The 40,523-nt window shown below is 39.1% G+C and carries 32 protein-coding genes, 1 tRNA gene and 1 pseudogene; 19 read left to right on the top strand and 15 right to left on the bottom strand.

Translation table 11 applies throughout. The features are described 5' to 3' along the window. Positions 1 to 22: 22 nt before the first annotated feature. Complete coding sequence (locus IQ226_RS15430; protein WP_193896737.1) at positions 23 to 439, bottom strand: phosphomannose isomerase type II C-terminal cupin domain; 417 nt, start codon at positions 437 to 439, stop codon at positions 23 to 25. Between the two features lie 431 nt (positions 440 to 870). Then, on the bottom strand, positions 871 to 2,724 hold the full coding sequence (locus tag IQ226_RS15425; RefSeq protein WP_193896734.1) for a phosphodiester glycosidase family protein: 1,854 nt from the start codon (positions 2,722 to 2,724) through the stop codon (positions 871 to 873). Between the two features lie 1,305 nt (positions 2,725 to 4,029). Between IQ226_RS15425 and IQ226_RS15420 the strand changes: the two genes are divergently transcribed. Continuing rightward, on the top strand, positions 4,030 to 8,721 hold the full coding sequence (locus tag IQ226_RS15420; RefSeq protein ID WP_193896733.1) for a glutamate synthase-related protein: 4,692 nt from the start codon (positions 4,030 to 4,032) through the stop codon (positions 8,719 to 8,721). A 573-nt stretch (positions 8,722 to 9,294) separates the two neighbouring features. Here the strand turns inward: IQ226_RS15420 and IQ226_RS15415 are convergent. Then, the gene (locus tag IQ226_RS15415; protein ID WP_370567160.1) at positions 9,295 to 10,188 is read right to left on the bottom strand and encodes a bile acid:sodium symporter family protein; all 894 of its coding nucleotides are present in this window, start codon (positions 10,186 to 10,188) and stop codon (positions 9,295 to 9,297) included. 151 nt (positions 10,189 to 10,339) lie between these two features. Between IQ226_RS15415 and IQ226_RS15410 the strand changes: the two genes are divergently transcribed. Further along, entirely contained in the window at positions 10,340 to 10,687 is a 348-nt protein-coding gene (locus IQ226_RS15410; protein WP_193896730.1) for a Rieske (2Fe-2S) protein, read from the top strand. A 247-nt stretch (positions 10,688 to 10,934) separates the two neighbouring features. On the opposite strand, the gene IQ226_RS15405 is transcribed toward IQ226_RS15410, so the two are convergent. Further along, entirely contained in the window at positions 10,935 to 14,141 is a 3,207-nt protein-coding gene (locus tag IQ226_RS15405) for a glycoside hydrolase family 15 protein (RefSeq protein WP_193896728.1), read from the bottom strand. A 35-nt stretch (positions 14,142 to 14,176) separates the two neighbouring features. Between IQ226_RS15405 and IQ226_RS15400 the strand changes: the two genes are divergently transcribed. Continuing rightward, on the top strand, positions 14,177 to 14,974 hold the full coding sequence (locus IQ226_RS15400) for a sulfite exporter TauE/SafE family protein (RefSeq protein WP_228039470.1): 798 nt from the start codon (positions 14,177 to 14,179) through the stop codon (positions 14,972 to 14,974). A 247-nt stretch (positions 14,975 to 15,221) separates the two neighbouring features. Here the strand turns inward: IQ226_RS15400 and IQ226_RS15395 are convergent, their stop codons facing one another. Then, positions 15,222 to 17,252, bottom strand: a complete 2,031-nt coding sequence (locus tag IQ226_RS15395) for a family 10 glycosylhydrolase (RefSeq protein WP_193896726.1) — start codon at positions 17,250 to 17,252, stop codon at positions 15,222 to 15,224. A gap of 353 nt (positions 17,253 to 17,605) precedes the next feature. Here IQ226_RS15395 and IQ226_RS15390 point away from each other — a divergent pair, with 353 nt between their 5' ends. The 5 genes from IQ226_RS15390 (at position 17,606) to recN (ending at position 21,796) form a co-directional block, all read left to right on the top strand. Continuing rightward, positions 17,606 to 17,854, top strand: a complete 249-nt coding sequence (locus IQ226_RS15390; RefSeq protein WP_193896724.1) for a DUF4160 domain-containing protein — start codon at positions 17,606 to 17,608, stop codon at positions 17,852 to 17,854. 12 nt (positions 17,855 to 17,866) lie between these two features. After that, the gene (locus tag IQ226_RS15385; RefSeq protein WP_096663747.1) at positions 17,867 to 18,169 is read left to right on the top strand and encodes a DUF2442 domain-containing protein; all 303 of its coding nucleotides are present in this window, start codon (positions 17,867 to 17,869) and stop codon (positions 18,167 to 18,169) included. Between the two features lie 546 nt (positions 18,170 to 18,715). After that, on the top strand, positions 18,716 to 19,039 hold the full coding sequence (locus IQ226_RS25195; RefSeq protein ID WP_228039469.1) for a hypothetical protein: 324 nt from the start codon (positions 18,716 to 18,718) through the stop codon (positions 19,037 to 19,039). Continuing rightward, a complete protein-coding gene (locus IQ226_RS15380; RefSeq protein WP_370567159.1) occupies positions 18,957 to 19,853 on the top strand; it encodes a WD40 repeat domain-containing protein in 897 nt (298 codons plus the stop codon). Before IQ226_RS25195 ends, IQ226_RS15380 begins: the two co-directional genes overlap by 83 nt. A 212-nt stretch (positions 19,854 to 20,065) precedes the next feature. Further along, positions 20,066 to 21,796, top strand: a complete 1,731-nt coding sequence (gene recN / locus IQ226_RS15375) for a DNA repair protein RecN (RefSeq protein ID WP_193896722.1) — start codon at positions 20,066 to 20,068, stop codon at positions 21,794 to 21,796. A 210-nt stretch (positions 21,797 to 22,006) separates the two neighbouring features. On the opposite strand, the gene IQ226_RS15370 is transcribed toward recN, so the two are convergent. Beyond that, positions 22,007 to 22,705: a Uma2 family endonuclease gene (locus tag IQ226_RS15370; protein ID WP_193896720.1), complete on the bottom strand. Its 699-nt coding sequence runs from the start codon at positions 22,703 to 22,705 to the stop codon at positions 22,007 to 22,009. An 84-nt stretch (positions 22,706 to 22,789) separates the two neighbouring features. Between IQ226_RS15370 and IQ226_RS15365 the strand changes: the two genes are divergently transcribed. The 7 genes and pseudogenes from IQ226_RS15365 (at position 22,790) to IQ226_RS15340 (ending at position 30,368) form a co-directional block, all read left to right on the top strand. Beyond that, entirely contained in the window at positions 22,790 to 24,847 is a 2,058-nt protein-coding gene (locus tag IQ226_RS15365) for an Eco57I restriction-modification methylase domain-containing protein (protein ID WP_228039468.1), read from the top strand. Between the two features lie 12 nt (positions 24,848 to 24,859). After that, positions 24,860 to 25,261 (top strand): annotated as a pseudogene (locus IQ226_RS25190) (BsuBI/PstI family type II restriction endonuclease); the annotation flags it as partial. A 242-nt stretch (positions 25,262 to 25,503) separates the two neighbouring features. Next, entirely contained in the window at positions 25,504 to 27,030 is a 1,527-nt protein-coding gene (gene bchB / locus IQ226_RS15360; protein ID WP_193896718.1) for a ferredoxin:protochlorophyllide reductase (ATP-dependent) subunit B, read from the top strand. A gap of 311 nt (positions 27,031 to 27,341) precedes the next feature. Continuing rightward, a complete protein-coding gene (locus IQ226_RS15355) occupies positions 27,342 to 28,580 on the top strand; it encodes a DNA cytosine methyltransferase (RefSeq protein ID WP_193896717.1) in 1,239 nt (412 codons plus the stop codon). Then, positions 28,553 to 29,530, top strand: a complete 978-nt coding sequence (locus IQ226_RS15350; RefSeq protein WP_193896715.1) for a Bpu10I family restriction endonuclease — start codon at positions 28,553 to 28,555, stop codon at positions 29,528 to 29,530. Before IQ226_RS15355 ends, IQ226_RS15350 begins: the two co-directional genes overlap by 28 nt. Before the next feature lie 167 nt (positions 29,531 to 29,697). Next, positions 29,698 to 29,940: a type II toxin-antitoxin system prevent-host-death family antitoxin gene (locus tag IQ226_RS15345; RefSeq protein WP_190386364.1), complete on the top strand. Its 243-nt coding sequence runs from the start codon at positions 29,698 to 29,700 to the stop codon at positions 29,938 to 29,940. Between the two features lie 20 nt (positions 29,941 to 29,960). Then, positions 29,961 to 30,368 (top strand): hypothetical protein, encoded by a 408-nt coding sequence (locus IQ226_RS15340; protein WP_193896713.1) that lies wholly within the window; start codon positions 29,961 to 29,963, stop codon positions 30,366 to 30,368. A gap of 242 nt (positions 30,369 to 30,610) precedes the next feature. Here the strand turns inward: IQ226_RS15340 and IQ226_RS15335 are convergent, their stop codons facing one another. The 5 genes from IQ226_RS15335 to recA all read right to left on the bottom strand — a co-directional run bounded on the left by IQ226_RS15335 (position 30,611) and on the right by recA (position 35,197). Continuing rightward, on the bottom strand, positions 30,611 to 31,261 hold the full coding sequence (locus tag IQ226_RS15335; protein WP_193896712.1) for a heterocyst differentiation related protein: 651 nt from the start codon (positions 31,259 to 31,261) through the stop codon (positions 30,611 to 30,613). A 237-nt stretch (positions 31,262 to 31,498) separates the two neighbouring features. After that, positions 31,499 to 32,302 (bottom strand): tryptophan synthase subunit alpha, encoded by an 804-nt coding sequence (trpA, locus tag IQ226_RS15330; protein WP_193896710.1) that lies wholly within the window; start codon positions 32,300 to 32,302, stop codon positions 31,499 to 31,501. A 73-nt stretch (positions 32,303 to 32,375) separates the two neighbouring features. Continuing rightward, the gene (locus IQ226_RS15325) at positions 32,376 to 32,687 is read right to left on the bottom strand and encodes a DUF3007 family protein (protein WP_193896708.1); all 312 of its coding nucleotides are present in this window, start codon (positions 32,685 to 32,687) and stop codon (positions 32,376 to 32,378) included. A 27-nt stretch (positions 32,688 to 32,714) separates the two neighbouring features. Next, the gene (gene ndhL / locus IQ226_RS15320) at positions 32,715 to 32,924 is read right to left on the bottom strand and encodes an NAD(P)H-quinone oxidoreductase subunit L (protein WP_137907338.1); all 210 of its coding nucleotides are present in this window, start codon (positions 32,922 to 32,924) and stop codon (positions 32,715 to 32,717) included. 1,196 nt (positions 32,925 to 34,120) lie between these two features. After that, positions 34,121 to 35,197, bottom strand: coding sequence for a recombinase RecA (recA, locus tag IQ226_RS15315; RefSeq protein WP_193896706.1), 1,077 nt, complete (start codon positions 35,195 to 35,197; stop codon positions 34,121 to 34,123). Between the two features lie 225 nt (positions 35,198 to 35,422). Between recA and IQ226_RS15310 the strand changes: the two genes are divergently transcribed. The 3 genes from IQ226_RS15310 to IQ226_RS15300 all read left to right on the top strand — a co-directional run bounded on the left by IQ226_RS15310 (position 35,423) and on the right by IQ226_RS15300 (position 37,660). Continuing rightward, on the top strand, positions 35,423 to 35,788 hold the full coding sequence (locus IQ226_RS15310; RefSeq protein ID WP_193896704.1) for a DUF1818 family protein: 366 nt from the start codon (positions 35,423 to 35,425) through the stop codon (positions 35,786 to 35,788). A 132-nt stretch (positions 35,789 to 35,920) separates the two neighbouring features. Beyond that, positions 35,921 to 35,994: transfer RNA gene (locus tag IQ226_RS15305), tRNA-Pro, on the top strand. Positions 35,995 to 36,160: 166 nt separating this feature from the next. Continuing rightward, positions 36,161 to 37,660, top strand: coding sequence for a family 10 glycosylhydrolase (locus IQ226_RS15300; RefSeq protein ID WP_193896702.1), 1,500 nt, complete (start codon positions 36,161 to 36,163; stop codon positions 37,658 to 37,660). Between the two features lie 133 nt (positions 37,661 to 37,793). Here IQ226_RS15300 and trxA read toward each other — a convergent pair whose 3' ends face one another. The 4 genes from trxA to IQ226_RS15280 form a co-directional block, all read right to left on the bottom strand. Further along, on the bottom strand, positions 37,794 to 38,123 hold the full coding sequence (trxA, locus tag IQ226_RS15295) for a thioredoxin (protein WP_193896700.1): 330 nt from the start codon (positions 38,121 to 38,123) through the stop codon (positions 37,794 to 37,796). Between the two features lie 137 nt (positions 38,124 to 38,260). Further along, the gene (locus tag IQ226_RS15290) at positions 38,261 to 39,508 is read right to left on the bottom strand and encodes a hypothetical protein (RefSeq protein WP_193896698.1); all 1,248 of its coding nucleotides are present in this window, start codon (positions 39,506 to 39,508) and stop codon (positions 38,261 to 38,263) included. 299 nt (positions 39,509 to 39,807) lie between these two features. Then, positions 39,808 to 39,993, bottom strand: coding sequence for a hypothetical protein (locus IQ226_RS15285; RefSeq protein ID WP_035081659.1), 186 nt, complete (start codon positions 39,991 to 39,993; stop codon positions 39,808 to 39,810). Between the two features lie 36 nt (positions 39,994 to 40,029). Continuing rightward, complete coding sequence (locus IQ226_RS15280; protein ID WP_193896738.1) at positions 40,030 to 40,179, bottom strand: hypothetical protein; 150 nt, start codon at positions 40,177 to 40,179, stop codon at positions 40,030 to 40,032. A 37-nt stretch (positions 40,180 to 40,216) separates the two neighbouring features. On the opposite strand from IQ226_RS15280, the gene IQ226_RS15275 reads away from it, so the two are divergent. Next, a complete protein-coding gene (locus IQ226_RS15275) occupies positions 40,217 to 40,399 on the top strand; it encodes a hypothetical protein (RefSeq protein ID WP_193896696.1) in 183 nt (60 codons plus the stop codon). Positions 40,400 to 40,523: the final 124 nt, after the last annotated feature.

The following is a 40,523-nucleotide window of genomic DNA, read 5'->3' as shown; positions in this document are numbered from 1 at the left end:
CCCCCTGCCCCCTGCCCCCTGCCTACTTTTCCGAACGGGCATAATCATCTTGATAGCGAATAATATCATCTTCTCCGAGATATTCGCCATTTTGGACTTCAATTAAAACCAAGGGAATCACACCGGGATTTTCTAACCGATGGGTTGTACATTGGGGGACATAGGTTGATTGATTATTGCTTAATAAGATTTCTCTGTCGCCACAAACTACTTTAGCTGTACCGGAAACAACAATCCAGTGTTCACTGCGGTGGTGGTGCATTTGTAGGCTGAGGCGATGTCCGGGCTTTACTTCAATTCGCTTAATTTTATATCCGCGCCCTTCTTCTAAGACTGTGAAAGAACCCCAAGGACGTAATTCACCAGCGGCAATACTTCTAGAATTAATTGTTGGTTGCAGAGTGAGAGTATTTGGGGCAGTTTCTGATAATTTAGCCATAGTTACCTCAGATGAAGACATAACAAACTGGTTTTTAGTGGGAACAGTTGATGGAAAAGGGACAAGATTTAGCCACTTTGATAAAGATAGCAAAACTCTCCATTGAACGGTAAAGTCCCTTGCGGAAACTAATTTGTCTACATAAAGTCTTCATCAAAAAAATAATGGATTATGTAGGGTTTGCGGAAAAGTTATTTGTGAGGGCTAGGAGTTCAGGAGTCAGGAGTTCAGGAGTTCAGGAGTTCAGGAGTCAGGAGTTCAGGAGTCAGGAGTTCAGGAGTTCAGGAGTCAGGAGTTCAGGAGTCAGGAGTTCAGGAGGAAGAAGAAAGAAGAAAGAATTGTTTTCACCAATTACCAATTACCAATTACCAATTACCTGTTCCCTGTTCCCTGTTCCCTTGCTATAACGACAATTTTCAACGCCAAGCTACTTACTTAGAAGTTTTTGGTGATATGAAAATCCCAATACCATTGTGAACACGGGCTGCTGTGTTAGGAGAACGGTCAAGTAACTGACCGCCTAAATAAAGACTGGTAGAACTACCACCGTCTAAATTTAAAGCATTAATACAACCCATTGTTTGCATTAATTTTGCTTGTTCTGCCAAAGTTGGACCACCACCACCAGCCCGACTATGTACAGCAGCAATCATAAGATTACCCGTGGAAGTGGTACAAATACTGCTGCGAACTGCTTGACTTGTCATGAAAGCAGGGCTGAATGTTTCTGCTGGTCCATCCAGAACTATTTGCCGATTTTGGACTAATAGAGGACCTGCACCAATAATGTGAGGGTAGCGACTAAATTCAGGTGTGGTAGTGGCGCTCGTCAGGGAGACTTTTGTGCCAATAGGTAGTTGTGGAGTCTGGTTACGGAAGATGAGGAGATAGCCATTTTCGGGAATGGGAATAGCCGTTATACCACTTTTACCTCCTGCTAACTGATTCCTTACTTGATTGTTTTCGACAACTACGATAGTTTCATTATCAGCTAAGGGTGTATAAGTATTTCCCCAGGCTGGAGTATAACGAGCGATACCGCGTTGAACATAGCCAGTATTAAGTAAAGAAATGGGTAATCGTTGATTATTGTTGGTAATTAGGGTTTCTGTAAGGGTGAGGCGACCAAAATAGAATTGTCCGTTATTATTCCAAGCGATCGCTCCTCGGTTGAGAATTGGACCGGATATCCATTGATTATCTTGCCGAATTGCGCCTAAAGGTAATCTATTATTGCGGTTAAAATAACCACCATTAATTGCGGCTACTGCTAAGTAATTTTGAGCAGTTTGGATTAAAGGGGCTGTACCAGTTAATGTTTGCGGATTAGTTAATATAGGCTTAATGCTTAATCCCATTGCACGAGGATTAATATCTAACCAAACCACAGGAAAGCGATCCGTTCCTAAAGTTACCCACTGCTGTCGCCATTGTAATCCCTGCGCCCAAGTAATAGTTTTTTCCACCATTGCATCAGGTCTAATATCTATCACTAAGCGGTTGGGTTGGGGAATAGTGCTAACTTGTACAGACAGACCAAAGGGAACACTCAAACGAACAATTGTTTGATTATTCACTAATTCCACTTTTTGAATTATTGATGGGGGAGTTGGTTGTGTAGTAGGTTGAGAGTTATAGCGTTGTATTAAAGCCGGATCAGCAGTACCATCTAGGGTGATAGTCCATTCTCGATTGGGTGGTGTGGTAGATTTAGGGATAATCTCATCAGGATCTACTACTCTTTTAACTGGTAATTCTTGGCGAATTTGCCAAGGAGTCGCCATATCCAAATCTAAAACAACCCTATCTCCTTTTGGTTGTTTACCTACGCGAATGTTTTTGAGTTGGGAAGGAGGAGTAACAACTACCAAGGTATTGCCATTGGCTTGAATTTTCCATCCCCGTTTAAGTGCTAATTGAGTAATGTCTAAATAGCGATATCCTCCACTAAGACTTGTATTAAGAATGGGGGGATTTGTCAAGCCAGAAAACCATTGGACTGGTTGTTTACTAGGATTACTACTATTGAGTAGATTTATTCCTAGCAGTTGATTAAGTGCGCCATCACTCAGATAAGTTTGTCCTTTAACGGTGGTTGTTGTTGGCTGTAACCATGCACCTGGTAAAGTCCGGCCATTGAGAATAATTTGATTACCAGCACTAACCGCATTGGGAACGGGCGTTGGTAAACTAGGAGTATCTTGAGCCAATGCCCCATAAGTAGCAGTCAAACACAGCACTGTTGACAGTAGCGGTAATACAGAATTCAGTATTTTCAGAATCATTGACTCGGTATGTGGGAACGTGATTATGCAAAACCCAGCGATTAGAAATCGCGGCTACACAGGCAAAACCCACCTTCGTGGGTTAAAAACCTTGACTTTTCATTAGTCCACGTTAGCGTAGCGTTCCGAAGGAATGGGTGGACTTCGTTTGTGTAGTAGCGAATTATATTCGCCATCAACTTTTCAAACATCCTCTAACGAAAATCTATCAGAAAATTTAAAAAATAATTACCTTTTTTAGAAATATTCGTGATACTATTTAAACTGGGTTTTTGTCTCTTATTCAAAGTAGCAAACAACTATCATGCTAAAAATACTAACTGCAATTGTTTTAAATAATACAAATTAATTGGAGACTGCTGTGAGTAACCCAGCCTTAAAGGGACTGAGCTTGCAAGATTAGTCAAGCAAGCTGTGCTGACCAGACCACCCTGAGCTTACCTGAGTTCGACATAAGATAATTTTTGGAAAACTGCCCCAAATATGAGTCTCAAACCCTGATGATCTCGTTGAAAAAATCATAACTCTGTTCGCGTAGCGTCTCCTAAGGAGAAACTCCGTTCGCGTAGCGTCTCCTAAGGAGAAACTCCTAACACCGAACTCAGGTGAGCTTAGTCTCATGGTAGCCGTGATTTGAGTCACGACACCTTGGAATGGGAAAGTCCTTCGGGGTTCAGCAGTCGCTCATGGGGGAAACCCCCCGGCGCTGCTTCCCTTGATATTATCGGGGGTTAAAGGTGAAATTCGGACACCCTTATCTCTAAAATTTTAGGTTTTGGGGTTTGAATCTAAAATCTGAAGTTCCTGTGGTTGATAATAAATAAACAGCCAAAATACAGGGAAAATATAGATATGTTTTAGGAATTGTCAAATGGGCATATAGTGAAAATAGGCTAATTTTCGGGAGCTATCAGTAATCAGCTAAGAACAAGAATAGCTTACATGGTGATCAGCCGTGAGCAAAAAACTGCAAACTTCAAAACCGTTGGATTTACAGGTTCTTATGGATTAGGGTAGTTTGTCTTTACAGTGCATTAAACAAATAAAAAATAAATAGGCATTGGTAGCACAGCTTTGGCTAAAAGTCAAGCTAAAATTGTTATCTCTAAACTTTGGTAATTACAGCAGATTGCAGATTAATGAGGTACAGGATCTAAATTCAAAGCCGGACAGCAAGCCAGTTTTATTCCTGACTCCTAACTCCTGACTCCTGCTGTATGTATTTTTATCCAGTGCCAAAACTGAGAAAATTTCCCTCTAGCAGTAATAACAACATCTGTACCTCACCATTTTCAGGAATAGAGTATGAATCATCAACCATCAAATCAGGGTCAGCAAATTATAGTGTCAGATACTAATTTTTCAGATGCATATCCAGGGCAAAAATGGTTAGTAGAAGAAAGGGATGCTTGTGGAGTCGGGTTTATTACCCATCGTCAAAATATTGCCAGTCATGAAATTTTGGATAAAGCTTTAACTGCTTTAACTTGCTTAGAACATAGAGGGGGTTGTAGTGCTGACCAAGATTCTGGAGATGGTGCGGGGATATTAACAGCGATTCCTTGGGAATTATTGGCACAAGATAACAATCATGGCATTGATTTTGCCAAGTTGAGTAATATGGCTGTGGGGATGGTATTTTTTCCCCAAGATAAAATAGCCGCCAAAGCTGCTAAAACTGCATTTGAGCAAATAGCAGCAGAAGAAAAATTAACTATTCTGGGCTGGCGAGTAGTTCCAGTACGTCCTGAAATATTAGGGGTACAAGCAAAAGAAAATCAGCCGCAAATAGAACAAGTGATCATTTATTGTGCTGATAAAAGCGGCGATGAGCTAGAAAGAGAATTGTACATTGCCCGTCGTCGAATTATGCAAGCGGGCAGAAAAATTTCTGAAGATTTCTATGTTTGTTCTTTATCTAGTCGCACAATTGTTTATAAAGGCATGGTGCGTTCCGCTGTTTTGGGGGATTTTTACGAAGACTTAAAAAATCCGGCTTTTAAAGTGGCATTTGCGGTATATCATCGCCGCTTTAGTACCAATACTATGCCTAAATGGCCGTTAGCCCAACCTATGCGGCTATTAGGTCATAATGGAGAAATTAATACTCTGTTGGGGAATATTAATTGGATGATGGCACGGGAAGCTACTTTGAGTCATCCGATTTGGGAAGATAGGTTTGAGGAACTCAAGCCAGTGGTGAACATTGACAATAGTGATTCCGCTACTTTAGATAATGTACTAGAGTTGTTGGTGCGATCGGGACGTAGCCCCCTAGAAGGGTTAATGATGATGGTTCCTGAAGCTTACAAAAATCAACCTTCCTTGGCTGAATATCCAGAAATTGTGGATTTTTATGAATATTATAGCGGTCTGCAAGAAGCATGGGATGGACCAGCACTGTTAGTATTTAGCGATGGCAAAAAAGTTGGAGCGACATTAGATCGTAATGGTTTAAGACCTGCGCGTTATGTCATTACCAAAGATGATTATATTGTTGTTGCCTCCGAAGCTGGAGTTGTGGATTTCCCAGAAGAAAACATTCTCGAAAAAGGTAGACTCGGACCTGGACAAATGATTGCGGTAGATTTAAACACCCAGGAAATTTTAAAGAACTGGGAGATTAAACAGCGCATTGCTAAACAACATCCTTATGGGGAATGGTTGCAACAACACCGTCTGGAATTGAGGAACTTAGTTAAAGGCCATATATTAGTTAATGGTAACGGTAATGGACACCATAGCCTCAGTAATGGCAATGAACATTTATCACCAACTCCTGAGAAAATTGATACGCAACTGTTATTACAGCAGCAAATAGCCTTTGGTTACACCATAGAAGATGTAGAAATGGTGATTCATCCTATGGCTAGTACCGGTGCAGAAGCAACTTTCTGTATGGGGGATGATATTCCTTTGGCTGTATTGTCAGAAAAACCCCATTTGCTGTATGACTATTTTAAACAGCGATTTGCCCAAGTTACTAACCCAGCCATTGACCCATTACGGGAAAAGTTGGTGATGTCTTTAACTGTGGAGTTGGGTGAAAAGGGGAATTTATTAGAACCTAAACCAGAATACGCCCGCAGACTCAAGTTGGAGTCACCTGTCCTGACTCAGACAGAATTAGAAACTATTAAGTTGTCAGGATTTGCAACGGCTGAATTGTCAACTTTATTTCCCATAGCCACAGGACCAGATGGTTTAAAAACGGCTGTGGAATCTTTGCAAGAACAAGCTGCGGAATCGGTGCGGGCTGGTGCGAAGATTCTCATATTAAGTGACAGAACAGATACAGGGATTGCGGCAGAATATACTTATATTCCTCCTTTATTAGCCATTGGTGCGGTTCACCATCACTTAATCCGTGAAGGGTTACGGATGAAAACATCCTTAATTGTGGATACAGCCCAATGTTGGAGTACCCATCATTTTGCTTGTTTGCTGGGTTATGGTGCGGGGGCGGTTTGTCCTTACATGGCCCTAGATACTGTTACCGCTTGGTGGGCTGAACCCAAAACCCAACAGTTTATGGAAAGGGGTAAAATCGCCAGACTGACTTTAGATCAAGCCGTAGAAAATTATCGCAAAGCTGTAGAATCTGGGTTGCTGAAAATCCTCTCGAAGATGGGAATTTCTCTACTTTCCAGCTATCAAGCGGCGCAAATATTTGAAGCTATTGGGATTGGTGGTGATTTGTTGGCTTTGGGTTTCCGGGGAACAACTTCCCGCATTGGTGGTTTAAGTGTGAGTGAGTTAGCGCAAGAGGTGTTATCTTTCCACCGTAAGGCTTTCCCGGAATTGACGGCGAAAAAGTTGGAAAACTTAGGTTTTGTGCAATACCGTCCCGGTGGTGAATACCACATGAATAGCCCAGAATTGGCGAAGTCGCTGCATAAGGCGGTTAATGGTAAGCAGTATGACCATTATGAAGTTTATAAACAACATCTGCACAATCGTCCGGTAACGGCGTTGCGTGATTTGCTAGATTTCCATAGCGAGCGCTCGTCAATTCCTCTAGAAGAGGTAGAATCAGTTAGTGATATTGTGAAGCGTTTCTGTACGGGTGGGATGTCTTTAGGGGCGTTATCCCGGGAGGCACATGAAACTTTAGCGATCGCTATGAATCGCATTGGTGGTAAATCTAATTCTGGTGAAGGTGGGGAAGATCCCGTTCGTTACAATATTTTGAGAGATGTGGATACTAACGGTAAATCGCCTACTCTCCCCCATCTCAATGGGTTGCGGAATGGTGACAGGGCTGCAAGTGCCATTAGACAAATTGCATCGGGACGGTTCGGTGTTACTCCCCAATACTTAGCTACAGCCCAACAACTGGAAATTAAAATTGCCCAAGGTGCAAAACCAGGGGAAGGTGGACAACTACCTGGACCGAAAGTAAGCCCCTATATTGCCATGTTGCGCCGTTCTAAACCCGGTGTCACATTGATTTCACCACCACCCCACCATGATATTTATTCCATTGAAGACTTAGCCCAGTTAATTTTTGACTTGCACCAAATTAACCCTAAAGCCCAAGTTTCCGTGAAATTAGTGGCAGAAATCGGGATTGGCACAATTGCGGCGGGTGTAGCTAAAGCTAACGCCGATATTATCCAAATTTCGGGACATGATGGCGGTACTGGTGCATCACCCCTTTCTTCAATTAAACACGCGGGTAGTCCTTGGGAATTGGGGTTAACGGAAGTACATCGGGTATTGATGGAAAACAGTTTGCGCGATCGCGTCATCTTGCGTGTAGATGGTGGTCTCAAAAGCGGCTGGGATGTCCTGATTGGGGCGTTAATGGGGGCAGAGGAGTTCGGCTTCGGTTCCATAGCCATGATTGCGGAAGGCTGCATTATGGCGCGGATTTGCCACACTAATAACTGTCCTGTGGGTGTAGCTTCTCAGAAGGAAGAACTGCGGAAACGCTTTACTGGCATTCCTGAACACGTTGTTAACTTCTTCTACTTCATTGCGGAAGAGGTGCGGAGTCTGTTGGCTAAATTGGGCTATCGTTCTTTATCAGAGGTAATTGGTAGGGCTGATTTATTAACAGTCCGTTCTGAAATCAAATTGAATAAAACCCAGGCTTTGAATTTAGATTGTTTAACTAAACTACCAGATGCAAAAGTTAATCGCAGTTGGTTAACACATGAGAAGGTTCATAGCAATGGACCTGTTTTAGATGATCAATTACTAGCTGATGCCGATATTCAAGCTGCTATTGGCAATCATGGCACAGTTAGTAAAACCCTCCCGGTTGTAAATACCGATAGAACAGTTGGTGCAAGGTTAACTGGGGCGATCGCTCATAAATACGGTGACGACGGCTTCAAGGGGCAAATTAACCTCAATTTCGAGGGTAGTGTAGGGCAAAGCTTCGGTGCATTTAACCTCGATGGTGTCACCCTCACCCTAGTTGGTGAAGCTAACGACTATGTAGGCAAAGGTATGAACGGTGGGGAGATTATTATTAAGCCCCCAACCAATGCCACCTACAACCCAGCCCAAAACGTAATTGTGGGGAATACTTGCCTTTATGGTGCAACAGGTGGGGCGTTATTTGCCAATGGGTTGGCTGGAGAACGGTTTGCGGTGCGGAACTCCAAAGGAACAGCGGTAATTGAAGGGGCTGGAGATCACTGCTGCGAGTATATGACTGGTGGTGTAATTGTGGTTCTGGGTAAAGCTGGCCGCAACGTGGGCGCAGGTATGACAGGCGGTTTAGCCTATTTCCTTGATGAAGTCGGTAATTTCCCTGATTTTGTCAATCATGCGATCGTCAAAGTGCAACGGGTTGTGAGTGAGGCGGGAGTAAACCAATTATATGAGTTAATTCAAACTCATGCCCGGAAAACTGGTTCACCCAAGGCACAGGAAATTATTGCTAATTGGGAATCATACTTACCTAAATTCTGGCAATTAGTACCACCTTCTGAATCTGATAGTCCAGAAGCCAAAGTAGCAGAAAAACAATTGAGTTCTGTGTAATTTGTCTGAATCAGGATGTCCAGGATTTGAGGATTTACAGGATTTAATTAAATACTTTATCTGTATTTATCCTGTTCATCCTCTTAATCCTTTTTTGTCAGAATCAGGATCTACAGGATTTGAGGATTTCCAGGATTTAATTAATAGGGCTTGCTAAATAAATCTGAAAACTCTACAGGTAAAGGGTTTTAGATATTTTGAAGTTCAAAAAGTGTCAGCTTTTAGGAGGTGACAACTGAAAAACCGTTCGGCTGACGCTCACGGCCAAGCCTGGCATTTAATTTCTGGTTAAAGAAAAAATCTGATAGTGGTTGAGATTCGTGCATCCATCAAAGCAACTTTACTCGAAGCTGATAACTACGAAATTACATCACGGGAAAAAACACCCCTAGCAAAAACAGTACGCACTTGTTAACCCTATTTTGGGCGCAGGGTCTGCGCCCCTACTGGCTTTGGTTATAAAATATTTGGATTTAATGTAGGGGTAGCGCCTCCGTGCCTATCCCGGTATTTGAGGCAACCACGGGGGGTTTGCCCCTACAAAATTGATTGGTTTAGTAATTTTGAAAATGTTCAATGAATAGAGTTGGTTGTAGCCAATTTTTTACCGTAACTAATAGCAATAAAGCCGGTTACATACATAAATAAACTGTAAACCGCAGCCGGTACTGCCATATCAGGATTGTTGAGTAGTCCAGCCGTAATTGCGATCGCTAATGTGCCATTCTGAATACCAACCTCGATGGCAATGCAGATTTGTTGAGGAGGATTGAGTTTAAACACCTTGCTAATATAAAATCCCGCCAAGATTGAGATCACATTTAACAGCACAACCGCAACTCCAACTTGGAGAATAAATTCGGGGATACTGTTCCACTCACGAATGATGAGCATGAGTATAATTAGCGCCAGCAAACCAACTGCGAGGCGGTTAGTCAGTTTTTCCAAACGACGGGCAATTTCGGGAAATAGCTGCCCCATTCCCATTCCCAATCCGATAGGCAAAAGCGTCATCAGAAAAATTTGTCCTATTGTTGCCCCAATCGGTAGGGTAATCGCCGCAGTTTCGCCAATGTAGTGCTGGTATGCAAGGTTTCCTAACAGCGGAATTGTAAATACTGTAATCACACTACTAAAAGCAGTCAGTGTGACTGAAAGTGCAACATCACCTTGAGCGAGGAATGTAAATATATTTGAGGATGCTCCACCTGGGCAAAGTGCCACTATCATTAACCCCATTGCCATTGTCGGTTGCATGGGGACAACTTTAGTAATCACAAAACCAATAATAGGTAAAAAAATTAACTGACTGATTAAGCCAATTGAGACGGCTTTCGGATATTTCCTTACCCGTTGGAAATCTTCGGGTGCAAGAGATAAACCCATTCCCAGCATAATGATAGCCAAAGCTATTGGTAACATAACTTTAGTCAATAAGCTTGCTTCCATAATCAATTTTGGATGAATAATACAAAAAGATAATATCAGACTGTGATTTCCTTCTAGATAACAGGGGTCAATGGTGGAACATCTGCAAACTGGTAACTTATGATTAGCGATCGCATAGGACACAATTGCGAGAAACTAAGAATAGGTCTATTAAAATTAGGAGAATCTCATGGCTTGGACTCAAGTTTTAGCTGCTAACGCACTGACTGCTGGTGCGCGGGAAGTAGTCAAAGTGGGCGATCGCAAGATCTTACTCTTAAACCACGAAAATCAGCTTTATGCTGTAGATGATACCTGCCCTCACTTAAAAATGTCTTTGAAAAAAGGAAAAATTGAAGATGGGGCGATAGTTTGTCCCTTCCACCGCAGTGCATTTGACTTGGGTAATGGAGAAGTAAAAACTTGGTGTCCCTTCCCACCCGTAGTTGGTAAATTACTGTCAATGGTTTCCTCGGAAAAAACCCTACCAACCTATCCTATCAAAGTGGAAGCAGGCAACATTTTAATTGATGTCTAACCAGTTATAATAGCAAAAGTAGCGGCGCAGGGCCTGCGCCCATAAATCTGAATTTCACGATTAATTGATATCCTAACTACCTTGTCCGGTTCTCACTTTCTCATTTTTTCGTTCCCATACTCTGTATCCCACATTCTGCACCCACAACTGTCACACCCCAAGGAAAATCCCGTGAAAACTCATAAAAACTTGAATGGTAGTTTTGGTTTTGTCACCTTATTCATCTTAATTCACCTTAAAAATGAGTTTAAACATCTTTCACAAACTCCGTCAAGAATCTAAACGCCTTCAAAATATAATTGGCGCAATCTTGGGGCGAACTATTATAAAATGATGGCCATGCACTGGCTTTATCTTCATCATAATAATTGCTACGATGGGGATGAGTTTCTAACCACGCTAACCGGACAGCGTGACCGATTAACACATCTAAAACTATATATTCCTCAATTTGCAACTTAGGGTTATTAGCCACGATTGTAGCCAATTCCATCAAAGCTTCTACATTAACTTGGCGATATTCTGGAGCTTCAATTTTATTCAGCAAATGTTCAACTAACAAAGCAAAATTTCTTTCTCCTGCTGTCATTTCCGAAAGCATAATTTCACTTTCTAACCGATTTCGGCGTTCCAATTTATCACCAATAACTAAACCTTTGCAATGCTGCATTAATAGCCAAACTTGTTTAAAAAAGTCTTTGGGTACACGATTTAATGCCCCTTCTGCTTGACGAAATCTCCGCCAACCATCAGGAGGAACTTCTGCTTCTTCACTAATTACAGGTAGGACAACCCAAGCAATATCACTTTCTTTTTGTTTAACGTGCAATGATTCCTGTTGACGTAATAAACTACTCACCCCACTATATCCAGTTAACACTTGACGTAAACGCATTTTCACTTCAAAAGGTGATAATTGCATTAATCTTTCATAAGCTTCATCTTGGGTGAGGATGAATTCTCTGGCTATCTCGCTAGTAATTAAAAGAATCAAATAACCGACTCTTAATGTCAGAAATCCCCGAAATAATTCTGGTTCTGATTTGATTAATACACCAAGATAAATGAGAATTTCTTGGGTTAAAACTCTATCTCGTATATCCTCACGACAAAAGTTATTAATTTTCTCAGTAATTTCACTTCCAGATATAGGAACAACTATCAAAGAAGCTTGACTATAAGCCCTCCCAACTGCAATTTGCTTACCTTGCACCAAAATACTCGTTATCGCGTCTGATAAGCCAATATCGAGCATTTGGCGTAAACCCGCAGCCCGTCGCACCACCGCCCACAAACCTAAATCCCCGGCTTTAGTATAAACTTCATCAAGTAAATCGGCTACAGTGACAGCATGGGTAGGACCCGCATAGCCTGTATCAAATTCTAGACCCTGTAACCGAGTTAAAGTTTGCAGTAATTCAATTTGCTCATAAATATTTTCTGATGAGCGCAAATATTTTAATAATAGATCTAAGTTAGTTTCGCATTCCATTTGGAATTCTTGGGTATGTCCCAAAGACCAACTTTTTTCTAAATGAGAAGTCAGGTAATAACAACGGATTCCCCGATTTGCAACTGAGGATTGAGAGAATTGTGCATTTGACAAAAAATCAATTCTTTGAATTGCTGCTGTCAGCATTAATTGATTGAGTTTTCCTAATTTCACCTTGACTCCGTTACAAATACCATCTTTGAGTTCTTGCATTAATTCTAATAATGCTTCAGAACCAGTTTCTAGCATAGTTCGAGTAATCATTAAAGTCAAAGTCGGACGACCTAAATCACTCCAGCATTTTTGAATATAAGCCAATTCACCTCTAATTTGATCTACTAAAAAATGATAATCAAGAGTTAAATAAAACTGTTGAGAATCTAGAAATGATGGTAAAAAGACAACTGTTTGCTCTCGAATCCGAAAGAATCTTGATATCGTTAAACTTCTCAGTCTTCGCAAAGGACGACCCGTTAAACCCAATTGATCATTTCTGCCAATTTGCGTATAAATTTGGGAAAGTTCTTCGGATTTTCTAATTTGAATTGGTGCAACTTGGGTAGGAGTTTGAGTTTCAATTCCATATACTTCTAATTGCGTTTGTAGAGCTTCATCTTCTGCTATTAAAGCAATTTGAACTAAAGCACTGCGCTGTTTTCCGACGTTTAAATGTCTTCCTAAAGGATCAATATCTCCCAACGAGATTAAGCCTTCGCTTAACATTTTACCCAAATAATATAAGCTTTGCGCCCAAACTAAAGGAATATTTTCATTTGGTAATCTTAACTGAGACTGAGGATTTAATTTCTCAGCTTCTATATTTTCTTCAGGAACATAATAAATTTCTGGTAATAGCTGTAACCCATTCTGTTCTACCAACAATGATTCTAAAAGTTGCTGATATTTCTCAATTTGTGCTTGTTCACCCCGAAATAAACCATCAAGAACTAAATAAGTGAAAAATAAGGGCCATTCACATTCAATATGTTCAAATTGTTTAAGTTCACCAGGTTCATAGTGGAGGCGTTCTGTGTCTTCTAAAACGGTTTGATGTCCATCTCGCAAAAACCGTTTACAACCATATTTTCCCTCAAGTTTACTAATAATTTCATTCAAGGTGCGTTCTCGTAACTGCTCATCTTTCACCGCAAAAGCAGGATAACTAATAATACTTAATAACGCCGCATCAATTTCTTTAGAACCTGATTCTCTAGGTAATAATGATTCTAAAGTAATTCTGGCTCTAGCAATTTCATCTGGTAAAACATGAATTACTGATGCTTGACTACCATGAACACCAAATAAGTTTAATCCATTTATAGATTCTAAAGCTGCTTTAGCCATTCCCAAGGAACTAGCGTTTAATTCTGCACTACCATGATTAATTTTATTTCCCCGTTCCCAAATACCAAAATCCGGTGTTCTATAAGCTCGACCAATATAATAAACTAGGTTTTGGACAAAGTTCACTTCATCCAATGTAAAAATAATTGATAATCCACTGGCGGTCATTTGTGCCAACATTAATAAAAATATAGATGTCGCGTCAAGTTGCAAATGTCCCCATTCATCATCACCGACGACTATATCACCTGTAGCCGTATTATATTTGGCGTGAAGTCCATCTAATAGAGATTGTGTATGTTTAAATTTTTCAACTTTATGAGATTGTCGCATCATAGAAAACAACAACCCACGCATTAGCTTGACTACACTATGCTCTAGTTCATAAGTTCGCCCATCATCATGATCTAATTTGCGATAGGCTAAAGCTAAACCCCAAACTGCTAAAATACTATACACATTATCTCGCACCCAGGCATCCGTATAATCTCCATGAGCAGTAATAGCGGTACTCGCTGGTAATAAACCAGTAATGGGGTTTTGACGCGCTAAAATAATTGTCTTGATTTGCTGATAGTAAAAATCTAAGGAAGTTGGGGATGTGGTAGATGTAGTCATTATGGCGCTTTTACAGTGTGAGTTTGGAGATAGGGATGCGAAATATTCGAAATATTTGGGCGTTTACTTGGGGTGCTTTGGTGGGGGTTCTTGGCGGGTTAATCGGTTTGGGGGGTGCAGAGTTTCGGTTGCCTGTACTAATTAGCATTTTTAATTATCGCACTCTTCCGGCAATTATTATCAATCTCGTTGTTAGTTTAGTTACTGTTATCTGCTCATTTGTTTTTCGCAGCGGTGTTATTGGTATTGAAAATGTTGTTGCTCACTTTGCCATCATCATCAATATTTTAGCAGGATCTTTGATTGGTTCTTATATTGGAGTTTCTTACGCTACGCGAATTAATGAACGAATTTTAAATCGTGTTGTTGTGATTTTTCTGGTTTTATTAAGTTTTGTGCTAATTGGGCATAATTTTATATTTAGTGTTGGTAGTTTACAATTGCCAAGTTTGTTGAGAATCAGTATTGGATTTGTGGCGGGTATTGTGATTGGCATATTTAGTAGTATGCTTGGTGTAGCCGGTGGTGAGTTGATTATCCCCACGGTAATTTTGTTATTTGCAGTTGACATCAAATTGGCAGGAAGTTTGAGTCTGGCAATTAGCATTCCTACTATTATGATGGGTTTATTTAAATTCAGAAGTCAGCAACGATTACAGGAAATTAAATCAGACCAAAAGTTTATTGTTTTTATGGCTTCTGGTTCAATTCTTGGTGCTTTTATTGGCAGCAATTTGTTGAATTACATATCAAGTTCTTTACTGTATTTAATTTTAGGGACAATTCTCTTATTATCAGCGTTTAAATTAGCCAAGCATAGGCCATCTAGCTAATACTAATCTTCTGGACAATCAATAAAAAAGTTGTATAATTCATCCTGTGGGTGTATGTAAAAATTATTGGGAGGAGAATTTATTATAATATGCGACGTGACTCTATAATGCCAAAGTCGTAAAGTAGGGTGCGTTATGCCATCGCTAACATGGCGAATATGGTGATAGTGGGTTAAGATTGCCATTTTTAAACAAATACCCATAAATAAGGTGCGTTACATTTCATTAACGCACCCTACAATATCAGTCAAATTACAGTAATCGTTACACCTTCACTTTCATTCCCTAATCTATCCACAGCACATACCGCATAAGTCCCGGGTGGGACTGTCGCAAAGGTCGTACCAGCAGATAAAATGCGTTGAATTATCCAATTATTGTTATTTTGCAAATACAGAGTCCAAGAACGCACAGGTTGATTATCTCCCGGTTCCCAGTTTAATTTTCCATCCATAAACTTGAGATTTTTGGGAGGTGGTGGCGTGATGGAACTTTGCCATGACATAGTGGGAACTAAGGCAGGTGTGGGATAATCGGTTCTAAATTGGTCAGCAATGCCTTGACGATTTTCCTGAATACCCGTCATGCTGAAAAAGATATTACCCAAAGATAAACTACCTGCTAAATTCCGAGAAATCTGAATCTGCTTGACAATTTCGCTGTTTTTCCATTCCTTCCCATCTAGTTGTCCGAGATTGTTACCTGCATAGACATGACGCTGTTTGGTATTAATTTCTGTCCACCATTTCAGCAAAGTTTGATAACCTTGTTTGGTTTGGTCGGTACGCCAATAAAGTTGAGGAGCAATATAATCTATCCAGCCTTGCTGTAACCATTTTTTAGAATCTGCATAGAGAACATTATAGGCATCTAACCCGACAATTCCCGCAGGTTCTCCAGAACGATAAATACCAAAAGGACTAATTCCAAATTTCACATGAGGTTTGGTGGCTTTGATTCCTTGGGAAAGTCGCAATACCATTTGATTAACGTTTTCCCGTCGCCAATCTTCTAAACTCAGTTTACCGCCACTGGCTTTATAAGCTCCGTAGGTTTTATCATCGGGAAAAGGTTTACCAGATATGGGATAGGGGTAAAAATAATCATCTAAATGAATTGCATCTAAATCATAACGGCGAACAACATCAATAATGACATTGTACGCTCTGTCTTGAACAATTTTTGCACCGGGGTCCATCCATTGTTGAGTACCCCATTGATAAACAACTTCGGGATTTGTCACGGCAATGTGGGGACTAACTGGAGAAATTTTACTGTTAGCTCTAGCGCGGTAAGGATTAAACCAAGCGTGTAATTCAATATTGCGTTGATGACATTGGGCGATCGCAAACTCCAAAGGATCATAAAATGGACTTGGTGCTTTTCCCTGAGTTCCTGTTATCCAAGCACTCCAAGGTTCTAAGTCAGAAGCATATACAGCATCACCTTCCGGTCTCACCTGCAAAACTAAAGCGTTGAAATTCAAAGCTTGTAACTGTTTAATAATCGCCACCAATTCCGCTTTTTGCTGTTCCACAGACAGTCGTGGCTTAGAAGGCCAATCACTATTCCACACAGTCGCAACCCAAGCGCCTCGAAATTCTCGCCGATGATTTACCTTAACAGTCTTGGAGGTTGTCGGTTTAGGTGTAGGAATCGTTGTGGTTATAGATGCTGCAACAATATAATCAGAAGGAATTCTTTGCGCTTTTCCCAAATACACTAAAGCTTGATAAACCATTACTGCCACATCTGCACGAGTAGCGGCTGTTTTATAATTTAGTATTTTGACATTGGGATAATTCACCACCCAACCAGCACGAGTCGCCAAACCTATTTGATTAATTCCATAGTAAGGAATTAAAGATCCATCTTGATAAATTTCTGCCAGTTTACTCACTAAATCCAGGTCAACTTGACCAGCAATTCCCAAACCATTGACCATTGAGACTAAAGCATCACCCTTAGCAATACTTTCATCTATCCCAAACCGCTTGTTCGGATAACCCGTCAAAAATCCAGTTTCATAAACTTTCTTAATCGCGTTTATTGCCCAATGTGTATCAGGAACATCTCCAAAAGGGAGATATGCACGTTTAACTGGTTGGGAAAAAACTGAAGCGATAATGGCAGCAAATTCAGCGCGAGTTACAGGGTTATTGGGGCGACAAGTTCCATCAGGATAACCGCTGATAATCCGCCGTGCTGCTAAAGCTTCTATAAATGGTCGGGACCAATGATTTTGAATATCGGAGAATGTTATGGGAGTAGATACCATATTTAAGGAGATAGTTACATCTTCTGTTAATTTAGCAATTTTTAAGTCATAACTGCTAATTTTCTAGCAATGCAGTCAGACAGATAAGTTTTTTAAATCTCTCTTCTGCAAAAAAATCACATTTCTATGTTTGTTGAGAATATGCTCGGTTAATTCTCAAGATTATTGAGAATGAAATCAATAAGCCAACGATTTTACTAGGGTATTGACATCTGGAAATTTTATGTTATTGTCAAGATATATAATCTGGAAGTATTCATATCTAAAAATTAGGATTGCGGAAGGAAGGTTAATTTGTACAGTGTGTCATTCCTAGATGATACTCCTTGTCAATGCGTAAGTCCTATATCTTTATGCCAGAAGTTACACGGTTTTATGGAATAGTTATCAAAATTTTCTTTGCTGATCACCCACCTTCTCATTTTCATGCAGTTTACGGTGAGTATAATGCCTTAGTTGGTATTGAGTCTTTAAAAATTATTGAAGGAGATTTACCCAGTCGTGCTGAAAAAATGGTAATAGAATGGGCTACATTGTATCAGAAAGAACTGCTCAATATGTGGAATAGCCAAGAGTTTAATAAACTGCCACCTTTAAAATAATGGAGAGTTTTGATGAAACCTGCTCGTATTGTTTCTGCTCAAGCTATAGATGATCATAACTTGATCATTAAGTTTACAAATAACGAACTAAAAAAATATGATATCTCTAAATTATTAGATAACCCAATGTTTTCTCCTTTAAAAAATCCGGCATTTTTCAGAAATTTTATCATTGATTCAGGTGGTTATGCGTTGGTTTGGAATGAGGATATTGATATCAGTGAATATGAACTTTGGCAAAATGGAATCAGCATTACAAAGGAAGGTAACAGGGAACAGGGAACAGATAAAATCCAGTTTCATAAATTTTCTTAATCGCGTTTATTGCCCAATGTGTATCAGGAACATCTCCAAAAGGCAGATATGCACGTTTAACTGGTTGGGAAAAATGGCGTTGTTGAATTGAGGTATGAAATTCCCAAATTGAATCTTTAAAACTCAAACCTCAGTGCGTCTTTGCTACGGCAGTCGCTCATGGGGGAAACCCCCAAGACCGCGCTGCCTCGCCTTTGCGTGAGACTAAAATTCATACCCTTAATCAGCAACGCCCGAATTTACTAGGGTATTGACATCTGGAAATTTTATGCAATTGTCAAGATATATAATTGTATTCAAAAATTGATATAGCGGTATGCACTTGCATGAGATACATCATAGCCCCCTCATCGCTTGCGGGGAGGGGTTCTTGTATCTCACTCAATCGAGAACCGCTATATTCCAAAATCCAGGGAATAAATTCCCTGTCTTATAGCTAAAGTCGGTTAAAACCGACTATTAGGAACGTAAAGTTTTATTTTTTTAGTTTTATTGAGTATAATTTGTGATAAATTTATCACAACTTGACAAGTAATACCAGTTACCATGAATAATCGTCAGTTGCTAGAATTTAGCGAGTATGTATGCTTAGGGATATCAATATTGGGAACAATAGTAGCGACAGTGACGCAACAAGTAGTTTATGCGGTTATTCCCCTGAGTCTAAGTATAGCTTTAAATTTAGTCAATCGTCCTAAGTTGAATTATTCCCAATCACAAATTGAGCAATTACAGACAGGTTTGCAAAATATTACTGAAGAATTTCACCAAGTAGAAAAAACCATGAATACCTCTAATCAACGTTTGGAACAAATCGAAGCTTGGAGACAACAACTCAGCCAAATTACGATTTTTAGCAAGTGGCAGTGATGATACAATCATTAAACTGTGGGATTTAGCAACTCAGCAACATCGCACCCTTGCAGGCCATGGAAAATATTCTGGGTCTAGAGGGATTAATTCTCTAGCTTTTAGTCCAGATGGTAAATTTTTAGTAAGTGGTAGTGATGATAAAACTATTAAATTATGGGATGTAAATTTAGGAATAGAAGTTTTCACTTTTACAGGACACGAAGAAAGGGTTTATGCTGTTGCATTTAGTCCCTTGGGGAAAATTTTAGCCAGTGGAAGTAAAGACAAAACAGTTAAACTGTGGTCATTAGAAACAGGAAAAGAAGTTTACTCTTTCAAAAGTCATACCGATGATGTTTTATCTGTAACTTTTAGTCCCGACGGTAAACTATTAGCTAGTGGTGCAGGTGGTAATGATAAAACTATCAAAATTTTACAATTAGCTGAAAATAAAGTGAAAACTTTAACAGGACATTCTGATTGGTTTGGAGGGATTACATCTCTAGCATTTAGTCCCGACGGAAAAACTTTAATTAGTGGTAGTCAAGACAAAACTATTAAACTTTGGAATCTAGAAACTAGTCAAGAAATTAAAACTTTATCAGGACACTCTGATTATATTTGTGCCGTTGCATATAGTCCCAATGGACAGATTTTAGCGAGCGCTAGTAAAGATAAAACAGTGAAATTATGGTCAGTCGCTAGTGGTGAGGAAATTTCTAGCGTCAAATGTACTGATTCTGTAATTTCCTCAATTGCCTTCAGTCCAGATGGTAAAATATTAGCGGCTGGAAGTGGAGATACAACCATTACTGTATTTCCCATAGCATAACGTTGATTCTACAGGTAGGGTAAAGCATAAGCTAAACCCTTACACCTCTAGGTTTTGAGCGTTGCTAATAGCCATATTGAAGTAGAAAAAAGGAAAATTAAAAATCTTCACCTTTGCGCCTTTGCGCCTTTGCGTGAGACTAATTCATACTTTCATTCACCAACGCCATAATCAATAAAAACGGGGAAGTCTGCAATCTGAGGATTATTTAAATGCTGCTATATTTAAGAATTGAAAATTTCGCCTTAATTGATCATCTGGAATTGGATTTTGGTGCAGGTTTGAATGTATTAACAGGGGAAACCGGCGCAGGAAAATCAATCATATTAGATGCTATTGATGCGGTTTTAGGTGGTAAGGTCTCTAGTCGGGTGATTCGGACTGGCACAAATCGCGCTATCGTGGAGGCGACTTTTAGCGTTACTCCGCCCCTAGCTGCTTGGTTGAGTGAACAAGAAATTGATTTAACCGATGATCATGCTGTGATTATTAGTCGGGAAATTGCCACCACTAGCAGTAATATCCGTAGTAGATCAAGAATAAATGGAGTGCTGGTAAATCGCCCCTTAATGGCAGGATTACGAGACAGTTTAGTAGAAATTACGGCACAAGGGCAAACCGTACAAGTGGGACAATCTGCCCAAGTTCGAGATTGGTTAGATTTATATGGTGGTGATGCTTTGTTGCAAAAACGCCAAAATGTTGCCGCTGCTTTTATTCTATATCAACAAGCTCGGCAAGCGCTAGAAAAACGCCGCACATCAGAACGGGAACGGCTGCAACAATTAGATTTATTAACATATCAAGTACAAGAATTGGGTGCGGCTAATCTTGATGATGCCCAAGAAATGGAACAATTAAATCAAGAAAGAGAACGCCTCAATCATGTTGTGGATTTACAACAAATGAGTTACAAAGTTTATCAGGCTTTGTATCAAGATGATCAGGAAACTCGCACTGCTGCTGATTTATTAGCCGATGGAGAGATGACATTAACTCACATGGTGGAGTATGATCCTCAATTACAATCTCTCTTGGAATTAGTGCGGGATGCGATCGCAGCGGTGATGGAAGTGGGGAGACAAATTAATGCTTATGGAGAAGGACTAGAAGCAGATCCCCAGCGCTTGGAAGAATTGGATGAACGGATACGGGAATTAAAACAAATTTGTCGCAAATATGGACCAACTCTCACGGAAGCTATTTCTTATTATGAACGTATTCAAACTGAATTAGCTGAACTAAATAATAGTGAACAATCTATCGAAACTTTAGAACAACAAGAACAATTATATTTACAGGAACTCCAGCAAGTTAGTCAACAATTAACCCAATTACGTCAGCAAACTGCGGCTAATTTAGAATCTCGGTTATTAGCTGAACTCAAGCCGTTAGCAATGGATAAGGTGAAATTTCAAGTAGAAATCGTCCCCATTCCCCCCGCAGCTACAGGTGCAGATAAAATTACTTTTATGTTCAGTCCTAACCCCGGTGAACCTATCCAACCATTAACAGAAATTGCTTCTGGTGGAGAAATGAGCCGTTTTTTACTAGCTTTAAAAGCTTGTTTTAATCAAGGTAATGAAGTGGGAACCATGATATTTGATGAAATTGATGTGGGGGTTTCTGGTAGAGTTGCCCAAGCCATAGCAGAGAAATTGCACCAACTTAGTCAAGGACATCAGGTATTATGTGTAACTCATCAGCCTCTAGTTGCAGCAATGGCAGATCGTCATTTTCGTGTTGATAAATTAGTTATTAATAAAGCCAGAAATAGTAATGATGAACAGCGAACTGTGGTGAGAGTAACAAGTTTAGATAATTTAACTACCCGTCGGGAAGAATTGGCGCAGTTAGCTGGTGGTAAATCAGCAAATGAAGCAATTTCTTTTGCTGAATCTTTATTATTACAAGCTGCTAATCATCGGGAAAGGGGGAAATAGATGGTGAAATTGTCAGAATCAGGATATCCAGGATTTCAGGATTTTCAGGATTTTTTATAAGATTATAGAAATTTGGCGTTTTGGGTGTAAACGGGTTTGCATCCGCTACTATTAGATTCCCAAGAGGCATAAAAACCAATTTCCTTGGATGTTGACTCCGACAGAACAGAAAAAAAGACAAGGTAGGTTTCGTCTGTGTAACCGTGATTTCTAATCGCTTTTCAAATTACCTAAGTTCTCTATAAAATCTGCGTGTTCTACAGACTGTAAACCAGCTTGTAAAACATTCAACACAACTTGCATATTACCTGTTAATAATTCATTTACCGCTAACCATAAACCTGGAAATACCCGACTTTGTAAAACTCCCTCTTCATTAGGTGCTAATTCTAAATATTCACCTTCTTCTAAGGAAAACCAACTCAATTTTTGGTCTAAAACTTGCCAAACAATATATTCTTTGACTCCATTGCGACGATAAGCTTGTTTTTTGCCATGTAGGTCAATAGCTGCACTACTAGCAGCAATTTCTACCACCAACTCCGGCGCACCTTCAATATAATCGTCCTCACTAATTCGAGTTTGTCCACCTGCTTCTGGTATAATAATCAGAATTGCATCAGGTTGAGGTTCATTATCTAAATCTAGCCGGACTGTAGGTTCAACTCCTAATGCCACACCAGGAGTTAAAACTTCATAATTACCAATCCATGTTAAGATGCGACCATGAGGTTGTCCATGACTTCTAAAACGCAGAGCAGCGGGCATAATATAAACAATTCCTTCAATTAATTCAGCTTTTTTAGGTTTAGATGTTGTATTATATCGCCGTTCAAATTCATAACGGGTGAGTTTATCCCCGTTTGTTAAAGGAGGAATTGTTGAAGCCAGAAAGGGTATTTTTACCATAGTTTTTGTAATAAGTAATAAAGCCCTGAGTGTATCATAGCAAATTATTCACAATTTTCATTATCTAATTTTATTGTCTATAACATGACAACTTTCTTGACAGACTCCACAGATATAAATAGATTTAATTTATCGGCAAAATTAAACCCAAAACAAAGAAGTGAATTGGGTCAATTTATGACTCCTGCGACAGTTGCGAGATTGATGGCAGGACAATTTAACAATTTATCAGGTCATATTAATTTACTAGATCCTGGTGCTGGTGTTGGGTCTTTAACTGCTGCTTTTGTAGAGCGATTATTGACAAATTCTAATCAAGTTGAAAGTTGTTTTATCACAGCTTATGAAGTAGAAGCAAGCTTTATACCCTCGCTGCAAGAATGTCTTAATCACTGTTGTCAAGCCTTAAAAAATAGAGGGATTAAAGCAGATTATTGTTTACGAAATGAAAGCTTTATTGGAAGTATTACAGAAAACAATTTACCACTTTTTAATACTGATACTCAGAACTTTACCCATGCAATTCTAAATCCACCTTATAAAAAGATTAACAGTAAATCAATTGAGAAAAAAATACTGTCAAAGCTGGGAATTGAAACGGTAAATTTATATAGTGCATTTGTTTGGCTATCTATGTTACAACTTTCTATAAATGGAGAGATAGTGGCAATTACTCCGAGAAGCTTTTGTAATGGTAGTTATTTTCGTCCTTTTCGCCAAGCTTTTTTGGAAACAATGGTACTCCAAAATATTCATATATTTGAAAGTCGCTCATTAGCTTTTGCAGAAGATAATGTTTTACAAGAAAATATTATTTTTCATGCTACAAAAACAGAAATTAAACCTAAATTTATAGAAATAAGTATTAACTCAGAACAAGAATTAGATAGTTTTTCGGAAATGAGACTTGTTCCCTATAACCAAGTTATTGAAAAAAATGATCCTGAAATGTTTATCCATGTTATTACCAACTCTTTGGAAGATGCTTTAAAAGTGCAAATGGATAAATTTCCATCTACATTAGAAGAACTTAGTTTAGAAATTTCAACCGGTCCAGTTGTAGATTTTCGTCTCAAATCATCTTTAAGAAATTCCTTAGATGATCAAACAGTTCCCTTAATTTACCCAGAATCTATCAAACCAGGAAAAGTTTTATTTCCTCCCACAAAACCGAAAAAATCAATTGCTATTGAAAAGAATCAAGAAACACAAAAATGGTTAATTCCATCGGGTTGTTATGTTGTAATCAAACGGTTTTCTGCAAAGGAAGAAAAACGCCGTATTGTTGCTGCTGTATCTTTCCCCATAGATTCATCTGCACTGGGGATAGAAAATCATCTTAACTATTATCATGCTAAGGGAAAAGGAATGAATCTCGACTTAGCAAAAGGTTTAACAGCATTTCTCAATTCAACTTTATTTGATCAATACTTTCGCCTGTTTAGTGGTAATACACAAGTTAATGCTACAGACTTACGAAAAATTAAATACCCCTGTAAAAATGATTTAATAAAACTAGGAACACAAATTCATGAATCTGCGTTTGATCAAAATCAAATTGATCACCTTGTACATCAGAATCTATCAATTATGAGTGAAACAATCAACACAATTGAAGCTAGTAAACGTATTCAAGAAGCACTAACTATTCTTAAAGAAATTTCTGCACCGAAAGAACAGCAAAACGAAAGATCGGCACTTTGCTTACTTGCATTGGCGGATATTCGACCGGAAACTGCTTGGAATCAAGCAACAACACCCAAACGCAGAATTACTGAAATGATGGATTGGTTTCGTGATTTTTATGGAAAACAATACGCACCAAATACACGGGAAACAGTGAGAAGACAAACAATGCACCAGTTTGTACAAATGGGTTTAGTTGTGGAAAATCCAGATCAACCAGAACGACCAATTAATAGTCCTAAATGGTGTTATCAACTTCAGCAACAAGCACTTTCACTGATACAATCTTACGGTTCTGATCAGTGGGAAGAATCTCGTCATAATTATACTATTTCTGTCAAGAATTTATTGCAGGATAGAACTCGAAATATCCCCACAATTCCCGTTAGTTTACCCAATGGACAAGCAATTTATCTATCATCAGGTGGACAAAATAATTTAATCAAAGACATTTGAGAAAATTTTTGTCCCAGATTTACACCAGGAGGTTTGGTTCTTTATGTCGGTGATGCGGGGGATAAGTTCATTATTAATGAAATTCAAAAGTTTAGAGAAATAGGAATTGATTTAGATCCTCATGGTAAAATGCCAGATGTTGTAGTTTATTATCAACAACAGGACTGGCTAATATTAATAGAAGCTGTCACCAGTCATGGACCTGTGAATTTAAAACGACACAATGAATTAAAACAACTATTTCAGTCTAGTAGTAAGGGGTTAGTTTTTATGACTGCTTTTCCCCGTCGCAAGGAAATGACTCGATATTTAGCTGAGATTTCTTGGGAAACAGAAGTTTGGGTAGCAGACCAACCAGATCATTTAATTCATTTTAACGGAGAGAGATTTCTAGGACCATACAAAACCCGGTAAAATCCGTTTGGAAATTTTGATCCAAATATTTTGCAAATCATTAAGATTTATTGACTTAAACAACATAAATATTGTTTAAATAATCAGCCATAACCCAGTCAGCAACTAGGTTTCACCCTCTCTCACGTCAAATAACTTCGCAACAAACCTTATTTGTTCATAGCGGTTAGGTTTGAGAAAATCAGAAACGATTTAATAATCAAGCACTTATAGTTATTTGACTTGTCAAGGGAGAACACAGGATGAAATTGGCTTACTGGATGTATTCAGGCCCCGCCCACATCGGAACTTTGCGAATTGCGAGTTCTTTTAAAAACGTTCATGCTATCATGCACGCGCCCCTGGGTGATGATTACTTCAACGTTATGCGTTCCATGCTATCGCGGGAAAGAAACTTCACCCCAGTTACAACCAGCGTGGTTGACAGAAACGTTTTAGCGCGAGGTTCTCAAGAAAAGGTGGTAGATAACATCACCCGCAAAGACGCGGAAGAACACCCAGATTTAATCGTTTTAACTCCCACATGCACTTCCAGTATTTTGCAAGAGGACTTACACAACTTTGTGGAAAGGGCGCAGTTGGAAGCGAAAGGGGATGTCATGCTGGCGGACGTGAACCATTACCGCTACAATGAACTACAAGCCGCAGATCGCACATTACAACAAATCGTCCAATATTACATTGATAAAGCCCGGAAGCGCGGGGAATTACCAGCAGAGAAAACAGTCAAACCCTCAGTTAACATTATCGGAGTTTCCACGCTGGGTTTCCACAATAACCACGATGTTACCGAATTGAAGCGATTAATGACTGATTTGGGAATTATGGTAAATACTGTCATTCCTGAAGCTGCATCTGTTCACGAATTAAAAAGTATGCCTCAAGCTTGGTTTAACTTAATTCCTTATCGGGAACTGGGGTTAACTACAGCTAAATATTTAGAAGAACAATTCGGGACTCCTTACGTAGATATTACGCCGATGGGTGTGGTAGAAACTGCAAGATGTATCCGTAAAATTCAGCAAGTGATTAATGCCCAAGGTGCAGAAGTTGATTATGAAGACTTCATTAATGAACAAACGCTGCACGTATCCCAAGCGGCTTGGTTTTCCCGTTCTATTGACTGTCAGAACTTGACAGGGAAGAAAGCGGTGGTTTTTGGTGATAATACCCATGCGGCGGCTTTAACAAAGATTCTATCGCGGGAAATGGGGATTCATGTGGTGTGGGCTGGTACTTATTGCAAGTATGATGCTGACTGGTTTAGAGAACAGGTGAGCGAATATTGCGATGAAGTATTAATTACAGATGATCATGGGGAAATTGGGGATGCGATCGCTCGCGTTGAACCTTCTGCTATATTTGGTACACAGATGGAACGCCACGTTGGTAAACGTTTGGATATTCCTTGCGGTGTGATTGCAGCACCAATTCACGTGCAGAATTTCCCCATTGGTTACAAACCATTTATGGGTTATGAAGGAACAAATCAAATCACTGATTTAATCTACAATTCCTTCACTTTGGGAATGGAAGATCACTTATTAGAAATCTTTGGTGGACACGATACAAAGGAAGTAATTACCAAAGGAATTTCCTCAGAAACTGGTTTGAATTGGACAAAAGATGGCCAAGCAGAATTGAATAAAATTCCTGGTTTTGTGCGCGGGAAAGTGAAGCGAAATACCGAAAAGTTTGCCCGTGAACGTGGGTTTAAAGATATCTCGGCTGAGGTTTTGTACGCGGCTAAGGAGTCTGTAGGGGCGTAGGTTTTGGGGGTTAGATGATAAGGGTGAGTGGTGAGGGATAATTTATTCTTCACTACTTGCTTTTTTATGTGGAAAAAAACAACAAAAAACCATTTTGATATTGAGCAATTGAAAAATTCATTTAACTAAGAGTGATACCTACGGTAAGTTACGCTAACGCACTCATCTACTGTCAAAAAAATAATATCTTTAGTAAAGAGACATTAATCCTTGAGTCCTTTCTTTAATGTTATGATAATCTTACAAAATGTTATTAATTTAACATATTCCTAATTACTTTATAATTTCAGTGATAGATACATCAAACGTTTATGAAACTAGACAAACCTGTTGCTATTGATTTATTTGCTGGTGCTGGCGGCTTTGGTTTAGGTTTTGCAATGGCAGGTTTTGATATTCCCCTGTCTGTTGAAATTGATGCTTGGGCTTGTGATACACTGCGTTATAACCGCCCGGAAATGACCGTAATTCAAAGTGATATTCGTAATTTTAATACTTTAAGTAGTGTTAAAGAAATCTGTCTATCCAAACCAGATATTATTATTGGTGGACCTCCATGTCAAGGTTTTAGTATTGCAGGTCCAGCCCAAAAAGACCCTAATGATCCTAGAAATACTTTATTCATTAACTTTGCCCAGTGGATAAGTTTTCTTGAACCTAAAGCATTTATTATGGAGAACGTCAAGGGTTTACTTTCACGCAAAAATAGTGAAGGAATCAAGGTAATAGATATTATTCAGAAAACTTTTGAAGAACTTGGATATTTTATAGAAGTATGGTTACTTAATTCTGCTGAATATGGTGTACCACAAATTAGAGAGCGTGTTTTTATTGTGGGAAACAAACTAGGTAAAAAATTAGGAAGTCCTCAAAAAACCCATTCTCTAGATTTATTAAAAAATACTATATGGCAATTATCCCTTGAGGAAATAAATTTAATTCCTGCTATCAGCTTATGGGATGCAATATCAGATTTACCACCACTTAATGCGAAAGAAGGTAAAGAAGAACAACCCTATATATTAGAATCTCAAAATCAATATCAGCAATGGATTAGAAATAGTAGTAAAATTCTTTATAATCATGTAGCGATGGAACACTCTCAGCGATTGGTAGAACGTTTTAAACAAATAAAATGGGGTGAATCTAGTTCAGATGTTCCCACAGAATATGGTGCTAAACGCCGTAGTGGAAATGGTGAATTATCTCATAAAACTTACGATCAAAATAATAGGCGTTTACATCCATACAGACCATCACACACCATAGCAGCTTCTTTTTATGCAAATTTTATCCATCCTTTCCAGCATCGTAATTTGACTGCTCGTGAGGGTGCGCGTATCCAATCTTTTCCTGACTCTTATCGTTTTTTAGGAAAGAAAACTGTTGTATCTCATAAGTTATTACAAAGGGAAAATAGATTAAATGAAAAGTTCCTTTGCCAGTACAATCAGATAGGTAATGCTGTACCACCCATACTAGCTAAAGCAATTGCTATTCATCTTCAAAAAAAATTAAACCTATGTCCACAACTAATAGAAACCCTTTAGTTCATGGTTCAAATCTCGAACAAAAGGAAAATCACCGCAAAAAATACAGAGATGCCCAAAGCAGAAAATTTCTCCAAGAAATTAGAATTGAGTATGATAAATGGCATTTAGCAAATGTTGAATTACTGGGTCCAACATCAACACCTACAGAAAATGATGATACGATTATTTCTAAAAGAGTAGAACTTTTATCAAAATATAAGGATTTTTTAGATCAACAACATTATGCTGAGAAGTTTGACTCGCGCTCAAATCTTCACTCTAGTGTATTGGAGGAATTTCTCTATTATTTATTTCGAGATTTAGCAAAAGATTTTGGAGAAAATGCTCTCATTGGAAAATCCCATACTTTCAAAGACATTTTCTTTGTTCCTCCAAAATATGCGGAAATGCTGAAACGTCCCTATGCACGTATTGAAAAGAAAGACCATGATTTTGTAATTGGTGCAACTATTGAAGCATCATTTGAAGCAGTTACACCACCAGAAGAAGAAGAAAATCCAGGTGAAATGCTGACAATTATTAAAGAAGAACCTGACAACTATTCAGATGTTACAGTTACGGGTAATACAGAAACTCATATTTTTGATATTCCAGTTATTGTCATTGAATGTAAAACATATCTTGATAAAACTATGTTGGAAGGTTCATCACGAGCCGCAGAGGATTTAAAAGCAAGAAATCCAAATAGTTTATATATTGTATTAATGGAATGGATCAAGTTAACAAGTGATGTCAATCTTCGGAAGTACAAGGTTGATCAAATTTACGTATTACGTCAGCAGAAAAACACGGATCGAGAATTTAGGTATGAAGAAACCTATGTTAAAAATCCGATTAATCCAACTGTAGTGCAACATTTATTTAATAAAGTACGAAAGCACTTAACAATGGACTGGACTGGGGGAATTGAATATGGAATACAGCGAGGTTGGTTAATTGAGGAATAAGCTGCGCTAACACATTTATTCTCGCCTCACCTGACTTCTTACGAATAATCTTTGAGTCCGTTTTAACGGACTTCGGCTATTAGACTGGGAATTAATTCCCAGACGGTTTAGAAAGCTAACTGATAATATTAAAAAATATCAGCTACAGCATGAGGAAAAATCCCACCATGTCCAACCAAACAAACTTAACAGATGCTCGTAATAACCTAGCTGACATCTGCGCTCAAGTAGTTGCAGATAGAGAAGTAATGATTATTACCCAACCTAACGGTGAAAATGTCGCCCTTATTGCTGCTGACGAATTAGCAAGTTTATTAGAAACAACTCATTTACTGCGATCGCCTAAAAATGCAGTTTATCTAATTAGTGATGACAGGATTGATTTTCTCCAAGCTAGATTTCATTATTGAAACTTGGGGAAGTATTAAACATGAAAAACGACAAACAGCTTAAAATAGAAAAAATCAAACTCATGGCTGATTATGAATGTTACCCGTTATGGTGGGTAAATTCTGATAAAGCTGGAGATATTGACCCAGAAACATTACCACTGAGTCAAGAAACTATTAACCGTTTGCAAAAATGGGCAGATATTTATGATGCAAAATTGAACTGGGAAGATCCTGGTAATTCTCCTGGTTTTAGTGCAGAAGAAAAAACCGCTTTTGAGGAAGAAGGTATTAGTTTATGGAAGCAACTGCAAAAAGAACTTGCACCTAATTATGAAATTGTTTATTTTAGTGAAAAATTACGTAAAGTTGTGACTGACATGAATGAATTAGACTCTTTGCGTGTTATCTATGCTTTGCTGATAGTCAACGAAAAAAATAAATCATGACAACAGCTACCTTATTCCAATGGGTAGAACTAAAACAAGATGTTCCTAATACCCCTATAAAAGTTAGTCATAAGGGGGTTGTTTTGGACTGGATAACTCCAAAAATGCGTGCGGAATGTAGGATACATGGTTCGTGAAATGCTTGAAGAAGCAATTTTACCCTCACAGACACTAAAAAATGGGGTTTAATACTTAAAACCCCACTAATATCCGAACTATTCAGCAATATTCAGCACGACTGCTTAGTGCATTTCGTCGTATTCTGCCGTTTCGATCCTTCTAGATTCCATGGTAGAAGATGGTAAAAACTCAGCGCGACGCACAGGATTTAAAGATGGTGTTGATCCATTGTAGGGATGAATCACCTGAACAGTCCGAGTAGGACGCTGTTTTGGTGCAAATAAAGATAAAACACCAGCGACCACAACACCACCACCAATAGTCAAGGTAGCGCCACCCACAGCCCAAAGCACAGGTGAAGACCACCAATTATTTTGCTCAGGTTGTTGCCAAGTGGCCATTTTTTGTTGATTAGCTTGTTGTGCTAATTGCCACTGCTGTTGCGTAAAACTTTGAGCTTGTGCCTGGAATTGTTGGTTTTGTAACTTTAGTTGTTCATTGTCGCTTTTCAACTTCTCTATTTGCATATTCATTTTCAGCTTTTCCATTTCTAGCCGCTGATCAGAATTAGGAGCAGTTGGCGGCTGATTAGAATAGGCAGGTTGCCCGTAATTGGGAGGATACTGCATTACCTGGGGTGCCATGACTGTTCCAGGCATTTGGGGACTAACAGCAAAATTCGATTGTATTGGGGTGTTTGTTCCTTTTAGTAAAACTAAAGCCGCCAACCCAGCTACTGCGACTCCGCCAATAAATGCCATACTTTCGCTCATTGCTGTTACCCCTCGAATACTAATGAACAGTAACTCAGTTGTGACTGACGCACTCTCACACACATAATTTTTTGCCTACTTTGATAGTATATTAAGTCTAAGAGTCAAGATAAACCAGTGTATCAGTTAGTTTTTTGTCTATCCTAAGATATGCTGTTATTATTTAAGATGATCACAGTCAAATTGTCCACTAAAAAATAACAAAAAAATACACTGTTTGGCAATTGCTCTCTTTGATTAAGAGGGGTTTCTGATGGCTGTTTTGAGACTTTGGCAAAATTGAGCGATCGCATCTAATCCCTGCTCTGGTGTGCCTTCTGCCAGTCGCTTCACCATAGCACTACCGACAATGGCCGCATCCGCCCCCCATGCTTTTACCTGTCGCGCTTGCTCAGGCTCAGAAATTCCAAACCCCACACCGATGGGTTTATCTGTAACATTACGAATTTGTTGCAGCAAATCACCCACCCGCGTTTGCATTTGGGTTCGCATTCCCGTGACACCAGTAACACTGACTAAATAGATAAATCCTTGAGAAGCACGGGCGATCGCTTCAATTCTTTCAGGAGAACTCGTAGGAGCTACCAATAGGGTTAAATCTATGCCCATCAGTGCTGCTGGTTTAATTAGCCCTGCGGACTCTTCCAATGGCAAATCCGGCACAACTAAACCTGCCACACCAGCATCTTTAATTTGCCTCAAAAACTGATCAACGCCTCGATGTAAAATCGGATTGTAATAGGTAAATAAAATAATAGGCGATCGCAAACTCGGACTAATCCCCTTGAGCATCGCCAATACTTGCTCTAAAGTCGTTCCCCTCTCCAAAGCCCGAGTAGCCGCAGCCTGAATCACCGGACCATCAGCCAAAGGATCAGAATAGGGCACACCCAACTCAATCATATCCGCCCCAGAATTATCCAGAACCTGTAAAGCCTTAGCAGTAGTTTCTAAATCCGGATCACCAGCCGTAATAAAAGGAATCAACGCGCACTCTTGATTCCGTCTTAAATTTTCAAAGCAATGAGAAATAGCAGTCATTTCGCCTAGTCAGTAGTCAGTGGTCAGTAGTCAGTAGTTACAATCAACAACTGACAACTGAACAATCATAACTCTAAACCTGAGATTCTTTTTCCTCTGCAATTTTTGCTTGCAGTTTAGCTAACTCTTCAGGAGAGAGTTCATCAAGCCGCTTTTGTAAAAAAGCCGTTTCATAAGCTTCCCGTTGTTGATGGTAGGTCATTTTATTCCCTATCGCTCGGAAAATATAGGTGCATAACCAGCCAATTAAGCCAGCCATCAAGAAAACTTGACTCCAGATACCAGCATTCTGACTATCTAAACCCACTCCTTGCAAACCCACATAAGCCAAGCCACCAGCCACAAAAACGCCGAAGCCAATACCAATCGCGTCAATACGTCGCATGAGAATTATGACCTACCAATCTTAAATTTAAGCAATTTTTCGAGGACGGGGGTTCAAATTCACAAACGGGGAGAGAACTAGCAACCCCGGAAAGAAAAAGAACACTAAAAAGTACATAAACACCCGTTCCACAGAACCAGCCGTATACCATCTTAAACTCAAGTAGAAAAATACAGCAATGGGTATTACCAGCAAATAAGCGCCAGCTAAACTCAGATACAGTAGTGCTACAACCATATGTCTTACCGCAATTTGAACTATATTTGGTGCATTCACTTCTTATGATATGCCCAATGACTGGTTTAAGGAAATCGGTAATTCTGTTATTTTCCATCTTCCCCAAAACCTATTGCCCAAAAATCGAAACTTATGATATGCTCGTCATCAGCCATTAAGCGTAAACTAAGTGGCCAGTTTAATATTTTGTTTCGGGGCTAAATGTTAAATATTAGCGTTAGCAAATAAAATTTTAAAATCTACTTGCCAAAAAAAAGCAATTAGTGGTATAACAGACAAGCGGGTGAATACTGCCTCAAAAACAGTAAACAACCTTACGGGAGTGTGGCGGAATGGTAGACGCTACGGACTTAAAGGAATTGAGCCTTGATGGAGAAATCTTTCAAGTGGCAGCTCTCAAACTCAGGGAAACCTAAATCTATTTATAGATATGGCAATCCTGAGCCAAGCCCAGAAAAATATTTGACTGGGAAGGTGCAGAGACTCGACGGGAGCTACCCTAACGTAGAGCCGAGGGTAAAGGGAGAGTCCAATTCTCAAAACTTATGATTGCTTTAGCACCTAAGTAGTAGTGAAAACTACAAGAGAATGAAAATCCGTTGACCGTAAAAGGTCGTGGGGGTTCGAGCCCCCCCACTCCCATCTAAACACCGGCGGATACAGGTTGGCGTAAATAACATGAACATTAAAGAGTAAGCGCCAAATTTTTCTAAATTCTCGATTTCACTCAGTTCGGGAGACCAATACCGATCAACCACTGAAAACTGGTCGCGGCGATTAACAATACATTGCATGAGTATAGTGGGAAGAGAACTTAATATTTCTTAAACTTTGACTATTTACAGCATAAACCAGTTTGTTACCTAGGTCTTGCATTTATTCAGCAAGCCCTATATGTCAAAGGTTTGAGTCTGCTAAAAAAGAAAATAGGTGCAAGATTGTTGAGGGGGATAGTCCCAAAAGTGTGCATTTTGGGTTGAATAAATCACAAAATTTAGGGATAACAGATAGCCCAAACTCTTGCCTGCCCTCACAGACAACTTTTTCAGCAACCCCTACCTAGCGATCGCTGAGTTTTTTGAAAATACTTGGTAGTTGAATGAGTAGGTGAACGGAAAAAACTTGAATATATTTTCAAGCTTGAATAAACCTCAAAAAGCCGTAGGGACAATTCAATAAATTGTCCCTGATATTGTTTATTCCTCTTCTAACTCAATCTCTTCTTCCCCCTCAACATCATGGGGTTGCACTACAGAATTAGCAGAAACTACAGCCCCCTTATCGAGTTTTTCCAGAACCTGTTCTTTGACTTTGGCTGCAAACTCTGGTTTTTCTTCTAAATACTTAATTGCGTTATCTCTACCTTGGGAAATGTTTTCACCACTGTAGCTATACCAAGCACCTTTACGCAAAAGAACACCAGTTTCTTCAGCTATATCCACTAAACAACCAATGGTAGAAACACCCTTACCAAAGATAATATCAAATTCGGCAACTCTAAAAGGCGGTGCAACTTTATTTTTAGCTACTTTGACTTTAACACGGTTACCAAATTCATCAGTCCCTTTTTTCAAAGTTTGAATTCTGCGAATATCCAAGCGCACAGAAGCGTAAAACTTCAGCGCGTTACCACCCGTTGTTGTTTCGGGACTACCATAGGTGACACCGATTTTTTGCCGTAACTGGTTAATGAAAAGAACTGTACATCCAGATTTACCAATATTACCAGTGATTTTTCGTAGAGCTTGGCTCATTAACCGAGCTTGTAAACCTACGTGAATATCCCCCATATCCCCTTCAATTTCAGCGCGGGGGACTAAAGCAGCAACGGAGTCAATGACAACGATATCAACAGCCGCAGAACGCACAAGTTGATCAACTATTTCTAATGCTGATTCACCATTGTCTGGTTGAGAAACGAGTAAGTTATCAATGTCTACACCCAATGCAGCAGCGTAGGTAGGATCTAAGGCGTGTTCAGCGTCTACGAATGCTGCTATACCACCATTTCTTTGCACTTCTGCGAGGGCATGGAGAGCAATAGTAGTTTTACCAGAACTTTCTGGTCCGTAGATTTCGATTACCCGTCCCTTGGGTAAACCACCACCCAAGGCTAAATCTAGGGTGAGCGCTCCGGTGGATATTGTTTCTACCTTCATCCGGGTGGCATCACCTAAGCGCATAATTGCTCCCTTGCCGAAGCTGCGCTCAATTTGTCCAAGTACGATATTTAACGCTTTTTGCTTGCCAGAAGTCTCAGTATTAGCTGCCATTTTTGCCTCTAAGTATAGGATTTTCCCAAATTACTGGACGGGAGTTTTAATAGAACGGATATACTATCCTAACCGGAAAGTGTGCCAATTAGGAATGTTTACAAAATTATGTTTGCTAAGATCCTAAGGCGATCGCTGAAGAATTATAGCATTTTAGATTTAAGATTGTGAAAGACTAACTGTATCGGCGTTCTATCTAAGTAGTCGGACAAAATTAAATTCACTATGGAACGAGTCATCAAAAGCGGCACTGGTTGGCGCATAGGCTGGAATCCAGATGCACCAAAATTTCCAGGCTTAGTCGGGTCTCAAGATTGGGCGATAGAATTAACCGAAGCAGAATTAAACGAATTTTGTCGTCTATTTAATCAGCTTGCAGATACCATGAAGCATCTAGCTACAGAATTAATGGAAGAGGAAAAAATTGCCTGTGAAGCCGAAAGTGATTTATTATGGATGGAGGTGGAAGGTTATGCTCATGCCTATAATCTGCGCTTCATCCTCAACACAGGACGAGGGACAGAAGGTAAATGGGAAGCTTCAGCCGTAGCCGAATTGTTGCCAGCCATGAGGATGCTAAAAGTTTTTTGAGTCACCCCTTGCTATTTTTCTTGACCTTGTGATATACTCGCAAGAGTGACTTAATTAATTTTAGATTCACACATTTGGAATCATCCCCACACCAAAAGTCTAAAATCTCAAGTTCACACAAGTTCACATTTACGGGACGTAGCGCAGCTTGGTAGCGCGCCACTTTGGGGTAGTGGAGGTCTAGGGTTCAAATCCCTACGTTCCGATTTACGGAAACTTTGATTGCGGCATATTCTTCTTGTTTTCAGTATATGTCTGAGTCGCTTATATGAAATACTGCTTTTGATAGTTGTACGTCTCTCCAGATGTGAGAATATTTTAAGTAGAGGCTGTTTCAAGTAAGCTCTGACGAATCAAAACTGATGGCTATTTATGTCTGATTTTAACTGGAAATTTTTAAGGGTAGTTTTATCTTGGCAAGGTTTATTGACTGTAATTATTACTAATTGCTTATTGATTCTCAACCTAGCTACAAAACCAGCCATTGCTCAGAACGGACAGGATTGTTGGGCATCATCAAAAGCAACTCAAGAAAAAGAAAACTTACGTTTATTAGCTTTTAAAGGCAATAAAGAGGCAGCAAGTCGCTATCAGAAATTACTCAAACAGCATACACAAGAATTAAAAACCTGTCGTAGTCAGACTTGGCCGCAAACTCAGGCTATTTGGTTACGCCTGTATCCCTGTGATATTCAGCCGGGAGCAGTTGATCAAATTATGGATCGAATTGTCAACCAAGGCTATAACCAAGTTTATTTAGAAGTATTTTATGATGGACAAGTGTTATTACCCGCCGCAACTAATTCTACAGTTTGGCCTGCTGTAGTTCGCCTTCCTGGTGCAGAAAAATTTGATTTATTAGCATTAGCAATTAAAAAAGGGCAACAACGGGGTTTAAAGGTTTATGCCTGGATGTTTACGACTAACTTTGGTTACACCTATGCTCAACGTACAGATAGACAAAATGCGATCGCCCGTAATGGCAAAAATCAAACCAGCTTATCCGTAGTAGAAGATGGTTCCCAAGTCTTTATTGATCCCTATAACACCCAAGCAAAAACCGATTACTACCGTATGGTACAACAGGTTATCCGCCGTCGTCCAGATGGTATTCTCTTCGATTATGTTCGTTACCCTCGTCAGAGTGGCATTGACTCCATTGCTACCAAAGTTCATGACCTCTGGCTATTTACTCCAGCCACCCAAGAAGTCCTATTTAGTCGCGCCAAAAATGCCAAAGGACTAGAATTAATTCGTCGTTTTTTAACCAAAGGATATGTCAGCGCTGGCGATATAGCAGAAATTGACAAACGCTATCCTCAAGAAGATGAACCTTTATGGGAAGGGCGTATTCCCCTCAAAAAGCAGAAATCCTTACCTTCTTCAGAGGAAAAACAGCGGGTTTTGCAATTGGATTTGTGGTTACTCTCCGTTGCTCACGCTATGCAAGGTATCGTAGATTTTGTAACCTTAGCAAGTTACCCAGCCAAACAACAAGGTATTCCTGCGGGAGCAGTATTTTTTCCCGAAGGTAATCAAGCTTTAGGACAAGGGTATGATTCTCGCTTACAACCTTGGGATAGGTTTTCTAGTACCTTACAATGGCATCCCATGTCCTATGCAAATTGCGGGAATGCTAGTTGCATTGTGGCGCAAGTTCAACAGGTTTTAAAAATGGCACAACCAGGCACAAAGGTCATTCCGGCTTTAGCTGGGAAGTGGGGAGAATCAATTAGCAATCGTCCCCCTTTAGAAGTACAAATGCAAGCCCTCCGCCAATTATCTCCTCAAATTAAGGGTGTCAGCCATTTTGCTTATTCTTGGCAACATCCTGAACATGACGGAGAACGGAAAGCTTGCAATATTCGGTGAACAATGCTGTAGCTAGTAGTCTGTCAAGAACTAATTGACGGGTAAATAAATTTTCCTTCTTTCTTCCTTCCTTCGTGTTCTTCGCGTCTTCGTGGTTCATTCCTTTATCCGTCAAAATTTATTTGACAGACTACTAGGAATCAACATACTTATCTAATGTAGTAGCTAATGTAGCTTTAGGAACAGCACCAACAACTGTTTTAATTTGTCGTCCCCCCTTAAATATCATCAAAGTGGGAATACTGCGAATCCCGTAATGACTAGCAACAGTAGGATTTTGATCAGCATTCAACTTTACCACTTTTACCTGTCCCTTATATTCCGCAGCCACTTCTTCCACTACAGGAGACAGCATTTTACAAGGACCGCACCAAGGGGCCCAAAAATCAACTAAAACAGGAGTTTGACTTTCTAGCACTTCTTGTTTAAATGTAGCTTCAGTGACATTGGTAATAGATGACATAAGTTGTTTACCTAGATTTCAATCAATAACTTAATAATATCGAATAAATGAGGAGAGCAGGAAAACCAAATTATCTGCGGTTAATTATTACCTATTGTACCTCACTTGCATCGAAATTTCTCTACTTTCTTAAAGTGTTAATTTACCTCTAAATTAGGGGAATTTTGATCAGCACCACAATGATGACAATAAGGTAATTCTTTATAGGTCAAATTATGACAATTATGGCATTCGACATATTGATAGTACCCGCAGTGGGGACAGTGACTATCTTGAGGACGAATTTTTTTAGCACACCGAATACAGCGGGATTTTTGAATTCTGTTAGCCGCTTGAATTCTATGATTAAAGACAACGGTTTGGAAGAATTTAATCATGCCAAAACCAACTAAGGGAATTAGCAAAATATAAACATAACTAATTAGGAAAACTAGCCCACCAAACAGAAAACTAATAATATCAAACAAGAATTTAAATATTACACCAATTTGCAGAAATTCAAATGTTTTCAAAATTAGCGGAATGAGAAATATAACTAGCAAATGCCAGCTAATTAATCCTATTAATCCATATCCTCTGCGTTGACTAAAATTATTCACTAATAATGCAATCAGAATTAGTGGAATCAAAAAGATAGCCTGAAAAACTAATTGAATGCTAGGATACCAAAAGGAAGCATTTTTATAGTCTTTAGCAACTTGATTAAATTTAGTTTCATCTTTGACAAAAGACAATAAATTAACACTTTCGGGTTTTGTCCGCAGTTGATTTTGCAGATTAGCAATTTCCTGTTTTAAGTTGGCAATTTTCTGACTATTTTGCTCTAATTCCTGTTTAGCTTTTTCGGCGCGAACCTGATTAATAGAATTACCTGAAGACTGTCCAGCAATTTTTTCTAATAAGGTTGAATCATATTGCTGACGAATAGTAGCATTTACTTGTTCAAGACGACTAATTTGATCTTGAGTCCGATTTATCGTGGTGATAATTTTCTGATTTTGAGGATTATTCAGTTTATCTTTAGATTCACCATAGTTCAAACATATTTCAGAAACTTTACCCAAATGTCCAACTTCTTCATCTTGATATGTTTGCCGAACTCTTTGCTCATTACTACCGTAAGGTAATGAACTCCTCAAAAATTCATAATCTTTATTTTCGCTAGTTTGGGTTTTGTAACTATTCCATTCTGCATAACATGGATAAGCTTGCGTTGGGCTAAGATGCCATTCACTAATATTATTTAAACCGGTAAAAACATTAATTAAAATAAAAATATCAACTAAAATAATGACAACTAAACTCACTTTATTCAGTGGTTCGTTGTTTACTGTCCGAGAGTTATTAAAAAACCGATTTGAAAGCCGACGGATTCTGGTAAACATATAACTTATATCTAATTAAGTTGATGCACTATCAAGAAACACAACCTGATCATGGGTGTTACTGAAATTAATTTACCATTTTCCTATAAATTTAGTGTTTTTTTTGTTAAGTTTTATATACTTATTAAGTAGTTAGTTCTATTTTTGGGGAGATAAGTTAAATATTTTTTTCTCACCCAGAGACGCAGAGACGCAAAGGAAGAGAGAAGGAGATCAGAAAATGAAACCGACGGACTTAAATCCCTGGCTTTTTTGAATTATCTTCATTCTTAGTGTGAATATAGCTAAATTAAAAAACCTTACCGCTTAAAAACTGACGACACCACCGTAATTATCGTGGCACTGGCAATCAAACCGAAAGCCAAATTAACCAGTGACTGCGTAGCTTGCCTGTATACCTCAAATTTCTCATTTGATTTTGCCACATCAGTTTTTAATTCTTCCAGTGAATTTAAGATTTTTTGTTGAAACTCTTCTTCTGACATTTTATTTATCTCCTTAGTTAAGGATTTTGATATGGATTAAATAGTGTAAGCCCAACTAAGAACTGAACCGGACAAATCTAAGAATATCACACCACCGTGATCGCGGCGACGGTCTACCCATCCGTAAAAGGTAACAGTTTCACCAATATGTTCTTTTCGGAGTTCGCCGCAATAGTGAGTTCGCATAGTTGTTAGTTTTTTAGTTCCGGGCTAGGTTGGGTAAATGTCAAGGCTTTCCCATTATCTAGCATCAATAGTCATTGTAGTAGTTTTAGTGGAAGAAAAATCAACAACTGGTTATTTTAGCCTTGGCGGTTGGAAACCGCCAATTTTAGATAATCTTCCAGCCGCAAGTAATGTAGTTGGAATATGGCTGAATCAGAAAACCCCACCCTATCTTAGATAGGACTTACGCATTGACAAAAAAATGAATCTATGTTGATGAAGCAGCACAAGCATTGGTAAGATTGTCCACAATGTAGTCGCGCACAACTAAAGTGAATAAGTTTCTTTGCACTTCATACCAATTA

The organism is Dolichospermum sp. LEGE 00240 (assembly GCF_015207875.1).
GTDB classification, from domain to species: Bacteria; Cyanobacteriota; Cyanobacteriia; order Cyanobacteriales; family Nostocaceae; genus Dolichospermum; species Dolichospermum gracile.
This window is presented reverse-complemented; position numbering and strand designations above follow the sequence as displayed.

Coding starts and splice junctions, on each gene's coding strand:
- IQ226_RS15350 (WP_193896715.1), top strand. CDS start 28,553: ATGTCCACAACTAATAGAAACCCTTTAGTTCATGGTTCAAATCTCGAA.
- ndhL (WP_137907338.1), bottom strand. CDS start 32,924: ATGGTTGTAGCACTACTGTATCTGAGTTTAGCTGGCGCTTATTTGCTG.
- trxA (WP_193896700.1), bottom strand. CDS start 38,123: ATGTCATCTATTACCAATGTCACTGAAGCTACATTTAAACAAGAAGTG.
- IQ226_RS15365 (WP_228039468.1), top strand. CDS start 22,790: ATGACAACTTTCTTGACAGACTCCACAGATATAAATAGATTTAATTTA.
- IQ226_RS15390 (WP_193896724.1), top strand. CDS start 17,606: ATGCCAGAAGTTACACGGTTTTATGGAATAGTTATCAAAATTTTCTTT.
- IQ226_RS15345 (WP_190386364.1), top strand. CDS start 29,698: ATGTCCAACCAAACAAACTTAACAGATGCTCGTAATAACCTAGCTGAC.
- IQ226_RS15420 (WP_193896733.1), top strand. CDS start 4,030: ATGAATCATCAACCATCAAATCAGGGTCAGCAAATTATAGTGTCAGAT.
- IQ226_RS15405 (WP_193896728.1), bottom strand. CDS start 14,141: ATGACTACATCTACCACATCCCCAACTTCCTTAGATTTTTACTATCAG.
- IQ226_RS15285 (WP_035081659.1), bottom strand. CDS start 39,993: ATGTCAGAAGAAGAGTTTCAACAAAAAATCTTAAATTCACTGGAAGAA.
- bchB (WP_193896718.1), top strand. CDS start 25,504: ATGAAATTGGCTTACTGGATGTATTCAGGCCCCGCCCACATCGGAACT.
- IQ226_RS15425 (WP_193896734.1), bottom strand. CDS start 2,724: ATGATTCTGAAAATACTGAATTCTGTATTACCGCTACTGTCAACAGTG.
- IQ226_RS15335 (WP_193896712.1), bottom strand. CDS start 31,261: ATGAGCGAAAGTATGGCATTTATTGGCGGAGTCGCAGTAGCTGGGTTG.
- IQ226_RS15325 (WP_193896708.1), bottom strand. CDS start 32,687: ATGCGACGTATTGACGCGATTGGTATTGGCTTCGGCGTTTTTGTGGCT.
- IQ226_RS15310 (WP_193896704.1), top strand. CDS start 35,423: ATGGAACGAGTCATCAAAAGCGGCACTGGTTGGCGCATAGGCTGGAAT.
- IQ226_RS15300 (WP_193896702.1), top strand. CDS start 36,161: ATGTCTGATTTTAACTGGAAATTTTTAAGGGTAGTTTTATCTTGGCAA.
- IQ226_RS15400 (WP_228039470.1), top strand. CDS start 14,177: ATGCGAAATATTCGAAATATTTGGGCGTTTACTTGGGGTGCTTTGGTG.
- IQ226_RS15410 (WP_193896730.1), top strand. CDS start 10,340: ATGGCTTGGACTCAAGTTTTAGCTGCTAACGCACTGACTGCTGGTGCG.
- IQ226_RS15355 (WP_193896717.1), top strand. CDS start 27,342: ATGAAACTAGACAAACCTGTTGCTATTGATTTATTTGCTGGTGCTGGC.
- IQ226_RS15385 (WP_096663747.1), top strand. CDS start 17,867: ATGAAACCTGCTCGTATTGTTTCTGCTCAAGCTATAGATGATCATAAC.
- IQ226_RS15395 (WP_193896726.1), bottom strand. CDS start 17,252: ATGGTATCTACTCCCATAACATTCTCCGATATTCAAAATCATTGGTCC.
- IQ226_RS15430 (WP_193896737.1), bottom strand. CDS start 439: ATGGCTAAATTATCAGAAACTGCCCCAAATACTCTCACTCTGCAACCA.
- IQ226_RS15280 (WP_193896738.1), bottom strand. CDS start 40,179: ATGCGAACTCACTATTGCGGCGAACTCCGAAAAGAACATATTGGTGAA.
- IQ226_RS15275 (WP_193896696.1), top strand. CDS start 40,217: ATGTCAAGGCTTTCCCATTATCTAGCATCAATAGTCATTGTAGTAGTT.
- IQ226_RS25195 (WP_228039469.1), top strand. CDS start 18,716: ATGAATAATCGTCAGTTGCTAGAATTTAGCGAGTATGTATGCTTAGGG.
- IQ226_RS15340 (WP_193896713.1), top strand. CDS start 29,961: ATGAAAAACGACAAACAGCTTAAAATAGAAAAAATCAAACTCATGGCT.
- trpA (WP_193896710.1), bottom strand. CDS start 32,302: ATGACTGCTATTTCTCATTGCTTTGAAAATTTAAGACGGAATCAAGAG.
- recN (WP_193896722.1), top strand. CDS start 20,066: ATGCTGCTATATTTAAGAATTGAAAATTTCGCCTTAATTGATCATCTG.
- IQ226_RS15370 (WP_193896720.1), bottom strand. CDS start 22,705: ATGGTAAAAATACCCTTTCTGGCTTCAACAATTCCTCCTTTAACAAAC.
- IQ226_RS15290 (WP_193896698.1), bottom strand. CDS start 39,508: ATGTTTACCAGAATCCGTCGGCTTTCAAATCGGTTTTTTAATAACTCT.
- recA (WP_193896706.1), bottom strand. CDS start 35,197: ATGGCAGCTAATACTGAGACTTCTGGCAAGCAAAAAGCGTTAAATATC.